Source organism: Amycolatopsis kentuckyensis, from assembly GCF_002155975.1.
Lineage (GTDB): Bacteria > Actinomycetota > Actinomycetes > Mycobacteriales > Pseudonocardiaceae > Amycolatopsis > Amycolatopsis kentuckyensis.
Genome location: NZ_MUMI01000038.1, coordinates 1 through 56407, shown reverse-complemented (window position 1 = coordinate 56407; position 56407 = coordinate 1). Strand labels below are relative to the sequence as shown.

Below are 56407 nucleotides of genomic sequence, written 5' to 3'. Positions count from 1 at the left end.
CACCTCGCCGGGCAGCACCCCCGGCGCCCCGGGCGGGTACGGCGTGATCATCTCGGCCGCGATCCGGCCCGCCGCCTCCGCCACGGGCACCTGCTCGGCCTCGCCGAAGAACGCGTCGCGGGGCAGCATCGCCGTTTCCAGTTCCATCTCCCGCGGCGACGGCAGGTCCACCTTCGGCGGCTTGTCGAACGACGGCGCGACCTTCACCAGCGCGTCGACCGCGTCGATCAGCGTGCCCGCCGTCTTCTCGTCGTCGGCGTGGGTGAACTGGGCGACGATCCGGCGGTGGTCGGACAGGCCGACGGTGACGCGCCGGTGCTCGCGCAGCCAGTCGGCGGCCTGGTACCCGCTGATGCCCAGCGGTTCGAGGTCGAGCACGACCTTGAGCGGGTCGACCGAGTCGGCGAGGTCCGGGCCGAGGAACTCGTCGTACATCACCGGAACGCCCAGCTCGGCCAGCCGGCCGCGCACGGTCTTCACGAGCGTCAGCGCGCCGTCGATCAGCTCCTTGCCCTGTTCGGCCATCTGCCGCCGCCAGCCGTCGAGGGCCGCGTAGACCAGGGAGCTCGCGCTCGTGGTGCCCAGGAGGTCCTCGCGCGCCTTCAGCACGTTCGGGTCGACGCGGTCGCCCTGCAGGTGGAAGACGGAGCTCTGCTCGACCGCCGCACCCATCTTGTGCACGCTCGTGACGCACAGGTCGGCACCCGCGTCCATGCCCCAGGGCGGCAGGCCGTCGTGGAACGGCAGGTGCGCACCCCACGCTTCGTCGACGATCAGCGGCAGCCCGCGTTCGTGGCACCATTCGGCGATCGCGCTCAGGTCGCCGCAGGCGCCGTAGTCGGTCGGGGTCACGACCAGGGCACCCTTGACCTCGGGGTCGCTCTCGTAGGCTTCCGCGAACTCCCGCACGCCCGGCGGGTGGCTGAGGTGCCGCCCGGCGTCCCAGTGCGGCCGCACCCAGACCGGCCGGACGCCGCTGACGATCAGCCCGGAGATCACCGACTTGTGCACGTGCCGCGGTACCAGCAGCTTTTCGTGCGGCCCGGCGACGGCGAGCATCGCGCTCTTCACCGAAAGCGAGCTGCCGCACGTCGAGAAGAACGTGTGCTCGGCGCCGACCGCGTCGGCCATCAGCGCCTGCGCCTCGGCGAGCACGCCCCGGCGCATCAGCCGGTCGTCGAGTCCGTTGAGCGCGATGACGTCGGACTTGAAGACGTCGGCGCCGACGACTGCCAGCACCCGCGGGTCGATCCCGCGGCCCTGCTTGTGGCCGGGCGCGTTGAACGGAACGTAGCCGGCGCTGTGGTAGTCGCGCAGCGCCTCGAGCACCGGTGCCTTGCTGTGGTCCATTCCGCCGGAGTAACCGGACGTGGTCCGGGCGAAACCCCGGTGGCGTGACCGTCCGCGGTTGGGGTATCCCGGAGGGCATGGAGTCGCACGAGGAGCTGCACGAGCGGGCGGACGAGCGGATCGAGCACCTGGACGAACGGCTGTGGGCCGTCGCCACGGCGCTGCACGAACGGCCGGAACTGTCCTATGAGGAGCACGCGGCCGCCGAGCGGCTCACCGGCGAGCTGGCCGCGGACGGCTTCGCGGTGGAAACCGGGATCGCGGGGCTCCCCACGGCGTTCGTCGCGCGCGCCGGCGAAGGGCGGCCGTGCATCGCGCTGCTGCTCGAATACGACGCCCTGCCCGGTCTCGGGCACGCCTGCGGGCACAACCTGATCGCCGCGGCCGGCCTGGGGGCCGCGCTGGCCGCCAAGGACGTCCTGGGGGACACCCCGGGCTCGGTGCTCGCGGTGGGCACCCCGGCCGAGGAACGCGGCGGCGGCAAGGTCGCGCTGGCCGAGGCGGGCGTGTTCGACGAAGTCGACGCGGCCCTGATGGTCCACCCCGGTGTCCACTCGTGGTCGTGGGCACCGCTGACCGCGCAGGTGGAGCTGAAGGTGACCTTCCACGGCCGGGCCGCGCACCCGACCGGCGACCCGGAGCACGGCATCGACGCCCTCGCCGCGCTGATCCAGGCGTTCGGGGCGATCACCGTCCTGCGCCAGCGGCTGCCTGCGGGGTCCCACGTCCAGGGGATCATCACCCGGGGCGGCGAGGCGACGAACATCGTCCCCGACCGGGCCGAAGGCCGCTTCGGCCTCCGCGCGCTGACGACGGACGCGCTGGACCGCCTGGTCGAGGACGTGACGACGTGCGCGGAAGGCGCGGCGCTGGCCACCGGGGCGAAGGTCGACGTCGAACGCCTCGGGCGCGGGTACGCCCACTTCCGCGACAACCCGGTGCTGTCGGAGCGGTTCACCGAGCACCTGGCGGCGTGCGGCATCCACGCGACCCCGCCCGCGCCGGGCGTCTTCCTGGGGTCGTCGGACATCGGCGACGTCAGCGTCCGTGTCCCGGCGATCCACCCGTTCGTGGCGATCACGGCGGAGGAGAAGTCGGATCACACGCCGGAGTTCGCGGAGGCGGCGGCCAGCCCGCGCGGCCGGGCGGCGATGCTGGCCTCGGCGGCGGCGCTGGCCCGCACGGTGATCGACCTGCGGACGCACCCGGCGCTGGTCAGCCGCGCGTGGGACTGCTTCCGGGACCTGGCGCGGAACGGGCGGTGACCGGGCGCCGCCGCAGGAGGCGCTCCACGTGGTTCATCGCTTCGCGGCCCTCCGGGATCGCCTGCATGAGCCAGTTGTGGAACATCCCGGGGTACTCGCGGTAATCCAGCTCGACGCCCGCCTCTCCGGCCCGCGCGGCGAAGCGGCGGGCGTCCGGCAGCAGGACGTCCCGGGTGCCGATGAACAGCGTGATCGGGGCGAGCCCGGTCAGGTCGGCGTGGATCGGGCTGACCAGCGGGTCGCGGGGATCGGTGCCCTCGGCGTACATCCGGCCGGCCTCGCGCAGCCCGGCGATGCCGAGCATCGGGTCGGTCTCGTCGAGCAGCTCCGAGACGGGGTCTTCGAGCAGGACGTCCAGCCACGGCGAGTACAGGACGAGCCGTTCGGGCTGCGGCCGTCCGTCGGCGCGCAGGTTCTGCGCGATCGCCAGGGCCAGCGCGCCGCCCGCGGAGTCGCCGGTCACCACGACCCGCTCGGCCGTTATCCCGTCGTAGGCGGCCTGGACCATCGGGATGGTGGCGGTGTGGTCGTGGTGCGGGACCAGGGGGTACACCGGCAGCGTCACCGCGCAGCCGAGCCGCGCGACGACGTCGGCCGCGTACTGCCAGTGGTGCTTTTCCACCTGCTCGACGTACCCGCCGCCGTGCAGGTGCAGCACGTGCAGGTCGCCCGCCCGGCCGTCCCGCGGGCGGAAGGTGAAGCACGGGAACCCGCGCACGTCGTGCTGTTCCACGTCGACCCGGCGCCGGATCTTGCGCGGCGGCCGCGCCATCGACGGCCTCTGGTGCCTCGGCAGCCGGTGGTGCAACGCCGATGCGTTGTCGTAGAACCGTTTCTGGCCCGACGCCCGCAGCAACGCCATCCTGACCTTCGCCTGCACACTGACCACGCTCGCACTCCTTCCCGTCCGTGCCCGGGTACCCGGGCACGGACGGGGCCTAACTAGGCGACGGAGGTGTAGTGCGAGGCGTCACCTTCGAGCGACTCACTCGGCCGCCCGTCGATGCCGACGGGCACGTCCCCGGCCACCGTGACGCGGTTGAGCCGCCGCGGGAGGCCGTCGTAGTTGTCGATCGCGTAGTGCTGGGTGATCCGGTTGTCGAACAGCACCAGCTGGTCCGGCTCCCACGCCACCCGCACGACGTTCTCCGGCCGCGTGACGTAGGACTGCAGCAGCCGCAGCAGATCCCTCGACTCGCTCACCGACAGGCCTTCGATCCGCTGGGCGAACCCGCCGATGAACAGGCCGCGCTCGCCGGTCACCGGGTGCACCCGCACCACCGGGTGGACGGTCCGGTACTTCCGCGAGACGAACTGCGCCCGGCGCTCCCGCTCCTGCTCGTCCACCGTCTCCGGCGGCTGGACGTAGTCGTAGTCGTTGGTGTGCACCGCCCGCAGCGTGTCGGCGAACGCGCGCAGCGGCGCCGGCAGGTCCCGGTAGGCCGCGGCGGCGTTCGCGATCAGCGTCTCCCCGCCGTACGGCGGCACCACCAGGCTGCGCAGCGTGCTGGCCTTCGGGGGGTTGAGCACGAAGGTGACGTCGGTGTGCCAGTGGTTGGCGCGGCCCCGCTCGCTGTCGACGGGCAGGATCGTCGGCGCGCCCTCGACCGCGGGCACCGTCGGGTGCGCCTTGGTCAGCTCGCCGAAGTGCGCCGCGAACCGCTGCTGGCCCTCGTCGTCGAGCCGGACGTTCCGGAACACCAGCGCCTTGTGCTCGTGCAGCGCGTCGGCCAGGAACGCCACCTGCGTGGCGTCGAGGTCCCCGGACGGATCGAAGCCGACGATCTCGGCGCCGATCCTCCCGGTCAGCTTGCGGACGTCCGTGCCGATGGTGGTCATGCGGGCTCCTTCACTCGGTTGCGGTTGACGGGCCGCGCGAGGCCGTAGTGCTCGCGCAGGGTGGTGCCGGAGTACTCGGTGCGGAAGAGCCCGCGCCGCTGCAGTTCCGGGACGACGAGGTCGACGAAGTCGTCGAGCCCGCCGGGCAGGGTGGGCGGCATGACGTTGAAGCCGTCGGCGGCGCCGCCGCGGAACCACGCCTCCAGCTCGTCGGCGACCTGGACCGGCGTCCCGGCGAAGACGCGGTGCCCGCGCCCGCCGGCCAGCCGTTCCAGGAGCTGCCGGATGGTCAGGTCCTCGCGCCGGGCCAGGCCGACGACCAGGTCGAACCGGCTCTGGCCGCCTTCGGTGAAGCTGCCGACGTCGGGCAGCGGGCCGTCCAGCGGATGGCCGGTGAGGTCGTGGTCGAGCATCTTCGACAGCTGCTGCAGCCCGTAGTCCGGGATGATCAGCGCGTTCAGCTCGGCTTCCCGCGCGCGGGCCTCGGCTTCGGTGCGGCCGAGGATCGGCGAGATGCCCGGAAGGATCTTGAGTTCGTCCGGCGTGCGGCCGTACGCCGCGAGGCGGCCCTTGACGTCGTCGTAGAACGCCTTGCCCTCGGCGAACGTCTGCTGCGCGGTGAACACGGCTTCGGCGTGCCGGGCCGCGTACTCCTTGCCGGTCTCCGACGACCCGGCCTGCACGAGCAGCGGGTGTCCCTGGACCGGCCGTTCGATGTTGAGCGGCCCCTGCACCTGGAAGTGCGGTCCGTGGTGGGAGATCGCGCGGATCCGGTCGGTGTCGGCGTAGATCCCGCTCGGACGGTCGACGACCGCGGCATCGTCGTCCCAGCTGTCCCACAGCTTCTTGACGACCTCGACGAACTCCTCGGCCCGGTCGTACCGCGCGTCGTGCGAGGGACGCTTGGCCAGGTTGAAGTTGCGGGCTTCGTCGATGCCGGCCGAGGTGACGATGTTCCAGCCCGCGCGGCCGCCGGAGAGGTGGTCGAGCGAAGCGAACTTCCGGGCCAGGTGGTAAGGCTCGTTGTAGGTGGTCGACGCCGTCGCGATCAGTCCGATGTGGACCGTGGACGCGGCGAGCGCCGAAAGCAGCGTCAGTGGTTCGAAGTGGCTGTGCGAGTTGTGCTTGACGTTGCCCCACAGCGCGACGCCGTCGGCGAGGAAGATCGAGTCGAGCCTGCCGCGCTCGGCCGTGCGGGCGATGTCGACGTAGTGCTGCAGCGTCCGAGCCCGGTGCGGGTCGGTCGAGGGGTGCCGCCACGCGGCTTCGTGGTGGCCGTTCGGCATCACGAACGCGTTGAGGTGCATCATGCTTTCTCCTTGGGGCGCCAGGTGGAAAACCGCCGTTCGAGCGCGACGAAACCGGCGTTGACGAGCACGCCGAGCAGCGAGACCGCGATGATCCCGGCGTACATCTGCTGGATCTGGAAGTTCACCTGGCTCGTGTTGATCAGGTAGCCGAGCCCGGCCTTCGCGCCGACCATCTCCGCGGCCACCAGCACGAGGATCGAGTAGGACGCCGCCATCCGGATGCCGGTGAACACCGTCGGCACCGCCGAGGGCAGGATCACCTTCCGGAACAGCCGCGGGCTCGACAACCCGAGCGAGCGGGCCGCCTTGACCAGCAGCGGGTCGACCGTGTTGACCCCGGCGATCGTGTTGAGCAGCACCGGCCACACGCAGGCGTAGACCACGAGGCTGACCTTCGACAGCTCGCCGATGCCCAGCAGCAGCGTGAACACCGGCAGCAGCGCCAGCGCGGCGGTGTTGCGGGCCAGCTCCAGCAACGGCTGCAGGAACCGCGCGACCGGCCGGTACCAGCCGATCAGCAGCCCGAGCGGCACCGCGACCGCCACGGCCACGGCGAACCCGGCGGCGGATCGCCCGACGCTGGCCAGCAGGTGGTCGGCGAGTTCGCCGTCGAGGGCGAGGTCCCCCAGCGCCTGCAGATCCTCCGACAGCGGCGGCAGGAACGTCCGCGTGCTTTCGTCGAGGACGAACCGGGGGACCAGCTCCCAGAGCAGCACGAACAGGACCACCGCGGCGGACGCGTGCACCGCCCGGGTGAGCTGTTTGGTGAACCGGCGCGGTTTCGGCGGCGGATCCTCGGGTCTGGTGTGGACGGCGGGTGCTTCGAGGGTGGTGGTCATCGGGCCGCGCTCCGTTCGTGTTCGGCCGCCTTGCGGACCTCGTCGTGCAGCAGTTCCCAGAGCCGGTGGCGCTGCCGGCCGAACTCGGGCCCGGACCGGACGTCACCGGTGCGGTCGCCGAGGTCGACGTCGACGACGGCCTTGAGCCGCCCGGGCCGCGACGTCAGCACCGCGACCTGCTGTCCCAGGTAGACCGCCTCGTCGATGCCGTGGGTGATGAAGACGATCGTCTTGCCGGTGCGGCGCCAGATCCGCAGGAGCTCTTCTTGCAGCTGCTCGCGGGTCTGGGCGTCGAGCGCGGCGAACGGCTCGTCCATCAGCAGCACGGCCGGGTCGTAGGCGAGGCTGCGGGCGATCGCGACGCGCTGCTTCATCCCGCCGGACAGCTCGTGCGGGTAGCGGTCCTCGAAGCCGGACAGGCCGACCAGGGCGAGGTACTCGCGGGCCCGATCGGCCCGCTGCCGCTTCCCGAGCGGCCCGCCTTCGAGACCGAACTCGACGTTGGCGCGCGCGGTGCGCCACGGGAACAGCGCGTACTGCTGGAAGACGACCCCGCGGTCGAGGCCGGGGCCGCGCACCGGCTCGCCGTCGATGCGCACCTCGCCGGACGTCGGAGTGGCGAGCCCGCCCAGCAGGTCCAGCAGCGTCGACTTGCCGGAGCCGCTGGGACCGACGAGGGACAGGAACGTGCCGTCGGCGATGTCGAGGGAGACGTCGTCGAGGGCGGTCAGCGCGCCGAAGGTCTTGGTCACCGAGCGGATGCTGATCACCGGCCCACCGCCGGGGCGCCGTCGCGGTAGGGGTTGAACTCGTTGGTGTAGAGCTTCGAAGTGTCGATCTTGTCGTGCTTGAGGTAGCCCTCCTGCCTCAGCCACGGCTCCCAGCGGGTGTAGTCCGCGTCGGAGATGAGGCCGCCGCGGGTGATGCCGACGCTCTTCCAGTACTTCAGCGTGTCGGTGCTTTCGTTGCGGCCGCGAGCTTTGATGATCTTCGTGAAGCGCGCGATCACCTCCTCGCGCGGGGTGGTGCGTTCCCACTCGATGGCCTTGGCCACGGCGGAGACGAAGATCTTCGCGGTCTCCGGGTACTTCTTGATGAAGTCGGTGCGCAGCACGTACGGGCCGCCGTTGTAGGGCCCGAACGCGCCGACGTCGGTGAACAGCGGGCGGAGGCCGCCGGCCGCCAGGGCGTGGTCCTGCAGGATGCCCTGCAGCGCGGCGACGTCGAGCTGGCCGTTGCGCAACGCCTGTTCGGCGTTCACCGGCGGGATGACGACGAGCTGGACCTGCTTGATCTCGTCGTCGGAGAGGCCCTGGCCCTTCAGCCAGGTGTCGAGCGCGGCTTCGAGGTTGGCACCGGCGGTGTTGACGCCGACCTTCTTGCCGATCAGGTCGCGGGCGGTCCGGATCGGACTGTCGTCCACGGCGTAGAAGCCGATGAAGGTCTTGTCGTCGGAGCCGTAGTAGTTGACGACCGCCTTGACCGGGGCTCCGGCTTCGACGAGCTTGACGACCGCGCCGGTGAAAGCGCCTCCGAAGTCGGTCTGGTCGGTGGCCGCCGACTGGATGTCCTGCGGGCCGCTGATCGTGTTGCCGACCCACTTCAGCTTGACCGGGCCGAAGTAGCCCAGGTCTTCGGCGAGTTCGGGCAGGGTGACGGCGTTCGCGCTGCCCTGGTAGCGCAGTTCCAGCTTCTCCGGTTGCCCGGGCGCACCGGTGGCCGTCGCCGAAGCGCAGCCGGCCAGCAGCACCACGGCGGCGGCGAACAGGGGCAGGGTTTTCTTCACGGTGGTTTCGTCCGTTCCGGGAGTCGGCGGGGATGGGGCAATTGTTCGCAGCCGACGAGCGGACGGTCAATTTTGCGAGTTCGTGAAATAACTCCGCTGCCTCACGAAGCGCGCGGCAATCCGGTGGGAAGCGGACCGAGCGGATCTCCGTAGAGCACGTCCAGGAGCACCGCGCCGCCGGCCGTCGCCAGCTCGGTGCCCGGGAAGCTGGTGCCCACAACGGTTTCCGCGGGGTCGGCGCAGCGGGAGCGCGTGCGGACCTCGTCCCGGATGGCGGGAAGGCAGCCGGGTACCCGGGCTACACTGCGGTCGACCACCACGAGCACGGCCGGGTTGAGCACTTCGAGCAGGAGGGCCGCCGCCTGACCGATGAGCCGCGCGCGATCGTGGAACATCCGCACCGCCGCGGAATTGCCGTTCGCGGCGAGCGCGAGCAATTCCGGAAAGTCCGGGCGCGCGAGCAATCCGTTTTCCGCGGCCTTGCGGGCGAGCGTTCCTTCCGAGACGGCCGCTTCGAGACAGCCGGTGCGCCCGCAGCGGCACGGCTCGGTGCGGTCGTCCACCGGCAGGTGCGCGACACCGCCCGCGGCCGAACGCGGCCCGTGGTGCACGGTCGCGCCGGTGGCGAACGCGGCGTCGACGACGTTGCCGGTGAACAGCTGCACGACGCTGTCCCGGGCCTGCGGGTGCCCGAAGAGCCGTTCGGCGTGCACCAGCGCCCGCGCGTGCCCGTCGACCGCCACGGCCAGTCCGGTGCTGCCCGCCAGGAGGTCGCGGACCGGCACGTTCTCCCAGCCGAGCAGCGGGTGCTCGACGACGGTGCCGGACGCCCGGTCGACCCAGCCGCCGGTGGCGACGCCGAGGCCGAGCGGCTCGCGGTCGGGAGCGTGCCCGAGCAGGAGGTCGTCGAAGATCTCGGCGGCGCGGGCGAGCAGGTCTTCCGCGGCCAGGCCGTCGTGGGGTTCTTCGTGCTGCACCAGCACGTTCCCGCGCAGGTCGAGCAGCGCGACCGTGGCGTGGTGCACGGCCAGGTGCAGCGCGCCGGCGACGTGCCGTCCGGTGTCGAGGTCGACCGGAACGTGCGGCCGTCCGACACCCCCGCGTGACTCGGCTTCCGGGAGTTCGCGCAGCAGTCCTCGCTGCAGCAGCTCGGCGGTGTGCCCGGTGACGGCGGCCGCGGACAGTCCCGTCCGCCGCGCGATCGTGCTGCGCGCGATCGGGCCGTCGTCGAGCACCGCCCGCAGGACCGCACTCGCGCTGGCACTGCGCCGGGCGCCGCGCGCATCCGTCCTCTGTGGACTCCCCGCCCGGCTGGTCATCGCCCGATCGTCGCAGATGGAGCGACGCCTGCCCAGTGAGCCCAGGATGCGGGCTTGACGCATTCCCATATGGGCATATGATGACCGCGTGGCACGAGCAGCGACGACAGCGGACACCTTCAACGCGGTCGCCGAACCCCGGCGGCGGCAGATCCTGGACGTCCTCATGGCGGGCGAGCGGTCGGTCGGCGACCTCGTCGACCTGCTCGGCCTGGCCCAGCCGCAGGTGTCGAAGCACCTGCGGGTGCTGCGCGAAGTCGGCGCGGTGGACGTGCGCGGCGACGGCCGCCAGCGGCTCTACCGGCTCAACGGCGCCGCGCTCAAGCCCATCCACGACTGGGTCAAGCGCTACGAACGGACGTGGGCGGAGCGGTTCGACCTGATGGACGACGTCCTCGAAGAACTCAAGGAACAGGAGCACTGACGTGGAGATCACCACCCCCGCCGCGGACCGGATCCTCATCACGCGCGAGTTCGACGCGCCGAGACACCTGGTCTACCGCGTGTGGACCACGCGAGAGCTGGTCAGCCGCTGGTGGAGCGGCCACCGCGGCACCACCACGGAGGTCGAGCTGGACCTGCGGCCCGGCGGCCGCTGGCGGTACGTCCTGAAGACCGAGGACGGCGCGGACGTCGGCTTCCACGGCGAGTACCGCGAGATCGTGCCGGACGAGCGGCTCGTCTACACCGAGGTGTTCGAGCAGCCCGGTGTCGACCTCGACTCCGTGGACGGCCCGCTCATCACGGTCACCTTCACCGCGCTCGACGGCGACCGCACCCGCCTGGAGCTGCTGACCGAGACCGGCAGCGAGGAACTGCGCGACACGATCCTGCAGTCCGGCATGGAGGTCGGCGTGCGGGAACAGTTCGCGATCATCCAGGAGCTGGCGGACTCCCTGCGTTAGCGGCCCGCAGGAACCGCTCGCCCGTCTTCGCCAGTGCTTCGGCCAGTTCCGGCGCGTCGAGCACCTCGAAGTCCACGTCGAGCAGGCCGAGGTAGAGGCCGAGCATCGGCGCGTGGTCGGACCCGACCTCGGCGACGCAGCGGTCCGGGCCCTCGGCCGTCACGTCGACCGCAATGGGCAGCCGGGCGCGGACGTGCTCGACCGAGGCGTGCAGCCGCACCCGGGCGTGGAACCGCCAGGTCGCCGCGCCCACGCTGCGCTGGACGAACTGCGCGACGTCGCCCTCCGGTGGCTCGCGCGGGGCGAAGCGCGGGCCGGTCGGCACCTTCGGCGTCATCCGGTCGACGCGGAAGGTGCGCCAGTCGTCGCGGGCGGTGTCCCAGGCCACGAGGTACCAGCGCCGCCCCCAGCTGACCAGCCGGTGCGGCTCGACGTCACGGCGGCTCGGCGTGCGCTGGTGACTCGTGTAGTCGAAGCGCAGCCGCTCGCTCGCCCGGATCGCCGCCGCGACGGCGGTGAGGACGTCGGCGTCGACGGACGGGCCCGTGCCGGGCACCGCGACCGTCGCGGCCTGCAGCGCCCGCACCCGGTGCCGCAGCCGCGACGGCAGCACCTGCTCCAGCTTGGCCAGCGCCCGCACCGACGTCTCGCCGATGCCGGCGACGCCCGCCGCCGTTCGCAGCCCGACCGCGACGGCCACCGCTTCGTCGTCGTCCAGCAGCAGCGGCGGGAGCTGGGCGCCCGCGCCGAGGCGGTAACCGCCCTGGACGCCGGGGGCCGCTTCGACCGGGTAGCCGAGTTCCCGCAGCTTGCCGATGTCGGTGCGGACGGTGCGCGCGGAGACACCGAGCCGGCCGGCCAGGTCGGCGCCGGTCCAGTCGCGCCGCGTTTCGAGCAGCGACAGCAGCCGGAGGAGCCGGGCGGAGGTCTGCAACATTCGTCGAGGATCGCACGAATCGCGGAAGGAAGTCTTCCGCAATGGCTCATAACGTGCTCCTCATGACGAACGAAATCCGTCCCTTCCGCATCGAGATCCCGCAGGCCGAGCTGGCCGACCTGCACCGGCGCCTGGCCTCGGCCCGGTTCGCCGACCGCGTGCCCGGCGACGAGCCGGACTGGTCCCGCGGCATCCCCACGGACGTCGTCCGGGAGCTGGCCGCGTACTGGCGCGACGGCTTCGACTGGCGGGCCCAGGAAGCGGCGCTCAACGCGTTCCCGCAGTTCACGACCGAGATCGACGGCCAGACCATCCACTTCCTGCACGTCCGCTCGGCGCAGGACGACGCGGTGCCGCTGCTGCTCACCCACGGCTACCCGGGCTCGGTCGCCGAATTCCTCGACGTCATCGGCCCGCTGGCCGAGCCGGGCCCGGACGCGTTCCACCTCGTCGTCCCGTCGGTGCCCGGGTTCGGGTTCTCGACGCCGCTGAGCGGCCCCGGCTGGGAGCTGGCCCGCACGACCGGCGCGTTCGCCGAGCTGATGACCCGGCTCGGCTACGACCGGTTCGCCGCCCAGGGCGGCGACCTCGGCGCGGGCATCACCGGACAGCTCGCCGCGCGGTACCCGCACCGCGTCATCGGCACCCACGTCAACAGCGACCGCGGCACGATCGCTCTGGCCGGTGAGCAGCTTCCGTTGCCGGAAAACCTGTCCGAGGCGGAACAGGCCGAACTGGACGCGGCCCGCGAGGCGTGGCAGGCGGGCCGCGGCTACCTCGACCTCCAGTCGCACAAGCCCGAGACGATCGCGGCCGCGCTGACCGATTCCCCGGTCGGGCAGCTGGCCTGGATCGCGGAGAAGTTCGAGGCGTGGACCGGCACCGGCGGCGTCGACCGCGACCGGCTGCTGACCAACGTCAGCCTCTACTGGTTCACCCGCAGCGGCGCGAGCGCGGCCCGGTTCCTGTACGAGGCCGCCCACTCGGGGCACGGCTGGCTGGCGCCGTCGGACGTCCCGGCCGGCTGGGCGGTGTTCGACAGCTCGCCGGTGGTCCGGCGGATCATGGACCCCGACGAGAAGATCGCGCACTGGTCGGAGTTCGCGTCCGGCGGTCACTTCGCCGCGATGGAGGAGCCCGAGCTGCTCGTGGCCGACATCCGCGCGTTCTTCCGGGGGCTGCGGCCGTGAACGTCCGCGCGCTCAACCGGGCGCTGCTGGCGCGGCAGCACCTCCTCGAGCGGTCGTCGTCGCCGGCCGCGGCGGTGCTCGGGCACCTCGTCGGGATGCAGGCGCAGGCCCCGCTCGCGCCGTACGTCGGGCTGTGGACCCGGATTTCCGGGTTCCGGCCGGCCGAGCTGGCATCCCTCCTCACCGGACGCGCCGCCGTGCGCGGCCTGCTGATGCGGGGGACCGTCCACCTGGTCCTCGCCGAAGACGCGCGGGTGCTGCGGCCGCTGGTCCAGCGCGTGGTGGCGAACGGCTACACGGGCCACTTCGGCCGCCGCACCGGTGACGCCGACCTCGGTGCGGTGTCCCGCTTCGGCCGCGAGCTGCTGGACGAGCGGCCCCGCAGCCGGCGGCAGCTGCAGGACGCGCTGGCCGTGCGGTGGCCGTCGCACGACGCCGAAGCGCTGTCGTACGCGGTCAGCTACCTGGTGCCGACCGCGCAGGTGACGCCCCGCGGCGTCTGGGGGGCGACCGGCCCGGCCACCCTGACCACACTGGAAGGCTGGCTCGGCTGTGCGCTGGAGCGCCGTCCCTCGCTCGAGGACGTGGTGCGGCGGTACCTGCGGGCGTTCGGCCCGGCGTCGGTCGCCGACGTCCAGGCGTGGTCGGGGCTGACGAAGCTGCGGGAGGTCGTCGAGCCGATGGGCCTGAGGACGTTCCGCGCGGAGTCCGGTGAAGTGCTGTACGACGTCGAGGACGGCGTGCTGCCGGACCCCTCCACGCCGGCGCCGGCGCGGTTCCTGCCGGAGTACGACAACGTGCTGCTGGCGCACGCCGACCGGACGCGGGTGCTCCCGCCCGGCCGGCGGGTCCCGTTGCCGCCGGGCAACGGCGCTTCGCGGGGAACGCTGCTGGTGGACGGCTTCTACCGCGCGGACTGGCGCCTGCACGCCGACGCACTGGAGGTCACCGCCCACGACCGGCTCACGGCGGGGGAGCGCGCGGAGATCGAGACCGAAGCCGGGCGGCTGCTGGAGTTCCTCGACGCGGGGGCGCGGTCTGTGCGAATCACCGGAAATTGAGCGCCCCGCTGGGCCAGAATCGCCCCGTGCAGTTCGCCATCCTCGGGCCGGTCGAAGCCCGCCGTCCCGACGGGACCCCGGTCGCCCTCGGCGGGCCGCAGCTGCGGGGGCTGCTCGCCCTGCTCGCCCTCGATGCCGGGCGGGTCGTCGGCGCCGAACGGCTCATCGACGGCCTGCACGGCGAGCACCCGCCCGAAGGCGCCGCCGAGGCCCTCCAGTCCCAGGTGTCCCGGCTCCGCCGTCGGCTCCGGGACGGCGGCGCGCCCGACGGCCTCGTCGAATTCACCCCCGCCGGGTACCGGCTGGCCGTCGACCCCCAGGACGTCGACGTCCACCGCTTCGAACGGCTCACCGCGCAAGCACGGGACACCCCCGATCCCACCGCGAAACTGACGCTGTTCACCGAAGCACTCGCGCTCTGGCGCGGTCCCGCGCTCGACGGGCTCGCCGACCCGCCGCGCGCGGCCCGCCTGGCGGAACTACGGCTGGCCGCGACCGAAGACCGCGTCGAGGCCGGGCTCGCGCTCGGCCACCACGAGCGGCTCGTCGCCGAACTGCGGGAGCTCGCCCGCGAGCACCCGCTGCGCGAACGGCTCACCGCCCAGCTCGTCCGGGCCCTGCACGGCAGCGGGCGGTCCGCCGAAGCCCTGGTGGTCTTCGCCGAGATCCGGGACCGCCTCGCCGGCGAACTCGGCGCCGACCCGTCGGCCGAGCTCGCGGCCGCCCACACCGCGGTCCTCCGAGCCGCCCCCGCCCCGGCCCGCCGGGTGCCCGTGCCGCTCACCGGGTTCGTCGGCCGCGCCGAGCTCGACCGGCTCACCGCGGCCCTGCGCGACGCCCGGCTCGTCACGCTCGCCGGACCGGGCGGCGCGGGCAAGACCCGGCTCGCCGTCGAAGCCGCGGCCCGTGCCTCGGGCGAGGTCTGTTTCGTCGAACTCGCGACGACCACCGACGTCCCGCGCACCGTCCTCGCCGCGCTCGGCCTGCGCGAACAGGGCGTGCTGACGCCGGGCGCGGCCGCCGACCCGGTCGATCGCCTGGCCGCCGGGCTCGCCGACCGGCCGCTGCTGCTGGTCCTGGACAACTGCGAACACGTCGTCGCCGAGGCCGCGCGGCTGGTGCGGCGCCTGCTGGGGGAGTGCGCCGGCCTGCGCGTGCTGGCCACGAGCCGCGAAGCGCTGGGCCTCACCGGCGAGACGCTGGTGCCGGTCGGCGCACTGCCCGCCGACGCCGCGGCGCGGCTGTTCACCGAGCGCGCCGCCGCCGTGGCGCCCGGCGAAGCCCCGGAGCCGGGCGCGGTGACCCGCATCTGCGCCGCCCTCGACGGTCTCCCGCTGGCCATCGAGCTCGCCGCCGCGCGGCTGCGGTCGCTGTCCGCGGACGACGTCGCCGCCCGGCTCGGCGACCGGTTCGGGCTCCTCTCGCGCGGCGACCGGACCGCCGAGCCGCGGCACCGGACCCTGCGCGGCGTCGTCGAGTGGAGCTGGGACCTCCTGGACGCGGAGGAACAACTGCTGGCGGGCCGGTTCGCGGTCTTCGCCGGTGGCGCGCGGCCGGCCGCCGTCGAGCGCGTCTGCGATGTCTCCGACGGCGTGCTGACCGGCCTGGTCGAGAAGTCCTTCGTCGAGTTCGACGGCCGCCGGTACCGGATGCTGGAGACCATCCGCGCGTTCTGCGCCGAGCGGGGCGACGACCGGCGCGCGGCGCACGCGCGGTACTTCCTGGACTTCGCGGGCGCCCACGAGCCGAAGCTGCGCGGCGCGGACCAGCTGACGGCTCTCGCGGAGCTGACCGCCGAACACGCCGACCTGCACGCGGCCCTGCGCTGGAGCGCCACCGAAGACCCGGAAACCGCGCTGCGGCTCATCGCCGCCTTGTCCTGGTACTGGTGGCTGCGCGGCCTGCGCAGCGAGGCGACGCCGATCGCGGACACCGTCCTGGCCGCGGTCGGTCCCGAACCGCCGCCGGGACTGGCCGAGGAATACGTCCTGTGCGTGATCCTGGCGGCGGACACCGACGTCGCGATCGAGCCGATCCTGCGGCGGCTCGACGGGCCGCTGCGGCACCCGTACCTCTTCCTGCTGTGGGCGTTTTCCCCGCGCACCAAGGCCGAAGACGGCGAACGGCTGGCCGCGCTGATCGGCCCGGACGCGTGGTCCCGGGCGTTCGCGCGGATCGGCGACGGACTCGGCGCCCAGTACGGCGGCCGGATCTCCGAAGCCGAAGCGCACTTTTCGGCGGCACTGGAGGCGTTCCGGGAACTGGGCGACCGCTGGGGCGAGGCGAGCGCGCTGGAGAAGCTCGCGGAGTTCGCGGACTGGCGCGGCGACCACGCGCGGTTCCGCGAGCTGATGGACGAGTCCGTCCGGCTGGCCGGCGAGCTCGGCGCGGCCGGAGACGCCGCCGACCTGCTCTGCCGGCGCGCCGACGGCGTCCTGAGGCAGGGCGACGCCGAAGCGGCGAAGGCCGACTACGAAGCCGCCGCCGAGCAGGCACGCGCCGCGGGTACCCCGGTGACGCTGGCCCGGGCCCGCGGCGGGCTGGGGGAGATCGCGCGGCGCGCGGGCGACCTGGCCGCCGCCCGGCGCTGGTACTCCGCGGCGCTCACCTTGGCCGCCGACCCGGTGACCGGCGGCGAGACGCGGATCCGCGTCCACACCGGTTTCGGCTGGACGGCGGCCGCCGAGGGGCGCCTGGACGAGGCGACCGAGCTGCACCAGGAAGCGCTGGCCACGGCGCTGGAACACGCGAACCTGCCCGGCGCGGCCCTGGCGATCGAAGGGCTGGCCGGCGTCCTCGCCGGGCGGGGGGAGGACGAGCGGGCCGCGTTCCTGCTCGGCGTGGCCGTCGGGCTGCGCGGCGCACCGGTCACCGGGGACGCCGACGTTGCCGGGGTGGCGGACCGCGTCCGGGCGCGTATCGGCGCTCCGGCCTACGCCGAGGCGTTCGACCGCGGCCGGGAAATGCCGCCCGAGCAGGCCGTCGAGGAGGCCGGTCAGCGGCGGTTCGCGCTCGGTTCGTGAGCGGTCAGCGGCCCCGCCGATCCTTCGGGGCATGACGAAGAACATCCTGATCTCCGGCGCCAGCATCGCCGGCCCCGCCCTCGCCTGGTGGCTGCACCACCACGGCTTCCAGGCCACCGTCGTCGAGCGCGCCCCGAGCCCGCGCGAAGGTGGCTACAAGGTCGACATCCGCGGCGTCGCGGTCGACGTCGTCCGCCGGATGGGCCTGCTGGAGCAGGTGCACGCGGCGAGCACCGACATGCGCGGCGCGGCGTTCGTGAACAAGCGCGGCAAGCAGCTGGCCACCCTGGACGCGGACACGTTCGGCTTCCGCCACGGCGACGACACCGAGATCCTGCGCGGCGACCTGGCCCGCATCCTCCACGACGCCACCCGCGGCGACACGGAGTACGTCTTCGGGGACTGGATCACCGGCCTCGACCAGCGTCCTGACGGCGTCGAGGTGACGTTCGCGCACGGCGAGCCCCGCCGGTTCGACCTGGTGGTGGGTGCGGACGGCCTGCACTCCGGCGTCCGCGCGCTGGCGTTCGGCCCGGAGGAGGACTACCTGCGCCGGTTCGACGCGTACATTTCGATCTCGACGGTACCCAACAGTTTCGAGCTGGACCGCTGGGAGCTGCTCCACTCGGCGGCGCCGGGCAAGATGGTGAACGTCTACAGCACGGCGCGGGCGGACGACGCGAAGGCGGCGTTCTGGTTCACGGCGCCACCGCTGCCGTACGACCGCCGGGACGTCGACGGCCAGAAGGCCATCGTGGCGGACCGGTTCGCCGGCCTGGGCTGGGAAATCCCGGCGCTGCTCTCGGCCATGCGCGAAGCCGACGACTTCTACTTCGACCCGGTGTGCCAGATCGTCATGGACCGCTTGTCGGCCGGCCGGGTCACCCTGCTGGGCGACGCGGGCTACTGCCCGTCCCCGGCGTCGGGCCAGGGAACGAGCTTGGCACTGGCGGGCGCGTACGTCCTGGCGGGTGAGCTGGCTTCGGACTTTTCCGAGGCACTGCCCCGGTACGAAGCCTTGATGCGGCCGTTCATCGAGAAGAACCAGGCCCTGGCGAAGACGGCGTTGCGCGGGATCATCCCGCAGTCCCGGGCGTTCGCGTGGTTCAACACCCGGATGATCAAGCTGATGCCGCACCTGCCGGGCCGCAACCGCGTCCTGGAGCAGATGTCCCGCCCCATCCGCGAGGCGGCGAACGCCTTGGAGCTGCCGGATTACCGGGATCGGTGATCACGGGTAGCCGCGGTGAGCACGGGTACCCCGCGAACCATGACCAAGGAATTCGAGAAGGGCGACCGCGTCCGGTGGGACGCGGGCAACCAGAGCTCCGTCGGCACGGTCGAGCAAAAGCTCACCGAGGACACCCACGCCGGCAAGCGGGACGTCAAAGCGTCCCCCGATCACCCGCAATACCTCGTCCGCAGCGAAAAATCCGGCAAGACCGCCGTGCACCACCCGGACAAGCTCCACAAGGCCTAACGCGCCGCCCGGACCTTCTCCGCGACCTCCACCAGTTCCTCCTTCGTCCGCACCCGCCAGTCGGCGCTCAGCACGAAGCCGTCGCCCGCGAACCGGGGGATCACGTGCAGGTGGACGTGGGGGATCTCCTGGCCCGCCGCCTTGCCGTCGGCCAGGAAGAGGTTGATCGCCTCGCACTTCAGGTCCGTGCGCCGCAGGGCCGCCGCCAGCTCCTGCGCGATCGCGAACATCCTCGTGCCTGCCGGAGAAGGCAGCGAAGCCAGGTCCGCGTGGTGGGCCCGGGGCAGCACCAGCAGATGACCGGTGGCCACCGGGCGGAGGTCGACGATCGCGACGAACTCGTCGTCCTCGTGGACGAACGCCGCCGGCGCCTGGCCCGAGCCGATCGCGCAGAAAACGCATTCTCCGGTCGACGTGGTTGCCGGCATGCGGCGAAGTTCAGCCATGCGGGTGACCCTATCGGCCGCCGAGCCAATGGTGCAGCGCCCACCACGACCGCAGGGCGTCGAGCACGCGGCCGGCGCTGTTCTCCGCCAGGGCCACCGGGGTGAGCTCGGCCAGCCGGTCGAGGCGGTAGCGGACCGTGTTCGGGTGCAGGTGCAGGGCTTCCGCCGTGGGACGCAGGCGCTGGCCGTGGTCGAGGTAGGCGAGCGCCGTCGCGGCCAGCTCGCGGTGGAACGCGTTCGCGGGGTCGAGGGCGTCGAGCAGGCCCGCCGTGAGGAGGTCCGCCAGCTGCGGCTGCGCCGCCAGGGCGACTTCGCCCGCCAGGGAAGTGAGGTCGTGGTATCCGGGACCGGCGATCCGCGCCGCCGCCGTGCAGAGGCGGTGCACCTCGCGCAGCTCCGCCAGCGCGGCCGGAGGCGCGGCGACCAGCAACACACCGTCGGCCAGCGAGACCCCGGCCGGCGGGCGGGCCGCCAGGCCGGTGAGCCGGCCCTCGACCAGCCCGTACACCCCGCCGAACTCCAGCAGCGCCTGTTCGAGGGTGCGCGCCCGCGCCGGGTCGCTGACGTCGGACACCACGCACGAGTAGCGGCCCTCCGGACGCAGTCCCGCCTGCCGGAGCTCCTCCGGCGTGGGCGGGTGCCCGGCGAGCAGCAGGGTGCGCAGCAGCTGGGTCCGCGCGTCGCGCACCGTCCGGGACAGCTGCAGCTCGGCGGCGTGGTAACCCTTGACGATGTGCCGCTCCAGCGCGCCGGTGTAGCGCTCGGCGTCGAGGATCGTCTCGAGGATGACCTCGTCGGACAGGCCGGCGGCCCGCGCGCGTTCGACGGCGAAGCGGGCCGCGAGCGTTTTGCCGGCCTGGACCCCGCCCAGCAGGTCGGCGAGCGGGACGCCCTGCGCGGCGCGGTCGGCGCCCAGCGCCTCCGCGGTGGTGTAGTCGGCGGTGTCGGGGTTGGTCGTGGCGCGCAGGGCGGCCGACAGCAGGAACTGCACGTGCCGCCGGTTCTCGGCTTCCGGCAGGCGCGCGACCTCGGGTGACTGGCTCCGCGCGGCCTTCACCAGCTCGTCCAGCACGGCGTCGTCGGCCGCCAGCGCGTCCAGCACCTGCCGGAGCAGTGGCGAGGCCGGCACGGCACCTCCCGTTGTGGCGAGGCCACAACACCGGGCCGCGGTGTTGGGCGAGCGGCCCTACCGGAGCGGCTCCGGTGGCCGGTTATCGTGACGATACCGGACAGTAACCCCGTTCCTTCGCGAAATCCATCGACCGAAGGTCACCACACCTCTTCAATGACGAAAGGTGTCTCCCGTGCGAATTTCCCGCCGGAAGCGGTCGTACCTCTCCCGCCTGGCCGTCCTCACCGCCTCCGTCGCCCTGCTGGCCACCGGCGCCGCCGTGCCGGCGACCGGCGCGGCGGCGCTGCGGGAGGTGATGTTCGTCGGCAACAACTGGGAGGGCACGGCCGACGTCATCCAGTCCCGCGGCTCGTTCGCCCGCATCGGGCGGGTGAACATCATCCCCGACAAGGACCAGCGCCTCCAGGAGATCTACCTCAACCCGATCAAGCTGGCCTTCTTCCTCGGCATCCGCAACGGGCCCGGCGAAGGGCACGACCAGTTCGTCGACGACATGTACACGACCCCGGACGGCGGTTCGGTGGTCGCGTCGCGGCCGAGCTTCGCCGACGTCGTCTCGATCGACCTGACCACCGGCCGGATCAACTGGCGCTTCCCGGTGTCGGGCTTCCGCTCCGACCACATGGCCGTCTCGCCGGACGGCCGCCGGGTCGCCGTCTCCGCCTCGACGTCCAACACCGTGCACGTGCTGGACATCGTCACCGGGCAGCAGGTCGGCTCCTTCGCCACCGGCGACAAGCCGCACGAGAACGTGTTCACCGACGGCGGCCGGTACCTGTGGAACATGTCGATCGGCGAGGTCAACACCGACCTCGACGACCCGGGCTGGGACTTCACCAAGGGGGACCGGCGGATCACCGTGGTCGACGCCGCGACCTTCCGCCAGGTCAAGGTGATCGACATGCGCCAGCGGCTCGACGCCTTCGGCCGCGGTGACCTTTCGGACGCCGTCCGGCCGGTCGCGTTCACCCCGGACGGGTCGAAGCTGTACTTCCAGGTGTCGTTCTTCAACGGTTTCGCCGAGTACGACGTGGCGACCGACAAGATCACGCGGGTCAAGGAGCTGCCGAAGAACCCGGCCACGAGTGACGACCGCAAGACCTTCGTCAACGACTCCCGTCACCACGGCATGTCGATGAACCCGGCCGGCACCAAGCTCTGCATCGCCGGGACCATGGACGACTACGCCACGGTCGTCGACCGCGCGTCGCTGCAGCAGGGCACGCTGGTGCCGGCGGTGAAGCCGTACTGGGCGACGGTCAGCGGCGACGGCAGCGCCTGCGTGATCTCCGAGGCCGGCGCCGACCAGGTCACCGCGATCGACTTCGCGACCGGGCGGAAGCTGCTCTCGGTGCCGGTGGGCGACCACCCGCAGCGGGTGCGCATCGGCCACGTGCCCGACGGCTGGACGGGACCCACCGGGTCCTGACCTCAGGCGACGGCGAAGGCCGCGGTCAGCCAGCCGCGGACTTCGTCGTCCACATCGGACACCGCACGCAGGCTCAGCCTGTGCCCGACCCGCGGCCCGCTCGCCCAGCTCGCCGGGGCGATGCGGGCCGTTTCCACCGGCCGCGGCAGCCACAGGTACACCAGCACGTCCCGCGACCGCGGGCGCAGCTCCGCCAGCTTCCGGTCCCGCTTCAGGAACACCCCCACCTTGACGGCGTCCTCGTGGACGTCGCCGAGGGTGCGCAGGTGCGCCATCACCGCGTCGTAGACCGAGCGCTGCCACGGCGCCCGGCCGGCGAAGGTCTCCTCGACCGTGCAGCCGGGGACGCAGGTGTGCCCCTGGCCGGCGCGCGCGAACTCGCGGTCGCAGCGGGGGCACGTCCAGCGGGTCGGCATGCCGTCCAGGATGGCACTCACAGCGCTGCCGGGCCGAGCGCCGGGATGGTCGCCGCCGCCTGCACCAGCTGCCGGGCCGCCTCGCCCGCGGCCTTGCGCTGCGACGGTGGCAGCTTGTCCAGCAGCGCCCCCAGCGCGGCCTGCCGCCGTTCGAGCATCCGCGCCACGATCTCGTGCCCGGCCTCGGTCACCTCCAGCGTGACGACGCTGCGGTTGCCGGGGCTGCGGCCGCGGGCCACGTACCCGAGGGCTTCGAGCCGATCCGCCAGCCGCGTCACCGAAGACGCGTTGACGCCCATCACCGCCGCCAGCTGCGAGCTCGGCACCCGGCCGACCCGGTCGAGGATCAGCAGCAGCCGCGACTGCGGGAACGAGACCTCGGGCGGGGCCGCGTGCGCGCATTCCCACGCGATCCCGACCAGGACCACGGTGAGGTCGTCGAGGGCGGCCACGTCCGGGGGCGCTTCCGAGTGGGGTTGCATGAGGCAATACTTGCCAATCGCAAGAGCTTCGGTCAAGATGGACATCCCCGGCGCTCGCCGGCGGTGCCCGGCCGGTTAGGCCGCCCTCCTCTTTCGGCTGCCGTGGATGCGCTCGTGCGCTGATTCCGTTGGCACGCAACAATAATTCTCCGGATTTCGCTGAACCTCCCCGCGACGGCGTCCGTGTACCCCGTACCGAACTGTCGTCAGAAGGAGGAACCATGCCGGATCACCGTGGCATGACGGGCCGCGCCAAGGCCCGGACCGCGTTGGTCGTCGTCGTCACGCTCGCCGTGGTCGGCGTGGGCTCGGTCATGGTGCTGAACGCCAACGCCCAGACTTCGCCCGGCTCGACGCAGGCGCAGGTCCCGGCGCATGACATGGCCGGCATGCAGATGGGCTCGGCCGCCCAGGCCGGGGCCGACAACATCGCCGGCGCCGGCCCGGTCACCGAGCTCGACAAGACGTTCCTGGTCAAGGTCCGCCAGGCCGGGCTCTGGGAGATCCCCGCCGGTGACCTCGCGCAGACCAACGCCAGCAGCGAACAGGTGAAGCGCGCCGGGCTGCACCTGCTGGACGGGCACTCGCACCTCGACCAGCTCGTCCGCGAGGACGCGAAGATGCTCGGCGTGACGTTGCCGGACAAGGCGACCGCCGAACAGCAGGACTGGGTCCGCCAGCTGACCAACGCCAAGGGCGCGGAGTTCGACAAGCTGTTCGCGAACGTGCTGCGCGCCTCGCACGGCAAGATCTTCGCGACCATCGCCGAAGTCCGGGCCGGCACGCAGAACGACGTCATCCGGCGGCACGCGACGCAGGCGAACCAGACCGTCCTCGACCACATGACGGTCCTCGAGGACACCGGCCTGGTCGACGCGAAGACGATCGCCGAGGTCGCCGAGGCGGTGAACCCGCCCGCGAAGTGACGCACGGGCAGGCCCCGGTAGCCGCCCGCCGGGGATCCGGGCGGCTACCGGGCCGGTGGCACGATGCCGTATTCGTGGATCTTGCGGTAGATGGTCGCCCGTGAGATGCCCAGCAGCTTCGCCGCCCTGACCTTGTTGCCGTCCGCGTCCTCCAGGCACCGCACGATGGCGTCCCGTTCGATCGACTCGAAGCGGTTCAGCGGCCGCCGGGTCACCGCGTGGAACTCCGCCGGGAGGTCGCCGGGGCGGATGGTGCCGGCGCGGCGGCGCTGGGCGACCTTGCGCAGCACCTGGTGGAGCTGGCCGGTGTTGCCCGGCCACTCCGCCCGCATCAGCAGGTGCAGCGCGGCGGCCGAGCACGTCAGCCTGCCGCCGTAGCCGAGCTTGCTGAGCACCAGCGGGACGAGCTCCGCGAGGTCTTCGACGTGGTGGCGCAGCGGCGGCACCCGCACCGTCCGGGGGAAGAACTTCAGCAGCTCGGCCAGCGCCGGTTCGGTTTCGGCCTCCGGCACGAGGGTGACGACGACCCAGGGCGCGCCGGGTTCCTCGCGCAGGGTCCGCAGGACCGCCGCCAGCTCGGTGGCCGCCGGGGCGGTCAGCCGGTCGGCGTGCCGGATCACCAGCGTGCGGATCGGCGCTTCGGCGTGTTCGCGCAGCAGCGCGGCCCAGTCCGTGCCGGGCGCCGCGTCGACGGTGAGCAGCCGGGCCGCCGGGTGGTGGCGCTGGTGCAGGCCCTTGGCCAGGGTCAGCTTGCCGGTGCCGGGCTCGCCTTCGAGGGCGACCCACTCGCCGTGCTGGTGACCGGAGTCGAGGTCGTGCCCGCAGCGCAGCCACAGCGGCGCCGAGCCGACGACGCCTGGCAGGTACATCGGCAGCATCGGGGTCGGGACGGCCAGGGTCTCCTCGGCCTCGATCAGCTTCACCGACAGCACGCTGCCCGCGGTCTCGGATTCGCGCCGGCCGGCGACGCGGCGGCACAGCACCCGGACCCGCAGCCCGCTGGACAGCGACAGCGTCGCCGGCGTCCGGCGGCCGTCGGCCAGCGCTTCGGTGGCGTGACCGAGCAGCACCGACTGGTCGGCCGGGTCGAGCAGCTGCCGGGCCCGGTCGTTCATCATCACGATGTCTTCGTTGAACGCCAGGACGATGCCCGTCCAGCGTCGGCAGGTCTGCAGGTAGGCCTGGAACAGCAGCATCTCCCGCAGATCGCTGTGCCGCAGCAGGGCCTGGCGGATCTGCTCGGCCGTCGAGCGGGCCAGGGCGACCAGCAGGCCGCCCGCGTCCTTGTGCCAGCAGGTGAGGTCGACGGCGCCGACCTTCTTGCCCGAGATCGGGTGGTGGATCGGCACGCCGGCGCAGGCCAGGTTCTCCAGGTGCTCGGCGTAGTGCTCGTGGCCGAACACCGTCGTCGGGCGGCCGTCCTCCAGCGCGGTGCCGATGCCGTTCGTGCCGACCGACTGCTCGCCGTAGCTGAACCCGGGCACCAGCTCGACCCGCTCGAGGTGCCGGGCCAGGTCGGCGTCGCCGGTCCGCTGGGTGAGCACGACGCCGCCGGGGTCGGTGAGGATGAGACTGATCGGCTGGCCCTCGAACTGCTCGCCGAGCTTGTGCAGCACCGGTTCGGCGCCGCGCATGAGCGGGATGTCGAGGTTCTGGTCGCCGAGGTAGAGCGGGTCGATCCGGTCGGCTTCGACCTGGAACTCCCGCGACCGCCGCCACGAGGCCAGGATCGTCGGCCGGACCGTGTCCGCGGGGACCGTTTCGGCGGTCAGGAACCGCACCCGGGTGCGGGCGAGCTCGTCGTCGGCGACCAGGGCCATCTCGTCCACGTGACCTCCAGTTCCCCGCGGCCCACGTGGGTGCGGGCACACCCGTTGTGCCGCCGGTCCAGCCTAGATCCGTCCCGCCGGTTCCGGTGTCTCAAATTGAGACGCTCCCGGTGACGCCGCGGCGGTGCGATGGAGGCATGGCCGCCGAGACGTACAACCCCTGGACGATCGTCAACCTGGTCTTCACGCACCTGGCCGCCCAAGGCCTGCACCCGGCCCTGGGCGCGGACGGGCACCCGGGCGAGCCCGCCGCGGCGCTGCTGCGCGCGTTCGGGATCGTCCCCACCGTCGAAGGCGACGCGCGCGTGCAGGCCGGGATCCACGACGAGCTGGCCGGGCTGCGCGAGCGGCTGCTCGACAGTCCCTGAGCAGCGGCTCTGTCTCAGATTGAGACCCGCGCCCGCCGCGGATGCCCGCCTAATGGTGACCGCAGGACGCCCCGGGCGGCGAACCACGGACGAGGAGTTGATCCATGAGTCGCCAGAGTGTGGCGAAAGCCCACCAGAAGATCCAAGAACTGTCGTGGGAACCGGCGTACCACACCCCGGTCTCGCACTACGGCACCGACTACACCTTCCGGAAGGCCAAGAAGAAGGACCCGTTGAAGCAGGTCCTCCGCTCGTACTTCCCGATGCAGGAGGAAAAGGACCACCGGGTCTACGGCGCCGAGGACGGCGCGATCCGCGGCAACATGTTCCGCCAGGTGCAGGAACGCTGGCTGGAATGGCAGAAGCTGTTCCTGTCGATCATCCCGCTGCCCGAGATCTCCGCCGCGCGGGCGATGCCGCTGCTGTTCCGCACGGTCCCGAACCCGGAACTGCACAACGGCCAGGCGATCCAGATGATCGACGAGGTTCGGCACTCGACGATCCAGCAGAACCTCAAGCGCCTGTACATGCAGAACTACATCGACCCGGCGGGCTTCAACTCGAGCCTGCGCAACTTCCAGAACGACTACTGCGGCACCATCGGCCGCCAGTTCGCCGAGGGTTTCATCACCGGTGACGCCATCACCGCGGCGAGCATCTACCTGACCATCGTCGCCGAAACGGCGTTCACGAACACGTTGTTCGTCGCCATGCCGGCCGAAGCCGCCGCGAACGGCGACTACCTGCTGCCGACGGTGTTCCACTCGGTCCAGTCGGACGAATCCCGCCACATCAGCAACGGCTACGCGACGCTGCTGATGGCGCTGTCCGACGAAAGCAACCACCAGCTGCTCGAACGCGACCTGCGGTACGCGTGGTGGAACAACCACGCCGTCGTCGACGCCGCGATCGGGACGTTCATCGAATACGGCACCAAGGACCGCCGCAAGGACCGCGAAAGCTACGCGGAGATGTGGCGCCGCTGGATCTACGACGACTACTACCGCAGCTACCTCGTCCCGCTGGAGAAGTACGGGCTCGTCATCCCGCACGACCTCATCGAGGAAGCCTGGAACCGGATCTGGAACAAGGGTTACGTCCACGAAGTCGCGCAGTTCTTCGCCACCGGGTGGCTCGCCAACTACTGGCGCATCGACCCGATGACCGACGAGGACTTCGAATGGTTCGAGTACAAGTACCCGGGCTGGTACGACAAGTACGGCAAGTGGTGGGAGAACTACAACCGCCTCGCGACGCCGAACGGGCACCACCCGATCGTCGCCGAGAACGTCGACTACGTGTACCCGCACCGCTGCTGGACCTGCATGGTGCCGTGCCTGATCCGCGAGGACATGGTGGTCGACCAGGTCGACGGCCAGCACCGGACGTACTGCTCGGAGACCTGCCGCTGGACCGACGCCGAGGCGTTCCGGCCCACCTACCAGGGCCGCAGCACCCCGAACATGGGCCAGCTGGTCGGCGCCCGCGAGTGGGAGACGCTCTACCACGGCTGGAACTGGGCCGACGTCGTCTCCGACATGGGCTTCGTCCGCGACGACGGCAAGACCATGGTCGCCCAGCCGCACCTGGACCTCGACCCGAAGAAGATGTGGACGCTCGACCACCTCCGCCGGATGCCCGAGGTGCAGTCGCCGAACGTGCTGCTCAACCAGATGACCGACGAGCAGCGCGCCGCGTTCGTGGCCGACTACAACCGCCAGGGGCCGGCCGGGCGCCCGGCGCCGCAGGCCTGACGGGCGGCCCGGCATGGGAGAGAAGCACCGCGTCCGGTTCGAGCCGGTCGGGATCGAGATCGACGTCGCCGAGGACCAGACGATCCTGCGCGCCGCCGCCGAGCAGGGCGTCATGCTCATGCACGGCTGCAAGGAAGGACAGTGCGCGGCCTGCAAGTCGTTCCTCCTCGACGGCGACGACGTCGAACACGACCGGTACTCGACCTTCGCGCTCCCCGACTACGAAAAGGAGGAAGGCTTCACGCTGCTGTGCCGGGCCCACGCCTACGAAGACCTGACGATCGAGCTGCTCAACTACGACGAGGAGATGATCCAGTCCGGCCTGCCGATCCAGGAGGCGACCGCCGAGGTCGTGGCGAACGACCCGGTGACCCACGACCTGCGGCACCTGGTGGTGCGGCTGGACGGCGACCTCAAGTTCTTCCCGGGCCAGTACCTGGACTTCGCGGTCCCGGGCACCGAGGAGACACGGTCGTTCTCCATGGCCAACACCTCGGCCCGCGACGGGCTCCTGGAGTTCGTCATCAAGATCTACCCCGACGGGCTGTTCTCCCGGTTCCTGGCCGCCGAAGTCGCGGTCGGCGACCGGCTCCGGGTGACCGGCCCGTTCGGGGTGTTCACCCTCCGGGACAACCCGGGCGCGGACCTGGTCTTCGTCGGCGGCGGGGCCGGGATGGCGCCGATCCTGGCGCTGCTGCGGTCCATGGCCGAGCGCGGCTTGGACCGCAAGGCCGTCTTCTACTACGGTGCCCGCCGCCGCCACGACCTCTGCTTCGAAGCGGAACTGCGGGAGCTGGAAGCGAAGCTGCCGGGATTCCGGTACGTCCCCGCGCTGTCCGAGCCGGGTGACGACGACTGGACCGGCGAAACCGGCTTCGTCACCGACGTCCTGCGCCGCGCCGGCCTGGACCTGACCGGTGCCGACGCCTACGTCTGCGGGCCACCACCGATGGTCGAGGCCGCGCTGGAGCTGCTGCCCGCGCTCGGCGTCGACGGCAAGCGCGTCTTCTACGACAAGTTCACCACCACGGGCGAAGGGTAAGGAACCCATGACAGCCACCCAAGAACGCAGCGTGCCCAAGCCGGCGTTCACCGACGCCGAAGCGGGCGCGAAGGTCTTCCCGGACTCCGATGCCCGGCGGTTCAACTACTTCACCGCCGCCAAGCGCAAGCAGAGCCACTACGAAGACGTCACCGTCGAGGTCCAGCCCGACCCGCGGCACTACCTGTCCCAGGGCTGGCTCTACGCCTTCGCCGACGGCAAGGGCGGCTACCCGCTGGAGTGGACGGCGCTGAAGGCGTGGGGTTCCGACCGGCCGCTGCCCGAACGCGGCCCGGGCTCCGGTGGCAAGGGCTACGACTGGCCGGCGCACGGCTGGCACGAGTTCCGGGACCCCAACGAGGAGTGGGAGCTCACGCTCTACCGGTACAACGCGAACGTCGTGCGGCAGCTCAACCAGAACATCGACGCCGCCCGCCAGGCGAAGGCGTTCGAGCAGTGGAACCGCAACTGGGTGGACTTCGTCGCCAAGCACGTCGGCGCCTGGATGCACGTCGACCACGGCCTGGGCCTGTACCTGTTCGCCAACGCCAACCGCCGCGCCCCGACGAACATGCACAACAACGCGATTTCGGTGAACAGCATGCACCGGATCCGCGCGGCGCAGGACCTGGCGCTGTACAACCTGACCCTCACCGAGGAGATCGAAGGCTTCGACGGCACCGCCCACCTGGCCACCTGGAACGAAGACCCGGCGTGGCAGGGCGTGCGGGACACCGCCGAGCAGCTGACCGGGATCTGGGACTGGGGCGAGGCGATCTTCGCCGCGAACGTCGTCTTCGAGCCCTTGGTCGGCGAGTTGTTCCGCAGCAACCTGGTGCAGCAGGCCGCGCCCGCGAACGGCGACTTCGTCACCCCGACGCTGATCGGCGCCGAGGAGTTCGACTTCTCCGAACGCGACCTCCGCTACACGAAGCCGCTGTTCCACCTGCTGATCAACGACAAGGAGTTCGCCGACCACAACAAGGCGCTGCTGCAGAAGTGGCTCGAGGACTGGGTGCCGAAGAGCATCGCCGCCGCCCGCGCGCTGCAGCCGCTGTGGTCGCAGCCCGACGCCAAGCCGATCCGGTTCGAGGACGGTCTCGACCGCGTGAAGAGCCGGTTCGCCGGCATCCTGTCCGAATTGGGCCTCAAGGCACCCGAGGAGCTGGGCCAGTGACCATCTTCAAGACGGCGGAAAGCCCGTTCAAGGCCGACAACACCGCGTCGAACATGTGCGGGTTCACCCTGATGAACAACCAGGTGGGCGCGATCATCGCGGAGGTCATGGCCGGCAAGGAAAACGTGACCGTGACCCCGTTGCCGTCGATGATCCGCGTCGACGCCCGGGGCCGGACGGACCTGGTCTACGCCGAGGTCGACGAGGCCGCCGGCGAGGAAGAGGGCTGGTTCAACGCGGCCGAGTTCGAGGAGAGCATGTCGACCCACTACGGGCGGATGATCCACGAAGACGACCGCACGATCATGTTCGCCAACCCCGAAGACGCGGCCGAATACCTCGACTTCGATCTCAAGCCGATCAAGTAAGCGAAGCACTCGATCCCGCTCAGGAGGATCAACCATGTACGAAAAAGACGGCGAGAAATACTTCGTGGTGGACGCCCACACCCACTTCTGGGACGCGAGCCCGGAGAACTGGGTGGCGGGGCAGGAGGAATACGCCAAGGGCTGGATCGAGTGCTTCCACGCCTACCAGGGACTCGGCCCGAAGGAGACGCACTGGCCGCTCGACCGGTTCCAGAAGTACTCCGAGGAACTCATGATGCACGACCTGTTCGAGGCCGGGCACGTCGACAAGGCCATCTTCCAGCCGACCAACCTGCGGCAGTGGTACAAGACCGGGTTCAACACCACCGAGAAAGACGGCGCGCTGGCCGAGAAGCACCCGGACAGGTTCCTCGTCAACACCACGTTCGACCCGCGTGAGGGCGACGAGGGCATGAAGGCGTTCTCCGAACGCGTGAAGCGGTACGGCTGCAAGGGCGTCAAGCTCTACACGGCCGAGTGGCGCGGCGACTCCCGCGGCTGGAGCCTGAAGGATCCGGAGGCGGCCCGCTACCTCGAGAAGTGCGAGGAACTCGGCGTCAAGAACGTCCACATCCACAAGGGACCGACGATCTGGCCGCTCGACAAGGACGCCTTCGACGTGTCCGATGTGGACTACGCGGCGACGAACTTCCAGGGCCTCAACTTCATCGTCGAGCACGTCGGCCTGCCGCGCATCGAGGACTTCTGCTTCATGGCCACCCAGGAGCGGAACGTCTACGCGGGGCTCGCCGTCGTGGTCGGCGGCCTGATGCACGCCCGGCCGAAGTTCTTCGCCAAGGTCATGGGCGAGCTGATGTTCTGGCTCGGCGAGGACAAGCTGATCTTCGGTGCGGACTACGCGATCTGGGAACCGAAGTGGCAGGTCGAGGGCTTCGTCGACTGGAACATGCCCGGGGACGACGAGCTGTCGGACTTCCCGCCGCTGACCGTCGACCAGAAGAAGAAGATCCTCGGGCTGAACGCCGCCCGGCTCTACGACATCGACGTCCCGGAGGAGCTGAAGCTCGCGGATCCGGAGAACGTCGAGCCCGTCGGCGTGCCGAACTCATGACCGCCGTGGTGACCGGGGCCCGCGCCGCCGTGTGGGCGGCGCTGGGCACCGTCCGGGATCCCGAACTGGACGAACCCCTCACCGACCTCGGGTTCGTGGCCCGCTGCGAGGTGAGCGACGCGGGCCACGCCGTCGTCCGGCTGCGGCTGCCGACGTACTTCTGCGCGCCCAACTTCGCGTTCCTCATGGTGGCGGACGCCTACGACGCCGTGGCCGGGGTACCGGGCCTGACCGGGCTCGACATCCGGCTCGACGACCACTTCGCCTCCGACGTCATCAACCGCGGGGTGGCCGCGCGGCAGGGGTTCGTCGCGTCGTTCGAGGGCGAGGCCGCCGACGAGCTCGACACGCTGCGGTACGACTTCGTCCGCAAGGCCGTCCTGGCCGGCACCGACCGCGTCTGCCGGTCCCTCGGCCGGGACCCGCGAGCGCTGACCCTCGGCGACGTCCCGCCGAGCCCGGACCTGGACCGGCTGCGGGCCCGCCGCCGCGAGCTCGGCCTGCCCGCCGAGGACGGCGACCCGCTGCTGCTGGACCCGGCCACCGGGACGACTCCGGTCGACGCGAAGCGCCACCTCGCCTTCGCGCGGCTGACCCGCACGAGCATGGAGGCCAACTCGGGCGTCTGCCGCGGCATGCTGCGCGCGCGGTACGCCCTGACCAGCGAAGAGGAGGGCACGGGATGAAGGCCGTGCGGCTGCAGAAGTACCACCAGCACCCGGTGATCGAAGACGTCCCGGAGCCGCGCGCCACCGGGCCCCTCGACGTCGTGGTCAAGATCGGCGGCGCCGGCGTCTGCCGCACCGACCTGCACATCATCGAGGAGCAGTGGGCCGAGAAGTCCGGCGTCGAGCTGCCGTACACGATCGGCCACGAGAACGCGGGCTGGGTGCACGAGGTCGGCCCGGCGGTGACGAACGTCGAGGTCGGGGACACGGTCATCCTGCACCCGACGCCGACGTGCGGGCTCTGCCACGCCTGCCGCGCGGGCGACGACATGCACTGCCCGAACGGGAGTTTCCCGGGCATCAGCACCGACGGCGGGATGGCGGAGTACCTGCTGACGTCGGCGCGGGCGTGCATCAAGCTGGATCCGTCGACCCAGCCGTCCGATGTGGCGGCGCTGGCCGACGCCGGGATCACCGCCTACCACGCGGTGCGCAAGGCCGTCCCGCACCTGTACCCGGGCACCACCTGCGTCGTCAACGGCGCCGGCGGCCTCGGGCACATCGGCATCCAGTCGCTTCGCGCGTTGACCGCCGCTCGCGTGATCGTCGTGGACCGCAACGCCGACGCCCTGGAGCTGGCGTCGACCTTGGGCGCGGATCTCACGGTGTTGGCCGACGGCAAGCAGGTCGAGGCGGTGCTCGACCTGACCGACGGCAACGGCGCCGAGGTCGTCCTCGACTTCGTCGCCGAGCAGGGTGCCCAGCAGGACGCCTTCGCGATGACCCGCCGCGCCGGGTCGCACTTCGTGATCGGCTACGGCTCGAACATCGAGATCCCGACCATCGACATCATCTCCACCGAGCGGAACATCATCGGCAACCTGGTCGGCACCTACAACGACCTGGCCGAGCTGATGGTGCTCGCCCAGGCCGGGAAGGTCACCCTCCACACGAAGAAGTACCCCCTGGACGCGGCGCTCGACGCGCTGGCCGACCTCGACGCCGGGCGCGTGCGCGGCCGGGCCATCCTCACCCCCTAGGAGCAGGCAGATGGCGAAGGAACTGCGGTTCGGCTCGGACGCCCGCGACCTGCTGGTGGCGGGCGTCGACAAGCTGGCCGAAGCGGTCAAGTCCACGCTGGGGCCCAAGGGCCGCAACGTGATCATCGAGAAGATCACCGGGTCGCCGGTGGTCACCAACGACGGCGTCACCATCGCGCGCGAGATCCACCTGAAGAACCAGTTCGAGAACATGGGCGCGCAGCTGGTGAAGGAAGCGGCGATCAAGACCAACGACGTCGTCGGCGACGGCACCACCACGGCCACCGTGCTCGCCCAGGCGATCGTCCGCGAAGGCATGCGGGCGATCTCGGGCGGCGGCAACCCGGTGCTCGTCAAGCGCGGCATCGACCACGCCGTCGGCCTGCTGGTGGCGCACCTGGAGAAGCAGGCGCACCCGGTGGTGTCCGAACAGGACTACGCGCGGGTGGCGGCGATCTCGGCCAACGACGACGACGCGGTCGGCGCGGTCATCGCCAAGGCCCTGCACACCGTCGGCGACGGCGGCGTGGTGACGGTCGAGGAGTCGCCGACGATCGGGATGAGCGTCGAGTTCGTCGAAGGCTTCGAGTTCGACAACGGCTACCTCTCGCCGTACCTGGTCACCGACCCGGGCCGGCTGGAAGCGGTGCTCGACGACCCGTACATCCTGATGTGCGCGGAGAAGATCACCAAGGTGCAGCAGCTGATGCCGGTGCTGGACAAGGTGATGCGGGCACCCCGGCCGCTGGTCGTGATCGGTGAGACGGTCGAGGGCACGGCGCTGTCCATGCTGGTGCACAACCACATGAACGGCACCTTCCAGTCGGTGGCCGTCCGCGCGCCGGGCTTCGGTGACCGGCGGCTGCACAAGCTGGAGGACCTCGCCGCGATCGTCGGCGGCGCGGTGCTCTCGCGGCAGTCCGGGTTCACGATGGAGACGATGACCCTCGACCACCTCGGCCGGGCCAAGCAGGTCCGGGTCACCGAGAACCGCACGACGATCGTCGGCGGCGCCGGGTCGCCGGACGCGGTGGAGTTCCGGGTCGGCCAGCTGCGCGCGGAGCTGGAGCGCGCGCAGTTCGGCGTCGACGAGGACGTCCTGACCGAGCGGATCGGCGCCCTGACCGGCAAGGTCGCGGTGGTGCGGGTCGGCGCCGCCACCCCGGCCGAGCTGAAGGAGCTGCAGCACCGGGTCGAGGACGCCCTGTCGGCGACCCGGGCGGCGATGGCCGAGGGCATCGTGGCCGGCGGGGGAGCGGCGCTCCTGCACGCCGAGAAGGCCCTGGAAGGACTCGGCCTGGAAGGCGATCAGGCGATCGGCGTCGAGATCGTCCGGCGCGCGCTCGCCGAGCCCGCGTTCCTCATCGCGCACAACGCGGGCCACCCGGCCCACGAGATCGTCGCGCGGGTTCGGGAGATGGGCGACGACGACGGTTTCGACGCGCTGCACGACCGCTACGGGGACATGGTCGCGCTCGGCGTGGTCGACCCCCTGCGGGTGTGCCGCTCCGCCGTGCAGAACGGGGCTTCGGTGGCGGGCCTGCTGCTCACGACCAACTCCCTGATCGCCGAGGAACAGACCCCGTGGGGCGGCAGCGCGGCCCTGATGACCGAGTTCGGCCCGCTGGACGAGGGCCTGCACCAGCCCTCGCCCGACGCCAGCACCCCGCAGTCCCTCGGGATGGGCCCCTCCGTCGGCTGAGTTCCACGTCCGACAGCCCACGGAGTGAGGAGGTCTTCCCGCCGGTGTCCTGAGCTCCGGCGGGGAGGCCTCCGGCTCAGGGGGCGAGGCCGTGGCGGGCCAGTTCGTGCCCGGCCAGCTTCGCGATCACGTCCCGGTCCCGCTCCCGCCAGCCGGTGGCCGGTTCGCCCACCGAAGCCAAGCGCCCCAACGGCTGCGTGGCCAGCGCCCGCAGGGCCAGCAGGTCCAGCCCTTCGTCGCCGAGGGCCCGCAGCCGCGCGGCCGCGGTGGCGCGGCGGGTGTAGTGCCAGCGCAGCGGCAACCAGGTCACCAGGAGGGTCAGCACGGGCAGGGCGATGATGACCGCCGCGAGCCACCAGGCCAGGTTCTCGACGGCCTCGATCTGCCAGCGGCCCGCGTCCGTGAGCTTGGTCCCGACGTCCGAGCCGCCGTGCAGGGCCTTGGCCAGCGCGTCGCCGACGAGCGGGATGCCGTCGGCGGAGTTCGCCGCGGAGTCGAAGGTGCCGCGCAGGCCGGTCCCGGCGTCGACGAGCCCGTCGCCGGGCGCCCGCAGCTTCATGACCTGGTCGTACACCGAGGTCCCCAGCCACACCGCGATGACGGCGAGCAGCACGGCCAGCAGGTCGCTGACGAGCTGGGCGGTACGGCGGATCGGCCGTTCGGCGTAGAGCTGCATCGCGGGCGCCTTTCGCGGTGGGGGAGCGCGGCCACGGCAACGTACCCGGGTCCCGTCCGGGCGAATCGGGCCCGGTGATCTATGACGCCGGTCATAGTGCCTTCGGCGCGGTGGTGTGGTCTGATGTGACTATGACCACTGTCATAGAGGTCGCGGACCGCGAGTGTGTCGCCGCCGTCGTCGCGGCCTGCTCGCCGGACAGCCTCCGGCGCCGGTTCATGATGGGCGGGCCCGCGCGCCCGGCCGAGGTTTTCCAGCGCTACCAGCGGTTCCTGCTCGCCGGGCCACCGGACGGCGTCGCGTTGCTCGCGTGGCGCGGCGGCACTCCGGTGGGGCTGCTCAACTTCGTCTCGGAGACGCCGGGGGAGGCGGAAGTCGGCATCCTCGTCGCCGACGCGTGGCAGCGGCAGGGGATCGGCAGCGCGCTGAGCCGGTGGCTGTGGGCGTCCGGGCGCTGGCCGGGCTGGACCGTGCGGGCGACCGTCCAGGCCGGGAACGCCGGCGCCGAGGCGCTGCTGCTGGGCCAGGGGTTCCGGCCGGTGCCGTCCTACGAGCGCGGCGAACGCGACTTCGCGCTGGTCGTGCCGGACTGGGCTACCATGACGGACGTCATGAAGGAGGCAGCCGATGACCAGGACCCCGCGCGAGCGGATGGTGCTCAGCGCCGCGCAGCTGGTGCGGATCCACGGTGTCGGGGCGACCGGCATGCGGGACGTGGTCGCCCACGCCGAAGCCCCGCGGGGCTCCCTGCAGCACTACTTCCCGGGCGGTAAGGACCAGCTGATCGCCGAAGCCGTCGCCTGGGCCGGCGACTACGCCGCCCGGCGCGTGGCGCGCGTCGCGGCCAAGCTCGAAGATCCCACGCCGGGGAAGCTGTTCGCGGCGATGGCCGCCCAGTGGACCGACGAGTTCACGACGTCGGGCTTCGACGCGGGCTGCCCGCTGGTGGCGACGGTCGCCGACGCGGCCGCCACCAGCGACAGCCTGCGCGAAGCGGTGGGCCAGGCGTTCGAAGGCTGGCAGCGGCCGGTCGCGGCGACCCTCGAAGACCTCGGCGTGCCCCCGGCCCGCAGCACGTCCCTGGCGGTGCTCATGCTCAGCGCGCTCGAGGGCGCGATCGTCCTGGCGCGGGCACACCGGGACGTCGCGCCGCTCGATACGGTGGTCGCGGAGCTGCGGCCGCTGCTCGACGGCGCCGTGGACAAGCGGCGCCGCCGCGCCTAGAGGCCGCGGAAGAACTCCCGGATGTCACCGACCAGGACGTCCGGCGCCTGCAGGGACGCGAAGTGCCCGCCGGTGTCGTAGTCCCTCCAGCGCGTGACGGTGTTGGACAGTTCGGCCAGGCCTCGGATCGCATGGTCGCCGCGGAAGTTCGCGACGGCCGTCGGGACGCCGGAGGGCGCGGGCCGTTCCCCCCAGCCGTCCTGGCCGGCCTCGAGGTAGAGGCGCGCGGCCGAGCCGGCGGTGCCGGTGAGCCAGAAGATCGTGACGTTCGTCAGGATCGCGTCCCGGTCCACCGGGGTCTGGTTCGTGGCGGCGGGATCCCAGTCGACGAACCATTCGAGGTTCCACGCGAGCTGCCCGGCGGGGGAGTCGTTGAGGGCGTAGGCGAGGGTCTGCGGGCGGGTGGCCATCTGGGTGGCGTAGCCGGAGTGGGCGTACCACCAGGTTTCGTTCTCCTGGGCGCGCTTCCGGTCCTCTTCGGACAGCCGGTCGAGATCCCCGGGGGCGGTCGGCACCCCGGCATTGGCGACGGCGTTGATGTGCACGCCTCGCACCGCTTCGGGGGCGACGCGGCCGAGTTCGGGGGACACGATGCTGCCGAAGTCACCGCCGTGCGCGCCGTAGCGGTCGTAGCCGAGCCTGTTCATCAGCTCGGCCCAGGCTTTCGCGACGCGGCGGGTGTTCCAGCCGCGGTCGGTGGTCGGGCCGGAGAAGGCGAACCCGGGCACCGACGGCGCGACGACGTGGAAGGCGTCCTTCGGGTCACCGCCGTGGGCTTTCGGATCGGTGAGCGGGCCGAGGACGTCCCGGAAGTCGGCGATGGTGCTGGGCCAGCCGTGGGTGACGATCAGGGGCGTGGCGTCGGGTTCGGGGGAGCGGACGTGCAGGAAGTGGACGCGCTGGCCGTCGATGGTGGTGGTGAACTGGGGGTGTGCGTTCAGGCGGGCTTCCTGGGCACGCCAGTCGAAGCCGTCCTGCCAGTAGCCGACGAGCTCGGCGAGGTAGGCCTGGCTGACGCCGTAATCCCAGCCGGCGCCGGGGAGTTCGCCGGGCCAGCGGGTGTTGGCCAGGCGGTGCTGGAGATCGTCGAGGTCGTGCTGGTCGATGTCGATGCGGAAGGGATCCATGGGAGTCAGGGTGGCCGGGATCTAGGTCACTTCTCGGCCTAGATCGCCCGCCGGTCACACGCCGCCGGCCTTCAGCCACCACGGCGTCCGGACCGCTCAGGTGTGCGTGCCGCCGTCGATGCGGATTTCGGTGCCCGTGATGAACTTGCCGTCGTCCGATGCCAGCATGGCCACCACGCCCGCCACCGTCTCCGGGCCCGCCACCGCGTTGCCCACCTCCGTCGTCTGGTCCGTCGGGAGGAGCGGCAGCAGGCGCCCGAACAACGAAAAGTCCACGTTCTGGGGCAGCCAGGTCGCCGCCGAGTCCGTGATGCCGCTCTTCACGCTTCCCGGGGCGATGCTGACCGCGCGCAGGCCCTGCTTTCCGTACTCCAGCGCCAGCGAATGCGTGAACGCCTGGATCCCGCCCTTGCTCGCGCTGTACGCCGCCATGTACGGGTGGGCGAACGTGGCCGACGTCGAACTGAAGTTGACCACCACGCCCGCCGAAGACGCCAGCAGCGACGGCAGGGCCGCGCGCGTCACCAGGAACGTGCCCGTCAGGTTCACCGCCAGCACCCGGTTCCACAGCTCGAGCGACGTCTCGTGCGTGTGCGACGCCAGCAGGATCCCGGCCGCGTTGACCAGGACGTCGAGGCCGCCGAGGACCTCGACCGCCGACGTCACCCCGGCCGTCACCGACTCTTCGTCGGCCACGTCCATCACGGAGGTCGTCAGGCCCTCGAGGCTTGCGGCCTGCCGGGTGCCCTGAAGTCCCTCTTCGGAGACGTCGGTGCCGACGACCCGGGCACCCTCCTCCAGCAGGCGGAGCGTGGTGGCCCGGCCGATGCCGGAACCGGCGCCGGTGACCAGGACTCGGCGATCGCGCAGGCGTTCCATGGTGATCACCGTAGCCACTCGACCCCACTCAGGGCACGGCCGGCTTCACCCGCCGCCGATCCGCGGACGCGCCCTCACCGCTGACCTGGCCCGGACGATGGGGCGCCACCACGAGCGCGATCGCCTGCGTGGCGAGCTTCAGCGGCGTCCGGTCCTCGCGCCGGCGCAGCTTCTCCAGCGCGCACTGGATGGTCGCGTCGACCGAGGCCGGCGAGAGGGCGAGGGTCTTCGCGATGTCCGTCGCGCTCAGTTCCAGCCCGTACCGCAGCACGACGACTTCGCGCTGGCGGCGGGACAACCCGTCCAGCCCCGGGCTCGGGCGGGCCGGCCGCTTTCGTGTCAGGCGCACGACGGTCGCGCGGAGCCGGGTGACCGCTCGGGCGTCCGGGGTGCCCCGAAGCCGGACGAAGGCTTCCTGCGCGATGTGCTCGGCGTCGTCCGCGCCGAGCAGGTGGGCCAGCCGTGCGAGGCGGCCGAAGTGCTCGGCGAACAAGGCCCGGAACAGCACGTCGTGGTCGCCGGGCACGGCCTTCGGAGCGTTCACGGTGCCGTCACGCCCGACCGGCCCCCCGGGTTTAGCCCCGACCGGAACTCAGAGCGCGGGCACCCGCTCGCCGGCCGGCGGCGGGCCCGGCGGCGTTCCGTCGCCGAACGGGCGGCCGCCCAGTTCCTCGCGGCCGTGCGGGGTCAGCCAGCCGGAGGTGTCCGGCCCGAGCGGCACGATCCCGGTCGGGTTCACGTTCTTGTGCACCACGTAGTAGTGCTCCTTGATCTGGGCGAAGTCGATCGTGTCGCCGAACCCGGGCGTCTGGAACAGGTCGCGCGTGTACGCCCACAGCACCGGCAGCTCGGTCAGCTTCTGCCGGTTGCACTTGAAATGACCGTGGTACACCGCGTCGAACCGGACCAGCGTGGTGAACAGCCGGATGTCCGCTTCGGTGATCGTGTCGCCCACCAGGTAACGCTGGTTCGCCAGGCGCTCCGACAGCCAGTCCAGCCGGGCGAACAGCTTCCGGTACGAGTGCTCGTACGCCTCCTGGGAACGGGCGAACCCGCACTGGTAGACCGCGTTGTTGACGTCGGTGAACACCTTCTGGGCCACGTCGTCGATCTCGTCGCGCAGCTTCTCCGGGTACAGCTCCGGCGCGCCGGACCGGTGGTGGGCCGTCCACTCCGTCGACAGGTCCAGCGTCATCTGCGCGAAGTCGTTGGTGACGACCTGGCCGCTCGGGATGTCGACGAACGCCGGCACCGTGATGCCGCGCGGGTAGTCCGGGTCGCGCTTGAAGAACGCCTCCTGCAGGCGCTCGATGCCGAGGACCGGGTCGCGGCCGTCCGGGTCGAGGTCGAAGCTCCAGCTGCGCTCGTCGTGGACCGGGCCCGCCAGCCCCATCGAGAGGACCGGCTCGAGGCCGAGCAGCCGCCGGACGATCACCGCGCGGTTCGCCCACGGGCACGCCCGCGCGACCACCAGCCGGTAGCGGCCCGGCTCGACCGGCCAGCCGTCGCGGCCGTCGGCGGTGATGCGGTCCGGGAGGTAGTTCTGGTCGCGCTTGTACTCGCCCTTGTCGCTCATCGGCGTCCTCAGCAGTCGTCGGTCGGGGGAGCGGTGTCCAGTGCCGCGGCCAGCCGGGCCAGCACCGGCCCGGCCGTGCGGATGTCCTCGGCGCTCAGGTGGTCGAACACCGCGGCCCGCACGCGGGCCAGGTGGCTCGGGTAGGCCGCCTCCAGTCTGGCCAATCCGGCGTCGGTCAGCACGGCGTTGGACGCGCGGCCGTCCTCGGCGCAGCGGCGCTTCTCGACCAGGCCGCGCCGGGTCAGGTCGTCGACCACCCGGCTGATCCGGCTCAGCGACAGCCCGGTGGTGGCGGCCAGCGCCGAGATGCGGAGCAGGTGGTCCGGCGCTTCCGACAGCGCGACCAGCACGCCGTAGTCGGTGATCGCGAGGCCCGTCTCGGGCAGGAACTGGTCCTCCAGCGCGCGCGGCAGCGCCGTCATGATGCGCATCAGCGGCCGCCAGAAGGCGGATTCGTCGAGGTCGAGCGCGGCCAGATCACCCATACGGGCAACTCTACCGAAAGCTTGCTTGCGCAACCAGCCAAAGTGAGTACAGTGTCGTTGAACCCTCAATCACCGGGGGGCGCCACCACGAGGAGAGAAGAACAGCGATGACCAGCGCGACCACCTACCCCCAGCTGACCGGCGAATACACCCTCGACGCCGCCCACTCGCGGATCGGGTTCGTCGCCCGGCACGCCATGGTGACCAAGGTGCGCGGCAGCTTCAACGAGTTCACCGGCACCGCGACCATCGACGGCGACGCGCCGGAGAAGTCGAGCGTCCAGGTGACCATCCAGGCCCACAGCATCGACACCCGCAACGCCGACCGCGACGGGCACCTGAAGAGCAACGACTTCCTGGCGATGGACGAGTACCCGCAGATCACCTTCACCTCGACCGAGATCCAGCAGACCGGCGAGACCAGCTTCGACGTCACCGGTGACCTGACGATCAAGGACGTCACCCGCTCGGTGACCGTCCCGTTCGAGTTCGAGGGCTCGGCCAAGGACCCGTTCGGCAACGACCGGATCGGCTTCGAGGGCTCCACCACGATCAGCCGCAAGGACTACGGCATCACCTGGAACGCCGCGCTGGAGACCGGTGGCGTGCTGGTGAGCGACAAGGTCACGCTGGAGTTCGAGATCTCCGCGATCAAGTCCGCCTGATCCCGGGAGCGGGAACCGGGCTCACCGGTTCCCGCTCGCCCGCAGGTTCCCGATGCCGACGTCGAGCGCCGCTTCGAGGTGGTCGATGCGGCCGGTCGACAGCATCACCACGACGCCGCCCTGGATGCCCGCCAGCAGGGCGGCCGCCGCGCGTCCGGCGTCGAGGTCCGCGTCGACTTCGCCGGCTCCCTGCAGGTGGCGGATGCCCGCCTCGATCTCGTCCTGCCAGCGCCGCAGCAGTTCGGTGACCACGGCCTGCGCTCCCGGAGTCGCGCGGCCGAGCTGGGAGATCAGCACGTTGAGCGGGCAGTGCTGCCCGCGGCTGTCGTAGTGCGAGACCACCGTGTCCCGCCAGCGCCGCCACCCCGCCCACGACGTCAGCCGGCCCAGCTGCGGCTGCTGGACCGCCAGGACCTGGTCCGCCTCGAAGCGGGCCACCGCCAGCAGGAGTTCTTCCTTGCCGTCCGGGAAGTAGTGGAACAGCTGGCTCTTGCTCGTCCCCGTCCGCGCCCGGACGTCGTCGAGCGTCGTCACGGCCACGCCGCGCTCGCGGATCTCCGCCGCGGCGCCCTCGACGATCCGCTGCCGCGTCGCCGCGCCCTTCGGGGTCAGCTTTGGACTCACAGGTCCACTTTAATTCGCTGGCCACGGCCGGGAGAATTCCGGGTATGGCCACTGTCACGCCGTTCGCGATCCTGGCGCTGATCGGCGCCGTGTCCGGATCGGTCACGGCGTGGCTGATCCTGCGCCGGGACCGGCCCGCCGAGGTGCTGACCCCGGCCGCGCCCTGGGAACCCGTGGCCGAGGAAGTGGAGCGGCAGCTGCTCGCCGACGAGCGCGAGGTGCGGCTGGCCGGGGTGCACGAGTTCGCCGAGCTCGCCGACCACGATCCCTCGTTGCGCCAGATCTTCGTCGACCAGTTCTTCGTCCAGCTGGGCTACGGGGGCTCCGGGGCCGCGGCCTGGCAGGCGAAGCTCTGGTCGGTGCTGCTGCCGCGGCTGCGACCCGGGACACCGGGGTTCTGGCCGGGCATCGACCTCCCCCCGAAGGCTCCGGTGCTGCACGACCTGGATCTGCGCGGCTGCGAAGTCGACACTGCCGTCTTCCGCTACGTGCGCTTCGTCGGCGACGCCCGCTTCGACGGTGCGGTCTTCACCGGGCCGGTGAGCTTCGAGGGCTCCTGCTTCGCCCGGCACGCCACCTTCGCCGGCGCGCGGTTCGAGGCGGACACCGACTTCGAGCGCGCCACCTTCACCGGCACGGCGGCCTTCTCCCGGATCACCACGCACGGGCAGCTGTGGTTCGACGCCGCTCGCTTCTCGGCTCGCACGGACTTCGCGGGCGCTGCTTTCGGCGACGACGTGTCGTTCGAGGGCGCCGGTTTCGCGGGCCCGACGACGTTCCGGGACGCCCGGTGCGCCGGGGACGTCCTGCTCGGCGAAGCGCGCTTCAGCGGCCACGCGGACTTCGCGGGTGCGACCTGCGCGGAGTTCCACCTCACCGGTGCGCGGGCCCGGACGGACGCGCACGTGCGGCGGACCTGGCCGCCGGGCTGGGTGCTCGGCCCGCCCCGGCCGCGCAGGCCGGGGCACTGGGCCGACCTCACTCGGCCCTGATCGGCAGGTCCGCTCCGTCGCGGAGGAACACCGGGATCCGGTCCGCCGGCGCCGGGGCCTCGACCCACTCGCCGCCGTCGTGCCGGGTGCCGGTGACCGCGTCCGTCCAGGTGGCCCCCGCCGGGAGGTACACCCGGCGGGCGGTCACCCCGGGTTCGAGCACCGGCGCCACCAGCACGTCCGGCCCGAGGAGGAACTGGTCGTCCACGTCCCAGGCCGCACTGTCCCCCGGGAAGTCGACGAACACCGGGCGCATCGGGGGGATGCCCTGCTCGTGGGCCACCCGCATCTGCTCCATCAGGTACGGCCGCAGCCGCTCCCGCAGGCGCAGTGACTCGGTGATCGCCGCGTACGCCGGCTCGCCGAACGACCAGACCTCGTTGGGACCGCCGGTCATCTCCGGCCCGAACGCCGGGCGCGGATCGCGGAAGCCGTGCAGGCGGAACAGCGGGCAGAACACGCCGTAGGAGAACCAGCGCACCATCAGCTCGCGGTACTCCGGCGAGTCCGGGTCGCCGCCGTGGAAGCCGCCGATGTCCGTGGTCCACCAGGGGATCCCGGCCAGTGCCACGTTCAGCCCGGCCCGGACCTGCGCGCGGAGCGACGACCACGTCGCCCCGACGTCACCGGACCAGAGCGCCGCCCCGAAGCGCTGGCTGCCCGCCCAGGCCGAGCGGGACAGCAGCACCACCTCGTCGTCGCCTTCGGCGCGGATGCCGTCGTGGAACGTCTGCGCGTTGACCTGCGGGTAGAGGTTGAACACCTCCGCGCCCGGGCCGGCGTGGAAGCCGAGGTTGTGCGGGTGGCCCGGCTGGATCTCCGGCTCGTCGCCGTCCAGCCACCAGGCGCGCACGCCCAGGTCGTAGTAGTTCTCCTTGACCTTGTTCCAGACGAACCGCCGGGCCTCCGGGTTGGTCGCGTCGTAGAAGGCCACCGGCATCTCGACGTCGAACCCCTTGTCCTTCCACGGCGCGTGCGCCGGGACGCCGCTCTCGGCGGCGACCAGGAGCCCCTGTTCGTGCAGCTCACGGTAGTTCTCCGAGAGTGGGCTGACGGACGGCCACACCGAGACCATCAGCTTGACGCCGAGGTCCGAAAGCTCGCGCACCAGCCCGGCCGGGTCGGGCCACTCGGCCGGGTCGAACTTCCAGTCGCCGAGGTGGGTCCAGTGGAAGAAGTCCGCCACGATCACCGAAAGCGGCAGTCCGCGCGAGTGGTACTCGCGCGCCACGGACAGGAGCTCCTCCTGCGTGCGGTAGCGCAGCTTCGACTGCCAGAACCCGGCCGCCCACTCCGGCAGCATCGGTGCGTGCCCGGTCGCGTCGGCGTAGTGGCCGAGGATCTGGCGCGGCCCGTCGCCGGTGGTGATCCAGTAGTCGATCTGCCGGGCGTCGTCGGCGACCCAGCGGGTGCCGTTGGCCGCCAGTTCGACGCGGCCGACGGCGGGGCTGTTCCACAGGAACCCGTAGCCGCGGCTGGACAGCAGGAACGGTACCGACACCTCGGCGTTGCGCTGCACCAGGTCGAGCACGAGGCCCTTCTGGTCGAGCCGGCCGTGCGTGCGCTGCCCGAGACCGTAGATCCGCTCGTCGTCGTAGGCGGTGAACCGCTGTTCGAGGCGGCCGTAGCCGTTGCGCGAAGGCATGAACAGCCGCGCCCCCGGCCACCAGAAGTGCGCGCGCTGCTCGGAAAGCAGCTCTTCGCCGGTGTCGGTGCGGACGAACTTCAGCTGCGTGTCGATGCCCGTGTCGGTGTCGGCGATCTCGACGATCGCGGTGAGCGCGCCGTTGACCACCCGGCCGGTCCGGCCGTCGGCCGAGGCGGTGGCGGCGGACGGCTTCGCGGGCAGCAGCGCACCCGGGACGTCGTCGAGGATGCGGTGCCGTCCGGCCCGCACGCGCAGGCTGCCGTCGCCCCACGGCTCGATGCGCAGCACCTCGTGCCGCACGCTGACTTCGAGCGAGCGGCCGTCTTCGGTCGTGGCGATCACGCGGTCTCCTTGGGAATTCAGTCTTTGACGGCGCCGCTGGTCAGCCCGGCGACGACGTAGCGCTGGGCGACGACCAGCAGGACGGCCGCGGGGATCGCGGCGAGGACGGCGGTGGCCATGATCCCGTTCCAGTCGGCGGACTGGTTGCCGACGAACCGGTAGATGCCCACGGTGATGGGCTCGAACGACTGCCCGGTGGTCAGGGTGACAGCGAACAGGAAGTCCGCCCAGGCGAACAGGAACGAGAACAGCCCGGCGGTGACGAGGGCGTTGCGGCTGACCGGGAGGATGATCGAGAAGAACGTGCGCCAGTAGCCCGCACCGTCCACCCGGGACGCTTCGGTGAGCTCCTTCGGCACGGAGATCATGAACGCCCGCAGCAGCAGGATGGCGAACGGGATGGTCGCGGTGGAGTCGGCCAGCACCAGCCCGAGGTAGTTGTCGATCAGGCCGAGGTTGCTGAACACGGTGTAGAGCGCGTTGGCCATCACGATGCCCGGGATCATCTGCACGATGAGCAGCACGAACACCAGCGCCGGGCCGCCGCGCACCTTGAGCTGGGCCAGCGCGTACGACGCGGGTGCCGCCACCAGCAGCGACACGACCACCGTGCCGAGTGCGACGACGACGCTGGAGAGCAGGTTGGGTCCCTGCGTCGAGACGGCCTTGCGGTAGCCGTCCAGCGTGCCGCCGACGGGGAAGAACGCCGGATCCGGGCTCAGCAGCGCGCCGCTGGGCTGCAGGGAGGCGTTGACCATCCAGTACAGCGGGAACAGCAGCACCGCGACGATCAGCACGCCGGCCGCCGTCCGCGGCCAGTTCGACGTCTTCATGCCGCCTCCGCCAGGGTCGACTTCGCCGAACGCAGGTACAGCAGCCCGAACAGCGTCGCCACCACGATGAGCACGTTGCCGACCGCCGCGCCCTGCCCGAACGCGAAGTCCTGGAAGGAGAGCCGGTACGACCACGTTGTCAACGTCTGCGTCGCGTTGGCCGGCCCGCCGCCGGTGACGACCATGATCACGTCGAACACCTTGATCGTGTAGACCAGCCCGAGCATGAGCACGATCCCGGTGACCGGCCGCAGCAGCGGCCAGGTGACGTGCCGGAACCGCTGCCACGCCCCGGCGCCGTCCAGCGCCGCGGCTTCGTAGAGCGACGCCGGGATCGCGCGCAGCCCGCCGTGCAGGATCACCAGGTTGAACGGGATGCCGATCCAGATGTTGGTGAGGATCACCGCCGGCAGCGCCCAGCTCGTGCTGCTCAGCCACGGCACCGCGTCGAAGCCCAGGAACCGCAGGCCCGCGTTGAGCACGCCGTGGTCCTGGTCGAACATCCACCGCCAGACCGCGCCGCTGACCACCAGCGGCAGCAGCCACGGCAGCAGGAGCAGCGACCGCAGCAGCGCGCTGCCGAGGAAGCGGCCGTTGAAGAACACCGCGAGCGCCAGGCCGATGGCGAACTGGAAGACGATCGACCCGGCGGTGAACAGCACCGTGTTGAGCGCCGCCGTCGAGAACAGCGGGTTGTTCAGCACGGCGGAGTAGTTCGCGATGCCGACGAAGGGTGCTTCGCCCGTGTAGAACGACTTCACCGTGTAGTTCTGGGTGCTCATCACCAGGTTCGCGACCAGCGGGTAGCCGAAGAACACGATGATGTAGGCCAGGGCGGGCAGCAGGAACGCCCACGCGGCGAACCGGTTGTCCCGGCGGGACTTCCGGTTCGCGCGGGGGGCCGCCGAGACCGTCGGGGCGGCGGCGAGCGTCACGAGCCGCTCGCCTGCTGCGCGGCCTTGAGGGCCTGGTCGACCGGCGTCTTCCCGGTCAGCGCCGCCTGGAGCGCGTCGGCCAGCGCCTGCGAGACCTTCGGGTACTTCTCGCCGAGCTCGGCGGTGCGGGAGCGGGCCGTGCCGACCTCGTCGACGAACGCCTGCATCGAAGGCTGCTCGGTGCCGAACTTCTGCGCCGTGGCCGTCTTCGACGGGATGTAGGCGTGCGCCTTGCTCCACTCGAGCATCGTCGGCTCGGAGAGGATGCAGGAGAGCACCTTGCCGGCGGCCTGCTGAGTCGGCCCGCTGGTCACCGGGATCGTGCCGACCTCGCCGCCGAGGGCGACCACCGGCTTGCCGCCGGCCTGCGGCACCGGGATCGGCACGACGCCGTAGTGCAGCGACTTCTGCTCGTCGAGCCGGGCGATGTTCCACGACCCGTTGATCATCATGGCCGCGTTGCCGCCGACGAACTGGTCGGCGACGTCGTTCTGGTTCCAGGTCACCACGGACTTCGACGCCGAACCGGAGTTCACCAGGTCGGTGACGTACTGCAGCGCCTGCGCCGACTTCGGCGAGTCCAACTGGGACAGTTCCGCGCCGTTGCTCCAGAAGAACGGCAGGAACTGCCAGGTGCCTTCCTCGGACGGGATGGCGGAGAAGGCCAGGCCGTACTTGCCGTCCTTGGTCAGCTTCGCCGCGGCGGCCTTCAGCTCGTCCCACGTCTTCGGCGGCTCGACGCCCGCGGCCTGCAGGAGGTCCTTGTTGTAGATCAGCGCGAGGCCGTTGACGCCGGGGGCGACGCCGTAGAGCTTGTCCTGGTAGGTCCCGGCCTTGACGATGCTGGGGTAGTAGCCGTCGGTGGTGATGCCGTAGTCGGTGAGCGGGGTCAGCGCGCCGGTGGCGGCGACCTGCTGCAGCGTCGGGTTGTCGGTGAAGAGCAGGTTCGGCAGCGTCTTCGAGCTGGCGCTCTGCAGGACCTTCGGCAGCATCTGGTTGGTCGGCACCTTCTGGCGCTCGATCTTGATCCCGGTCTGCGTGGCGCAGGTGTCGAGGATCTTCTGCCAGGCGGCGGACCCCTGCTCGTCGGCGTAGTAGTCGAGTTCGGTGATCGACGTGGCGGCCGGGGCGTCGGCGCCGCCGGGTGCGGCCGGGGCCGGGCTGGGGCTGCAGGCGGCCAGCAGCGCGGCACTCGTGGCACTCGCGGTCAGGACGAGGGCGCGACGGACTACGGGCATGGTGATTCTCCTTCGGCGGCGGAGCAGAACCGGGTCAGACTCGGGGCGAGGCGGTGCTCTCGCGCCGGGTGAGGCGAGGTCCGAGCAGCCGGACCTCCGGGGTGGTGTGGCCGGCGAGCCGGCGCATGGTCATTTCGACGGCCTGGGTGCCGACCTCCTCGGCCGGGATGGCCACGTTGGTCAGCGAGACGACGTGCTGTTCGGCCATGCTGTCCGGGCACACGGCGATGACCGAGATGTCCTCGGGCACCCGCAGGCCGCGGTGGCGCAGGTCCGACAGCAGCCCGGGCAGCACGGCCTCGTTGTGCACGACCAGGCCGGTCAGGCCGGGATCGGCGGCGAGCAGCTCGTCGAGGCAGGCGCTCACCGCCTCGTAGGAGTGGGCGCAGGCGTGGGAGGCCGCACGCAGGTCACGGCTCTTCGTGGCTTCGTCGAAGCCGCGCAGGAACCGCGTCGCGTAGCTCGTGCCGCGCCGGTAGACGGCCGGGGAGGGGCCGATCAGCGCGATCGAGCGGTGGCCGAGGTCGGCCAAGTGCGCGACGCACGCCGAGGCCGCCGCGGTGAAGTCGAGGTCGACGCAGCTCAGCCCGGCCGGGTGGTCGGGCACCCCGATGAGCACCACCGGCAGGTCCAGCGCCAGCAGCATCGGCACCCGCGGGTCGGCGGTTTCGACGTCCATCACCATCAGCGCGTCGGCGATCGCCGAGGACGCCACCCGCTGCAGCGCGGCGGGTCCCTCGTCCTTGGTGAGCAGGAGCAGGTCGTGGTCGTGCGCGCGGGCCGCGGTGACCGCCGAGGCGACGAACTCCATCACGACGGCGACGTTGAGGTCCGTGCGCAGCGGCACGACCAGCGCGAGCACGTTGGTCTTGCTGCTGGCCAGCGCCCGCGCCCCGGCGTGCGGGTGGTAGCCGAGCTTGCGGATGCTGTCCTCGACCAGCCGCCGGGTCTTCGGCGAGATCGAGCGCTTGCCGCTGATCACGTACGACACCGTGCTGGGGGCCACTCCGGCCGCGTTGGCGACGTCGTTGATCGTGACCACGGGCGGCCTCCTGGGGACGGGGAGGAGAACGGACTGTCGAAGCGCATCGACGATGGCACGAAGGTAAGTGACACCCGCCCGAAACACAAGCATCATTCGCCGTTTGCCGGTATTCGACGGTTATTCGACAACAGGTGCCTTTGTCGAAATTATCGAAACTCCCTGTTGAACGTTCTTTTTGCAGCTCAGCGTGGCGATGACGCCGAACGGCCGCAGCGCCTGGGAGCGTTCCCAGGCAGTCTTGACCTCCCGCTCACCCGGCTGTAATAGTCGTCGGGTTCCCCGCCGTTCGACGCGAATGTTCCGCGCCACGCCGTCGAAACGATTCGACGATTCGGAGGCCGTCCGTGCGCTTGTCCCTCTTCCGCCGTGCCCTCGTCCCGGTGGTGGCCGCGACCCTGCTGGTGGCTCCGTCGCCGGCGCTCGCGGCACCGCCCCCACCCTTCCGCGATCCGTCGCTGCCCCTGGCCACCCGGATCGACGACCTGCTGTCCCGGCTGACGGCGGACGAGAAGATCTCGCTGCTGCACCAGTACCAACCGGCCATCCCGCGGCTCGGCATCGGCGTCTTCAAGACCGGCACCGAAGCCCTGCACGGCGTCGCCTGGTCGACCGACTACGACAACAAAGGGGCCGTCGTCAAGGCCGACGGCACGGTGTTCCCGCAGGCCATCGGCCTCGCCACGACCTGGGACCCGGCCCTGGTGAAGCAGGTGGGCGCGGCCGTCGGGCAGGAAGCGCGCGGCTTCAACGCCCGCAACCCGACGCTGTGGGGCCTCAACCTGTGGGCCCCGGTGGTGAACCTGCTGCGCGACCCGCGCTGGGGCCGCAACGAAGAGGGCTACTCCGAAGACCCCTACCTGACCGGCGAGTTCGCGGTGGCCTACGGCCGCGGCATGCAGGGCGACGACCCGCGCTACCTGCAGGCCGCCCCGACGCTGAAGCACTTCCTCGCCTACAACAACGAGGTCAACCGCGACACCACCAGTTCCTCGGTGCCGCCGAAGATCCTGCACGACTACGACGAGCAGGCGTTCAAGATCCCGCTGCAGGCGGGCGCGGCCAACGCCGTGATGCCGTCGTACAACCTGGTCAACGGGCGGCCCAACCACGTGAGCCCGGACCTCGACGGCGCGCTGCGGAAGTGGGCGCCGCAGGACATCGCCGTCGTCAGCGACGCCGGCGCGCCGTCCAACCTGGTCAACTCCGAGAAGTACTACGCCACCAAGGCCGAAGGGGACGCGGCAGCGATCAAGGCGGGGCTCGACAGCTTCACCGACAACGACACCGACGGCTCGATCACCACCGCCGCGGTCAAGGAAGCGCTGGCCAAGGGCTTCCTGACGATGGCCGACGTCGAGAACGCCGACCGCCACCTGCTTTCGCTGCGGTTCCGGCTCGGCGAGTTCGACCCGGCGGGACGCAACCCGTACGCGAAGATCACCCCGGCCGTCATCGGCTCGCCGGAGCACCAGGCCCTGGCGCGCAAGGCCGCCGACGCGCAGATGGTGCTCCTGCGCAACAACGGCAACGCGCTCCCGCTGAACGCCGCGAAGAACAAGAAGATCGCGGTCGTCGGCCCGCTCTCGAACACGCTGTACGAAGACTGGTACGCCGGCGCGATGCAGTACAAGGTCACCCCGGTGCAGGGCATCAAGGAGCGGCTCGGCTCGGCGGGCACGGTCGCGTCGTCAGAAGGCGTCGACCGGATCGCGCTGAAGGACCTCGCCACGGGCCGGTACCTGACCGCGCCGGCCACCACCGGCAAGGTGACCGCGGGCGGCACGGTGGCGGGCACCGCCGAGTCCTTCGACGTCTACGACTGGGGCGCGGGCAAGAACACGCTGCGCGCGGCCGCGAACGGCAAGTTCCTCAGCTACTCCGGCGGCGCGCTGGTGAACGACGTCGACCAGCCGGCCGGCTGGTTCGTGCAGCAGCAGCTGAAGCTCGACGCCCAGCCCGACGGCAGCTACGTGCTCGAGTACGCGGGCAACGAGGTGAACGAGCCGTGGTTCGGCCCGAACAAGTTCGCCGTCGTCGGCGCCGACGGTGTCCTGACGATCTCGGCCCCGGACGCCGCCCACGCGACCAAGTTCGGCCGGGACGTGCTGACCAGCGGCGTCGGCAGCGCGGTCGCCGCCGCCAAGGACGCGGACACCGCGGTGGTCGTGGTCGGCAGCATGCCGTTCATCAACGGCCGCGAGGCCAACGACCGCACGAGCACCGAGCTCGCCCCCGCGCAGCGCGCGCTGATCGAGGCGGTGCAGAAGGCGAACCCGCACACGGTCGTCGTGGTGGAGAACAGCTACCCGACGACCGGCTGGGACACCCTGTCGGTGCCCGGCATCCTGTGGACCAGCCACGCGGGGCAGGAGACCGGGCACGCGGTCGCCGACGTGCTCTTCGGCGACCAGGACCCGAGCGGGCGGCTGACGCAGACCTGGTACGCCTCCGACGCGGGGCTGCCGAGCATCCTGGACTACGACATCGCCAAGACCGGGATGACGTACCAGTACTACCGCGGGAAGCCGCTGTTCCCGTTCGGCTACGGGCTGAGCTACACCAGCTTCCGCTACGACAACGTGCGGGCGGCCCGGTCCGGGGACAAGGTCCGGGTGAGCGTCGACGTGACGAACACCGGCGCCCGCAGCGGGTCCGACGTCGTCCAGCTCTACTCGAAGAACTCCGGCGTGCAGCGGTTGCGGGACTTCTCGAAGCTGACCCTGGCGCCGAAGGAGACCCGCACGGTGCGGTTCGAGGTGCCCGTGGCGGACCTGGCGTCCTGGGACGTCGCCCGGGAGCGGTCCGTGGTGGCGGCGGGGGTGTACGAGTTCTCGGTGGGCCGCAACGCCTCCGAACTCTCGGCACCGCAGCCCGTCTTCGTGCCGGGCGAGCGGGCACTGCCGCGCGACCTGAGCCGTCCGACCCAGGCCCAGAACTTCGACGACTACTCCGGGACGACGTTGACGGACACGTCGAAGGTTTCGGGTACTTCGGTCGCGGGCGTGGCCGGCAGCTGGGTGGCGTACCGCAACGTGGCCTTGACCGGCCCCGCGCGGTTCTCGGCTTCGGTGTCCGCGACGGCGGCGTCGCACGTCACGGTCCGCCTCGACTCGCCGACCGGCCGCGTGCTGGGCACGGTCCCGGTGTCCTCGACGGGTGACCGGTACGCGTACGCGACGGTGACGGCGGCGCTGGCCAAGGCGAGCGGACGGCACGACGTGTACCTGACGTTCGACGGCCCGGTGAACGTGGCGACGTTCTCGCTGCGGTGAGGGCTCGTGGGTGGTGCGGCGGGCCGCCGCACCACCCACGACCGGGCCGGCTCAGGGTTTCCGGCCCACGCCCGCGTACGGGAGGGAGTTGACCGAGGGGTCGTCGGACATGTCGCCGGCGCCCTCGGGGTTCCACATCGCACACCCGACCAGGCCCGGTTCGACGAGGTCGAAGCCTTCGAAGAACCGGAGCACCTGGTCGTGCGTGCGCGGGAACGGCTGGTTCTGCTGGTTCTGCCGGGTCGTGTAGACCTCGATCGCTTCGTCGAGGCCGGTCGATCCGGAGTCCGCCGCGACGTGCGTGACGGCGAGGAAGCTGCCCGGGGCGAGCCGCTCGCGGTAGCGGGCCAGGATGCCCGCGGGATCCCACTCGTCGGGCACGAAGTGCAGCAGCAGCAACATGAACACCCCGGTCGGCTGCGTGGGGTCGAGCAGCCGGCGGGCCGGCTCCGCGTCGAAGATCTCGCTGACGTCGCGCAGGTCGGCCTGGAGCACCGCGCAGTTGTCGTTGCCCTGCAACAGCAGCTCGCTGTGCGCGACGGCGACCGGCTCGCGGTCGACGTAGACCACCCGGCACGAGGGGTCGGCCTGCTGGACGATCTCGTGGAGGTTGCCGACGGTCGGGATGCCGGAGCCGACGTCGAGGAACTGCCGGACCCCGGCGTTCACCATGTACCGCGCGGCGCGGCGCAGGAAGGCGCGGTTGAGCCGGGCGGCGTCGCGGATGCCCGGCATGATCTCGAGGATCTGCTCGCCCAGCGCCCGGTCGGCGGCGAAGTTGTGGTCGCCGTCGAGCCAGAAGTCGTACACCCGGGCCGGGTTCGGCACCGAGGTGTCGATCTCCGGCGGTACCCAGCTCGCTTCTCCGGTCACGGGACCTCCCACCCTCGCGGACGCTGCGGGAACGGAGCTTAGCCCCTCATCCGTTCGTGTGGACTCGCGCTCCGGATGCCCGGTGCCCGGCTAAGGTGGCCCGGTCACGAGGAGACGAGGCCATGCCGAACCCGCGTCCGGTGCCCGGACGGGTGCCCCTGCTCGGACACACCGTGCCCCTGCTGCGCGACCCGCTGAAGTTCTTCACTTCCCTTCCCGTGCACGGAGAAGTCGTCAAGATCCGGCTCGGCCCGCTGCCGGTGCACGTGGTCACCACCCCGGAGCTGGCCTGGCGGGTGCTGGCCACCGACGCCGACAAGTTCGACAAGGGCCTGGTCTTCGACAAGATGCGCCCGCTCTTCGGCGACGGCCTGGCCACGTCGAACGGCGAGCTCAACCGCCGCCAGCGCCGGCTGGTGATGCCCGCCTTCGGCCGCACGCGGATCGCCGGCTACGCCGAACACACCATGACGAAGCTGGCCGATGAGCTCGCGAGTTCGTGGCGGCCCGGCCAGGTCGTCGAGTTCGACCGGCGGATGCAGGACCTGGTGCTGACCATCGCCGGGCAGACGCTGTTCTCCACCGCGCTCGGCGAAGAAGCCCTCGCGGAGATCCGGCACTCGATCCCGGTGATGCTCAAGTACGTGCTGATCCGGGCCTTCTCGCCGAAGTTCGTCGAGAAGCTGCCGATCCCGGCGAACCGGCGGTTCGACGCCGCGGCCGCGCGGCTGCGCGAGGTGATCGGCGAAACCGTCGTCGCGGCCCGCGAGGACGGCGCCGACCACGGCGACCTGCTTTCGATGCTGCTGCTGGCCCGCGACGAGGACACCGGCGAGGGCATGTCCGACCGCCAGGTGCACGACGAGGTCATCACGATCCTGACCACCGGTGCCGAAACCACCGCCGTCGCGCTGGCCTGGTTCTTCCACGAGCTGGGGCAGCACAGGGACGTCGAACGGCGGTTCCACGCCGAGGTCGACGAAGTCCTCGACGGCCGCGCCGCGCGCTTCGAGGATCTCCCGGATCTCGGTTACACGCAGCAGATCGTGAACGAGATCGTCCGCCGCACCCCGCCGCTGATCCTCATGCGCCGCGCGCGGGAGGACGTCGAGCTCGGCGGGGTCCTGGTCCCGGCGGGCAGCGAGGTCGCGGTCAGCCAGCACACTCTGCACCGCGATCCGCGCTGGTTCCCCGATCCGGACCGGTTCGATCCGGACCGCTGGGCGCCCGGCCGCGCCGCGGACCTGCCGAAGGGGGCGTACATCCCGTTCGGCGCGGGCGCGCGGTTGTGCCCCGGCCACGTGTTCGCGCCGACGGAGATCGGCATCGTGGCCGCGACCATCGGCGCGCGGTGGCGGCTGGTCCCGGTCCCGGGCAAGAAGGTGTACGCGCAGATCAAGGCGACCATGCAGCCGAACCGCCTGCCGATGACGGTCGTGCCGCGCAAGACCTGACGGTACGCGCTCGGCTACCGGGTGTAGTGTTCCGGAGTTCCTTCACCTGTCCGAGTCCAGAGGGAGTGCGGCGTGAAGCTGCCCGTCAAGGTGACGTCGGCGTTGTTCGCCTGCGGCGTCCTGTTCGCGTCGCTGACCGCGGCGGTGCCCGCCGAGGCCGCCGCGATCTCTTGCAGCGACACGGATCTGCCGGTCACCGGCCCGGGCCTGCCGCCGCTGGTGCCGGGGGCGCCCGCGATCGTCCACGGCCGGCTGTGCCTGCCCGCCGGGGAGGCGCCGGACACCGTCCAGCTGCTCGTGCACGGCGGGACGTACAACAGCGCGTACTGGGACCTGCCCTACGAGCCGCAGCGCTACTCCTACCAGCGCGACATGGCCGCGCAGGGGTACGCGACCTTCGCCGCCGACCAGCTCGGTGCCGGGCGCAGCAGCCGGCCGCTGAGCCTGCCGCTGTCGGTCTGGGCCGCGGCCGAGTCGATGCACGAGGTGGTCGGCCACCTGCGGGCCGGCCGGGCCGGTGGCGTCCGGTTCGCGAAGGTGGTCATCGTCGGGCACTCGGTCGGCTCCGGGATCGTCGCCGTGGAGGCGTCCACGTACCGCGACGTCGACGGCGTCGTCCTCACCGGCATCACGCACCTGCCCGCACTGCCGGTGCTCGCCCTCGGCGCGGCGCTCGGCCTGCAGCCCGCGCTGCTCGATGGGCAGCTCGGGACCCTCGGCAGCGACCCGCTGTACTTCACGACGAAGCCGGGAGCGCGGGCCGGGCTGTTCTACGCGGCGGGCGACGCCGACCCGGCCGTGATCGCGGCCGACGAGGCGGCGAAGGACCAGGTTTCGGTCCCCGGGATGGGCACCGTCGCGTTGTTCGGCATCGTGTTGCCCGCGACGTGGGGAATCACCGTACCGGTTTTGCAAGTGGTCGGTGAAAAGGACGTCCTTTTCTGCGGGGTGCTGGCGCTGCGCGACTGTTCCGGCGCGGCGGTGCTGCGCGCGCAGGAAGCGCCCTATTACGCCGACCCGTCGAAGTTGTCGGTGTACGTGCTGCCGGGCGCGGGTCATTCCGTGGCGCTGCACGAAAACGCGGGCGAATACCGCAGTGCGACCCGGTCCTGGCTGCAGGACCGCCTGGGGATCGCTCCACAGGGTTATCACTCGATCGGACGAAACTGAACCCGTGCGTGTCGCGCAATTCCGGGCCAAGATATATCGATTGACCCGAACGGTGTGCACTGACCCCTTGGACAGCCTGCGGTGACTGCTCCCCAACCCCGTGGCGACACGCCGCGGAACAAGCCGTCCGCCGATCGCGCGGCGAGACGGCTCGGCACGCTGGCGCGCAAGTGGGGCTACTTGATCAGCACCACCGCGTACCTGCCGCACACGCCCGAGGAGATCGAGCGCGAGCTGGCCGGCCTCGCCGGGCGGCTGTTCGAGGCGGTCGCGGGCGAGCCGCCGGACCTCCAGGCGGCGGCGGCCGCCGGTGGGCGGCTCGTCGAGCTGCGCTGCGTCGGCGCCGACAGCCTGCGCCGCAGCCTGGAGGTGCTGGGCAAGGCGCTGGTGCGTGAACCGGAGCTGCGCGGGATCGACCGGCTGGCCGAGCGGGTCGTGCTGGTGCTCGGCGCCTTCAGCTCCGGGTACGGCGAAATGCTGCGCGAGGACATCCAGAAGCGGCAGGAAGGCCTGAGCCGCGCGCTGCTGAAGGTCGAGCAGGAGACCCGGCAGAAGCACGTCATCTCCCGCGCGCAGTTCGAGGAGGTGTTCGCCGGCTCGGCCAGCGGCGTCGCGCTCACCGAGCTGGACGGCCGGGTGCTGCGGGCCAACGCGGCGCTGGCGAAGACGCTCAACCGCACGCCGGCCGAGATCGCCACGATGACGCTGTTCGACCTGGTCCACCCCGAGGACGTGGAGCAGCTGCGGGCGAGCTACGGCGAGCTGGTGGCCGGCCGGCTGCACCGGCTGCGCACCGGCCGCCGCCTGGTCGGCAAGGACGGCGAGCCGATGTGGGCGACGTTCGCCGCGTCGGTCGTCCGCGACTCGGTCGGCGCGCCTCGGCAGCTGCTCACCATCGTCGACGACGACACCGAGGTGTCGCTGCTGCAGCGGCGGCTGAGCCACCAGGCCCTGCACGACGTGCTGACCGGGTTGCCGAACCGGCAGTTCTTCAGCACCCGCCTGGAAACCCTGCTGCGCGACGCGGACCCGGCCCGCGGCGTCACGCTGTTCCACCTCGACCTCGAAGGCTTCTCCCAGCTCAACGGCGGCCTCGGCCAGGACCTCGGCGACCGGCTGCTGCGCGGGGTCGCCGCCAAGCTGAAGATGGTGTTCGACGCGGAGAAGGCCCTGGTGGCCCGCCTCGGCGGCGAC

At 71.5% G+C, this 56407-nt stretch carries 54 protein-coding genes (1 of these 54 cut by a window edge); 27 read left to right on the top strand and 27 right to left on the bottom strand.

Annotated features, from left to right (window positions below):
- Positions 1-1350 carry the 5' portion of an aminotransferase class I/II-fold pyridoxal phosphate-dependent enzyme gene (locus CCN39_RS04195; protein ID WP_086838529.1) on the bottom strand. 111 nt of this gene lie to the left of the window's left edge, so the window shows 1350 of its 1461 coding nt (coding positions 1-1350); its start codon is at positions 1348-1350; the stop codon falls past the left edge of the window.
- Positions 1351-1427: 77 nt separating this feature from the next.
- Between CCN39_RS04195 and CCN39_RS04190 the strand changes: the two genes are divergently transcribed.
- On the top strand, positions 1428-2615 hold the full coding sequence (locus CCN39_RS04190) for an amidohydrolase (RefSeq protein ID WP_086838527.1): 1188 nt from the start codon (positions 1428-1430) through the stop codon (positions 2613-2615).
- Here the strand turns inward: CCN39_RS04190 and CCN39_RS04185 are convergent.
- The 7 genes from CCN39_RS04185 to CCN39_RS04155 all read right to left on the bottom strand — a co-directional run bounded on the left by CCN39_RS04185 (position 2566) and on the right by CCN39_RS04155 (position 9708).
- Positions 2566-3504, bottom strand: a complete 939-nt coding sequence (locus tag CCN39_RS04185) for an alpha/beta hydrolase (protein ID WP_086838525.1) — start codon at positions 3502-3504, stop codon at positions 2566-2568. The genes CCN39_RS04190 and CCN39_RS04185 overlap by 50 nt on opposite strands.
- A 53-nt stretch (positions 3505-3557) precedes the next feature.
- On the bottom strand, positions 3558-4454 hold the full coding sequence (locus CCN39_RS04180) for a TauD/TfdA dioxygenase family protein (protein ID WP_086838523.1): 897 nt from the start codon (positions 4452-4454) through the stop codon (positions 3558-3560).
- Positions 4451-5764, bottom strand: a complete 1314-nt coding sequence (locus CCN39_RS04175; protein WP_086838521.1) for an LLM class flavin-dependent oxidoreductase — start codon at positions 5762-5764, stop codon at positions 4451-4453. The genes CCN39_RS04180 and CCN39_RS04175 overlap by 4 nt, the downstream gene beginning before the upstream one ends.
- The gene (locus tag CCN39_RS04170; protein WP_086838519.1) at positions 5761-6603 is read right to left on the bottom strand and encodes an ABC transporter permease; all 843 of its coding nucleotides are present in this window, start codon (positions 6601-6603) and stop codon (positions 5761-5763) included. Before CCN39_RS04170 ends, CCN39_RS04175 begins: the two co-directional genes overlap by 4 nt.
- Positions 6600-7373 carry an ABC transporter ATP-binding protein gene (locus CCN39_RS04165; protein WP_086838517.1) on the bottom strand — a complete coding sequence of 258 codons (774 nt, stop codon included), beginning with the start codon at positions 7371-7373 and terminating at the stop codon, positions 6600-6602. The genes CCN39_RS04170 and CCN39_RS04165 overlap by 4 nt, the downstream gene beginning before the upstream one ends.
- Positions 7370-8389 carry an ABC transporter substrate-binding protein gene (locus CCN39_RS04160; RefSeq protein ID WP_086838515.1) on the bottom strand — a complete coding sequence of 340 codons (1020 nt, stop codon included), beginning with the start codon at positions 8387-8389 and terminating at the stop codon, positions 7370-7372. Before CCN39_RS04160 ends, CCN39_RS04165 begins: the two co-directional genes overlap by 4 nt.
- A gap of 101 nt (positions 8390-8490) precedes the next feature.
- The gene (locus CCN39_RS04155) at positions 8491-9708 is read right to left on the bottom strand and encodes an ROK family transcriptional regulator (protein ID WP_086838513.1); all 1218 of its coding nucleotides are present in this window, start codon (positions 9706-9708) and stop codon (positions 8491-8493) included.
- Between the two features lie 88 nt (positions 9709-9796).
- Here CCN39_RS04155 and CCN39_RS04150 point away from each other — a divergent pair, with 88 nt between their 5' ends.
- Both CCN39_RS04150 and CCN39_RS04145 read left to right on the top strand, forming a co-directional pair.
- Positions 9797-10132 (top strand): ArsR/SmtB family transcription factor, encoded by a 336-nt coding sequence (locus CCN39_RS04150; protein ID WP_086838512.1) that lies wholly within the window; start codon positions 9797-9799, stop codon positions 10130-10132.
- A gap of 1 nt (position 10133) precedes the next feature.
- Positions 10134-10613 (top strand): SRPBCC family protein, encoded by a 480-nt coding sequence (locus tag CCN39_RS04145; RefSeq protein ID WP_086838510.1) that lies wholly within the window; start codon positions 10134-10136, stop codon positions 10611-10613.
- Here CCN39_RS04145 and CCN39_RS04140 read toward each other — a convergent pair.
- Positions 10582-11550 carry a helix-turn-helix transcriptional regulator gene (locus CCN39_RS04140; RefSeq protein WP_086838508.1) on the bottom strand — a complete coding sequence of 323 codons (969 nt, stop codon included), beginning with the start codon at positions 11548-11550 and terminating at the stop codon, positions 10582-10584. The genes CCN39_RS04145 and CCN39_RS04140 overlap by 32 nt on opposite strands.
- 62 nt (positions 11551-11612) lie before the next feature.
- Here CCN39_RS04140 and CCN39_RS04135 point away from each other — a divergent pair, with 62 nt between their 5' ends.
- The 5 genes from CCN39_RS04135 to CCN39_RS04115 are packed head-to-tail and all read left to right on the top strand — an operon-like array spanning position 11613 to position 18304.
- Entirely contained in the window at positions 11613-12740 is a 1128-nt protein-coding gene (locus CCN39_RS04135) for an epoxide hydrolase family protein (protein ID WP_208630131.1), read from the top strand.
- A complete protein-coding gene (locus CCN39_RS04130) occupies positions 12737-13801 on the top strand; it encodes a winged helix DNA-binding domain-containing protein (protein ID WP_086838504.1) in 1065 nt (354 codons plus the stop codon). Before CCN39_RS04135 ends, CCN39_RS04130 begins: the two co-directional genes overlap by 4 nt.
- Before the next feature lie 26 nt (positions 13802-13827).
- Entirely contained in the window at positions 13828-16824 is a 2997-nt protein-coding gene (locus CCN39_RS04125) for an ATP-binding protein (RefSeq protein ID WP_086838502.1), read from the top strand.
- Positions 16825-16855: 31 nt separating this feature from the next.
- A complete protein-coding gene (locus tag CCN39_RS04120) occupies positions 16856-18055 on the top strand; it encodes an FAD-dependent monooxygenase (protein WP_086838501.1) in 1200 nt (399 codons plus the stop codon).
- 39 nt (positions 18056-18094) lie between these two features.
- Positions 18095-18304, top strand: a complete 210-nt coding sequence (locus CCN39_RS04115) for a hypervirulence associated TUDOR domain-containing protein (protein WP_086838499.1) — start codon at positions 18095-18097, stop codon at positions 18302-18304.
- Here the strand turns inward: CCN39_RS04115 and CCN39_RS04110 are convergent.
- Both CCN39_RS04110 and CCN39_RS04105 read right to left on the bottom strand, forming a co-directional pair.
- Positions 18301-18750, bottom strand: a complete 450-nt coding sequence (locus CCN39_RS04110) for an HIT family protein (RefSeq protein ID WP_086838497.1) — start codon at positions 18748-18750, stop codon at positions 18301-18303. The two genes, CCN39_RS04115 and CCN39_RS04110, sit on opposite strands and share 4 nt — an antisense overlap.
- A 10-nt stretch (positions 18751-18760) precedes the next feature.
- Entirely contained in the window at positions 18761-19879 is a 1119-nt protein-coding gene (locus CCN39_RS04105; RefSeq protein ID WP_086838496.1) for a helix-turn-helix domain-containing protein, read from the bottom strand.
- Positions 19880-20054: 175 nt separating this feature from the next.
- Between CCN39_RS04105 and CCN39_RS04100 the strand changes: the two genes are divergently transcribed.
- Positions 20055-21311 carry a YncE family protein gene (locus CCN39_RS04100; RefSeq protein ID WP_086838494.1) on the top strand — a complete coding sequence of 419 codons (1257 nt, stop codon included), beginning with the start codon at positions 20055-20057 and terminating at the stop codon, positions 21309-21311.
- 2 nt (positions 21312-21313) lie between these two features.
- On the opposite strand, the gene CCN39_RS04095 is transcribed toward CCN39_RS04100, so the two are convergent.
- Together CCN39_RS04095 and CCN39_RS04090 are read right to left on the bottom strand one after the other, a co-directional pair.
- Positions 21314-21727, bottom strand: coding sequence for a DUF5655 domain-containing protein (locus CCN39_RS04095; RefSeq protein WP_244210605.1), 414 nt, complete (start codon positions 21725-21727; stop codon positions 21314-21316).
- 17 nt (positions 21728-21744) lie between these two features.
- The gene (locus CCN39_RS04090) at positions 21745-22209 is read right to left on the bottom strand and encodes a MarR family winged helix-turn-helix transcriptional regulator (protein ID WP_086838491.1); all 465 of its coding nucleotides are present in this window, start codon (positions 22207-22209) and stop codon (positions 21745-21747) included.
- Between the two features lie 221 nt (positions 22210-22430).
- Here CCN39_RS04090 and CCN39_RS04085 point away from each other — a divergent pair, with 221 nt between their 5' ends.
- The gene (locus tag CCN39_RS04085; protein WP_086838489.1) at positions 22431-23135 is read left to right on the top strand and encodes a DUF4142 domain-containing protein; all 705 of its coding nucleotides are present in this window, start codon (positions 22431-22433) and stop codon (positions 23133-23135) included.
- A gap of 44 nt (positions 23136-23179) precedes the next feature.
- Here CCN39_RS04085 and CCN39_RS04080 read toward each other — a convergent pair whose 3' ends face one another.
- The gene (locus tag CCN39_RS04080; RefSeq protein WP_086838488.1) at positions 23180-24964 is read right to left on the bottom strand and encodes a sigma-54-dependent Fis family transcriptional regulator; all 1785 of its coding nucleotides are present in this window, start codon (positions 24962-24964) and stop codon (positions 23180-23182) included.
- Positions 24965-25101: 137 nt separating this feature from the next.
- Here CCN39_RS04080 and CCN39_RS04075 point away from each other — a divergent pair, with 137 nt between their 5' ends.
- The 9 genes from CCN39_RS04075 to groL all read left to right on the top strand — a co-directional run bounded on the left by CCN39_RS04075 (position 25102) and on the right by groL (position 34155).
- On the top strand, positions 25102-25332 hold the full coding sequence (locus CCN39_RS04075) for a hypothetical protein (RefSeq protein WP_086838486.1): 231 nt from the start codon (positions 25102-25104) through the stop codon (positions 25330-25332).
- Between the two features lie 104 nt (positions 25333-25436).
- The gene (locus CCN39_RS04070; protein ID WP_086838484.1) at positions 25437-27086 is read left to right on the top strand and encodes a ferritin family protein; all 1650 of its coding nucleotides are present in this window, start codon (positions 25437-25439) and stop codon (positions 27084-27086) included.
- 13 nt (positions 27087-27099) lie between these two features.
- Positions 27100-28128 (top strand): NADH:ubiquinone reductase (Na(+)-transporting) subunit F, encoded by a 1029-nt coding sequence (locus CCN39_RS04065; RefSeq protein WP_086838482.1) that lies wholly within the window; start codon positions 27100-27102, stop codon positions 28126-28128.
- Positions 28129-28135: 7 nt separating this feature from the next.
- The gene (locus CCN39_RS04060; RefSeq protein ID WP_086838480.1) at positions 28136-29305 is read left to right on the top strand and encodes a ferritin family protein; all 1170 of its coding nucleotides are present in this window, start codon (positions 28136-28138) and stop codon (positions 29303-29305) included.
- On the top strand, positions 29302-29673 hold the full coding sequence (gene mimD, locus CCN39_RS04055; protein ID WP_086838478.1) for a propane 2-monooxygenase effector subunit MimD: 372 nt from the start codon (positions 29302-29304) through the stop codon (positions 29671-29673). The genes CCN39_RS04060 and mimD overlap by 4 nt, the downstream gene beginning before the upstream one ends.
- 34 nt (positions 29674-29707) lie before the next feature.
- Positions 29708-30745 carry an amidohydrolase family protein gene (locus tag CCN39_RS04050; protein ID WP_086838476.1) on the top strand — a complete coding sequence of 346 codons (1038 nt, stop codon included), beginning with the start codon at positions 29708-29710 and terminating at the stop codon, positions 30743-30745.
- Complete coding sequence (locus CCN39_RS04045; RefSeq protein WP_086838474.1) at positions 30742-31431, top strand: iron-sulfur cluster assembly protein; 690 nt, start codon at positions 30742-30744, stop codon at positions 31429-31431. Before CCN39_RS04050 ends, CCN39_RS04045 begins: the two co-directional genes overlap by 4 nt.
- On the top strand, positions 31428-32453 hold the full coding sequence (locus CCN39_RS04040) for an NAD(P)-dependent alcohol dehydrogenase (protein WP_086838472.1): 1026 nt from the start codon (positions 31428-31430) through the stop codon (positions 32451-32453). The genes CCN39_RS04045 and CCN39_RS04040 overlap by 4 nt, the downstream gene beginning before the upstream one ends.
- A gap of 10 nt (positions 32454-32463) precedes the next feature.
- Positions 32464-34155, top strand: a complete 1692-nt coding sequence (groL, locus tag CCN39_RS04035) for a chaperonin GroEL (protein ID WP_086838470.1) — start codon at positions 32464-32466, stop codon at positions 34153-34155.
- A gap of 76 nt (positions 34156-34231) precedes the next feature.
- Here groL and CCN39_RS04030 read toward each other — a convergent pair whose 3' ends face one another.
- Positions 34232-34831, bottom strand: coding sequence for a hypothetical protein (locus tag CCN39_RS04030; RefSeq protein WP_086838468.1), 600 nt, complete (start codon positions 34829-34831; stop codon positions 34232-34234).
- 131 nt (positions 34832-34962) lie between these two features.
- Between CCN39_RS04030 and CCN39_RS04025 the strand changes: the two genes are divergently transcribed.
- Together CCN39_RS04025 and CCN39_RS04020 are read left to right on the top strand one after the other, a co-directional pair.
- Entirely contained in the window at positions 34963-35604 is a 642-nt protein-coding gene (locus CCN39_RS04025; RefSeq protein ID WP_244210604.1) for a GNAT family N-acetyltransferase, read from the top strand.
- Positions 35537-36055, top strand: a complete 519-nt coding sequence (locus CCN39_RS04020) for an LmrA/YxaF family transcription factor (RefSeq protein WP_434781083.1) — start codon at positions 35537-35539, stop codon at positions 36053-36055. The genes CCN39_RS04025 and CCN39_RS04020 overlap by 68 nt, the downstream gene beginning before the upstream one ends.
- Here the strand turns inward: CCN39_RS04020 and CCN39_RS04015 are convergent.
- The 5 genes from CCN39_RS04015 to CCN39_RS03995 all read right to left on the bottom strand — a co-directional run bounded on the left by CCN39_RS04015 (position 36052) and on the right by CCN39_RS03995 (position 40122).
- Positions 36052-37182: an epoxide hydrolase family protein gene (locus CCN39_RS04015; protein WP_086838464.1), complete on the bottom strand. Its 1131-nt coding sequence runs from the start codon at positions 37180-37182 to the stop codon at positions 36052-36054. The genes CCN39_RS04020 and CCN39_RS04015 overlap by 4 nt on opposite strands.
- 96 nt (positions 37183-37278) lie before the next feature.
- The gene (locus CCN39_RS04010; RefSeq protein ID WP_086838561.1) at positions 37279-38061 is read right to left on the bottom strand and encodes an SDR family NAD(P)-dependent oxidoreductase; all 783 of its coding nucleotides are present in this window, start codon (positions 38059-38061) and stop codon (positions 37279-37281) included.
- A gap of 28 nt (positions 38062-38089) precedes the next feature.
- Positions 38090-38605 (bottom strand): sigma factor-like helix-turn-helix DNA-binding protein, encoded by a 516-nt coding sequence (locus CCN39_RS04005; protein ID WP_086838462.1) that lies wholly within the window; start codon positions 38603-38605, stop codon positions 38090-38092.
- 48 nt (positions 38606-38653) lie between these two features.
- Positions 38654-39637, bottom strand: coding sequence for a glutathione S-transferase family protein (locus tag CCN39_RS04000; RefSeq protein ID WP_086838460.1), 984 nt, complete (start codon positions 39635-39637; stop codon positions 38654-38656).
- Positions 39638-39645: 8 nt separating this feature from the next.
- The gene (locus CCN39_RS03995) at positions 39646-40122 is read right to left on the bottom strand and encodes a MarR family winged helix-turn-helix transcriptional regulator (RefSeq protein ID WP_086838458.1); all 477 of its coding nucleotides are present in this window, start codon (positions 40120-40122) and stop codon (positions 39646-39648) included.
- Positions 40123-40229: 107 nt separating this feature from the next.
- On the opposite strand from CCN39_RS03995, the gene CCN39_RS03990 reads away from it, so the two are divergent.
- Complete coding sequence (locus CCN39_RS03990) at positions 40230-40787, top strand: YceI family protein (RefSeq protein ID WP_086838456.1); 558 nt, start codon at positions 40230-40232, stop codon at positions 40785-40787.
- Between the two features lie 21 nt (positions 40788-40808).
- On the opposite strand, the gene CCN39_RS03985 is transcribed toward CCN39_RS03990, so the two are convergent.
- Positions 40809-41411, bottom strand: coding sequence for a TetR/AcrR family transcriptional regulator (locus tag CCN39_RS03985; RefSeq protein ID WP_086838455.1), 603 nt, complete (start codon positions 41409-41411; stop codon positions 40809-40811).
- A 44-nt stretch (positions 41412-41455) separates the two neighbouring features.
- Here CCN39_RS03985 and CCN39_RS03980 point away from each other — a divergent pair, with 44 nt between their 5' ends.
- Positions 41456-42403 (top strand): pentapeptide repeat-containing protein, encoded by a 948-nt coding sequence (locus CCN39_RS03980; protein ID WP_086838454.1) that lies wholly within the window; start codon positions 41456-41458, stop codon positions 42401-42403.
- Here the strand turns inward: CCN39_RS03980 and CCN39_RS03975 are convergent.
- From CCN39_RS03975 to CCN39_RS03955, 5 genes are read right to left on the bottom strand one after another with little or no spacing between them, the layout of a single operon-like run.
- On the bottom strand, positions 42390-44393 hold the full coding sequence (locus tag CCN39_RS03975) for a glycoside hydrolase family 31 protein (RefSeq protein ID WP_086838453.1): 2004 nt from the start codon (positions 44391-44393) through the stop codon (positions 42390-42392). The two genes, CCN39_RS03980 and CCN39_RS03975, sit on opposite strands and share 14 nt — an antisense overlap.
- Before the next feature lie 17 nt (positions 44394-44410).
- The gene (locus CCN39_RS03970; RefSeq protein WP_086838452.1) at positions 44411-45226 is read right to left on the bottom strand and encodes a carbohydrate ABC transporter permease; all 816 of its coding nucleotides are present in this window, start codon (positions 45224-45226) and stop codon (positions 44411-44413) included.
- A complete protein-coding gene (locus CCN39_RS03965) occupies positions 45223-46161 on the bottom strand; it encodes a carbohydrate ABC transporter permease (protein ID WP_086838451.1) in 939 nt (312 codons plus the stop codon). Before CCN39_RS03965 ends, CCN39_RS03970 begins: the two co-directional genes overlap by 4 nt.
- On the bottom strand, positions 46158-47399 hold the full coding sequence (locus CCN39_RS03960) for an ABC transporter substrate-binding protein (protein WP_086838450.1): 1242 nt from the start codon (positions 47397-47399) through the stop codon (positions 46158-46160). Before CCN39_RS03960 ends, CCN39_RS03965 begins: the two co-directional genes overlap by 4 nt.
- Before the next feature lie 34 nt (positions 47400-47433).
- The gene (locus CCN39_RS03955) at positions 47434-48441 is read right to left on the bottom strand and encodes a LacI family DNA-binding transcriptional regulator (protein ID WP_086838449.1); all 1008 of its coding nucleotides are present in this window, start codon (positions 48439-48441) and stop codon (positions 47434-47436) included.
- A gap of 347 nt (positions 48442-48788) precedes the next feature.
- Between CCN39_RS03955 and CCN39_RS03950 the strand changes: the two genes are divergently transcribed.
- Complete coding sequence (locus CCN39_RS03950; RefSeq protein WP_086838448.1) at positions 48789-51716, top strand: glycoside hydrolase family 3 protein; 2928 nt, start codon at positions 48789-48791, stop codon at positions 51714-51716.
- Between the two features lie 51 nt (positions 51717-51767).
- Here the strand turns inward: CCN39_RS03950 and CCN39_RS03945 are convergent, their stop codons facing one another.
- A complete protein-coding gene (locus CCN39_RS03945; protein WP_086838447.1) occupies positions 51768-52589 on the bottom strand; it encodes an SAM-dependent methyltransferase in 822 nt (273 codons plus the stop codon).
- A 122-nt stretch (positions 52590-52711) separates the two neighbouring features.
- Here CCN39_RS03945 and CCN39_RS03940 point away from each other — a divergent pair, with 122 nt between their 5' ends.
- The 3 genes from CCN39_RS03940 to CCN39_RS03930 all read left to right on the top strand — a co-directional run.
- Positions 52712-54043 carry a cytochrome P450 gene (locus CCN39_RS03940; protein WP_086838446.1) on the top strand — a complete coding sequence of 444 codons (1332 nt, stop codon included), beginning with the start codon at positions 52712-52714 and terminating at the stop codon, positions 54041-54043.
- 78 nt (positions 54044-54121) lie between these two features.
- Entirely contained in the window at positions 54122-55213 is a 1092-nt protein-coding gene (locus CCN39_RS03935) for an alpha/beta hydrolase (RefSeq protein WP_434781084.1), read from the top strand.
- A gap of 81 nt (positions 55214-55294) precedes the next feature.
- Positions 55295-56407, top strand: a 1113-nt coding sequence (locus CCN39_RS03930) for a GGDEF domain-containing protein (RefSeq protein ID WP_143263936.1), incomplete at its 3' end; no start/stop codon positions are given.

What these genes read in the sequence shown, in the direction of transcription:
- CCN39_RS04190 (WP_086838527.1), top strand. Translation starts at nt 1,428, where the DNA reads ATGGAGTCGCACGAGGAGCTGCACGAGCGGGCGGACGAGCGGATCGAG.
- CCN39_RS04180 (WP_086838523.1), bottom strand. Translation starts at nt 4,454, where the DNA reads ATGACCACCATCGGCACGGACGTCCGCAAGCTGACCGGGAGGATCGGC.
- CCN39_RS04175 (WP_086838521.1), bottom strand. Translation starts at nt 5,764, where the DNA reads ATGATGCACCTCAACGCGTTCGTGATGCCGAACGGCCACCACGAAGCC.
- CCN39_RS04170 (WP_086838519.1), bottom strand. Translation starts at nt 6,603, where the DNA reads ATGACCACCACCCTCGAAGCACCCGCCGTCCACACCAGACCCGAGGAT.
- CCN39_RS04155 (WP_086838513.1), bottom strand. Translation starts at nt 9,708, where the DNA reads ATGACCAGCCGGGCGGGGAGTCCACAGAGGACGGATGCGCGCGGCGCC.
- CCN39_RS04140 (WP_086838508.1), bottom strand. Translation starts at nt 11,550, where the DNA reads ATGTTGCAGACCTCCGCCCGGCTCCTCCGGCTGCTGTCGCTGCTCGAA.
- CCN39_RS04135 (WP_208630131.1), top strand. Translation starts at nt 11,613, where the DNA reads ATGACGAACGAAATCCGTCCCTTCCGCATCGAGATCCCGCAGGCCGAG.
- CCN39_RS04120 (WP_086838501.1), top strand. Translation starts at nt 16,856, where the DNA reads ATGACGAAGAACATCCTGATCTCCGGCGCCAGCATCGCCGGCCCCGCC.
- CCN39_RS04115 (WP_086838499.1), top strand. Translation starts at nt 18,095, where the DNA reads ATGACCAAGGAATTCGAGAAGGGCGACCGCGTCCGGTGGGACGCGGGC.
- CCN39_RS04110 (WP_086838497.1), bottom strand. Translation starts at nt 18,750, where the DNA reads ATGGCTGAACTTCGCCGCATGCCGGCAACCACGTCGACCGGAGAATGC.
- CCN39_RS04095 (WP_244210605.1), bottom strand. Translation starts at nt 21,727, where the DNA reads ATGCCGACCCGCTGGACGTGCCCCCGCTGCGACCGCGAGTTCGCGCGC.
- CCN39_RS04090 (WP_086838491.1), bottom strand. Translation starts at nt 22,209, where the DNA reads ATGCAACCCCACTCGGAAGCGCCCCCGGACGTGGCCGCCCTCGACGAC.
- CCN39_RS04085 (WP_086838489.1), top strand. Translation starts at nt 22,431, where the DNA reads ATGCCGGATCACCGTGGCATGACGGGCCGCGCCAAGGCCCGGACCGCG.
- CCN39_RS04075 (WP_086838486.1), top strand. Translation starts at nt 25,102, where the DNA reads ATGGCCGCCGAGACGTACAACCCCTGGACGATCGTCAACCTGGTCTTC.
- CCN39_RS04070 (WP_086838484.1), top strand. Translation starts at nt 25,437, where the DNA reads ATGAGTCGCCAGAGTGTGGCGAAAGCCCACCAGAAGATCCAAGAACTG.
- CCN39_RS04065 (WP_086838482.1), top strand. Translation starts at nt 27,100, where the DNA reads ATGGGAGAGAAGCACCGCGTCCGGTTCGAGCCGGTCGGGATCGAGATC.
- CCN39_RS04060 (WP_086838480.1), top strand. Translation starts at nt 28,136, where the DNA reads ATGACAGCCACCCAAGAACGCAGCGTGCCCAAGCCGGCGTTCACCGAC.
- CCN39_RS04050 (WP_086838476.1), top strand. Translation starts at nt 29,708, where the DNA reads ATGTACGAAAAAGACGGCGAGAAATACTTCGTGGTGGACGCCCACACC.
- CCN39_RS04045 (WP_086838474.1), top strand. Translation starts at nt 30,742, where the DNA reads ATGACCGCCGTGGTGACCGGGGCCCGCGCCGCCGTGTGGGCGGCGCTG.
- CCN39_RS04040 (WP_086838472.1), top strand. Translation starts at nt 31,428, where the DNA reads ATGAAGGCCGTGCGGCTGCAGAAGTACCACCAGCACCCGGTGATCGAA.
- groL (WP_086838470.1), top strand. Translation starts at nt 32,464, where the DNA reads ATGGCGAAGGAACTGCGGTTCGGCTCGGACGCCCGCGACCTGCTGGTG.
- CCN39_RS04030 (WP_086838468.1), bottom strand. Translation starts at nt 34,831, where the DNA reads ATGCAGCTCTACGCCGAACGGCCGATCCGCCGTACCGCCCAGCTCGTC.
- CCN39_RS04025 (WP_244210604.1), top strand. Translation starts at nt 34,963, where the DNA reads ATGACCACTGTCATAGAGGTCGCGGACCGCGAGTGTGTCGCCGCCGTC.
- CCN39_RS04020 (WP_434781083.1), top strand. Translation starts at nt 35,537, where the DNA reads ATGCGGGACGTGGTCGCCCACGCCGAAGCCCCGCGGGGCTCCCTGCAG.
- CCN39_RS04015 (WP_086838464.1), bottom strand. Translation starts at nt 37,182, where the DNA reads ATGGATCCCTTCCGCATCGACATCGACCAGCACGACCTCGACGATCTC.
- CCN39_RS04010 (WP_086838561.1), bottom strand. Translation starts at nt 38,061, where the DNA reads ATGGAACGCCTGCGCGATCGCCGAGTCCTGGTCACCGGCGCCGGTTCC.
- CCN39_RS04000 (WP_086838460.1), bottom strand. Translation starts at nt 39,637, where the DNA reads ATGAGCGACAAGGGCGAGTACAAGCGCGACCAGAACTACCTCCCGGAC.
- CCN39_RS03995 (WP_086838458.1), bottom strand. Translation starts at nt 40,122, where the DNA reads ATGGGTGATCTGGCCGCGCTCGACCTCGACGAATCCGCCTTCTGGCGG.
- CCN39_RS03990 (WP_086838456.1), top strand. Translation starts at nt 40,230, where the DNA reads ATGACCAGCGCGACCACCTACCCCCAGCTGACCGGCGAATACACCCTC.
- CCN39_RS03980 (WP_086838454.1), top strand. Translation starts at nt 41,456, where the DNA reads ATGGCCACTGTCACGCCGTTCGCGATCCTGGCGCTGATCGGCGCCGTG.
- CCN39_RS03970 (WP_086838452.1), bottom strand. Translation starts at nt 45,226, where the DNA reads ATGAAGACGTCGAACTGGCCGCGGACGGCGGCCGGCGTGCTGATCGTC.
- CCN39_RS03960 (WP_086838450.1), bottom strand. Translation starts at nt 47,399, where the DNA reads ATGCCCGTAGTCCGTCGCGCCCTCGTCCTGACCGCGAGTGCCACGAGT.
- CCN39_RS03940 (WP_086838446.1), top strand. Translation starts at nt 52,712, where the DNA reads ATGCCGAACCCGCGTCCGGTGCCCGGACGGGTGCCCCTGCTCGGACAC.